The sequence below is a fragment of the Pseudoalteromonas lipolytica genome (assembly GCF_001306915.1).
GTDB lineage: Bacteria > Pseudomonadota > Gammaproteobacteria > Enterobacterales > Alteromonadaceae > Pseudoalteromonas > Pseudoalteromonas simplex.
This window is the reverse complement of record NZ_LJTC01000005.1, coordinates 115,343-173,013: the sequence shown is the minus strand read 5'-3', so window position 1 is coordinate 173,013 and position 57,671 is coordinate 115,343. Positions and strand designations below refer to the sequence as shown.

Below are 57,671 nucleotides of genomic sequence, written 5' to 3'. Positions count from 1 at the left end.
ATTATTTCATTAGCAGCTATCACAGTTGTGATTGGTGTTTTAGCTAGTGGGATTTTGGCTAAAAACCTTACCACACCGCTTTCTAAACTTACTTTACTTGCTCAGCAATTCGCGCGGGGTAACTACAAAGCTGAATTTATAGGAAAAAAGCAAAGTACTGAAATTACGACGTTAGTTGATGCATTCAATAATATGGGTAATGACATTAAAGAACGTGAACGACAAATCAACTTTCAAGCAAGTCATGATACGTTAACAGGGTTTTTAACACGCAGTGCCATGTTGGAAATTATGGAGTCGCTATTAGGGCAAGGCACTGAATATACTTTAGTTGCTATTGATATAAGAGGTTTGCGGCATATCAATGACAAACTTGGCCCTCGTATTGGAGATGATTGTTTAAGAGAAGTTGCTGAACGTATTAGTGAGTATTCTGAGCCGCTTGGTGGAGTCAATGCACGCATAGGTGGAGATGAGTTTTTAACCTTATTTCCAAGTGGAAAAGCAGAGCAATTAAAAAGTGGAGTCATGGATTTAATGGCTCAGCTACAAGTCGGTTACACTATTCAAGGCTTGAATATTACCTTGCGATTTAGCGCTGGTGTAGTTCATTGTACCTTTGAGGGAGTTAAGCCCGATGATCTAATGCGCCGAGTTTTAATCGCAATTGATACAGCTTCGTCAAAAAAGAAGAATGTTCATTATTATCAAAACGGCGAAGATGAAGAGTATCTGGAACGGTTGGCAATTATTGATGAATTAAAACATGCATTACAAGCAGACGATGGCCAATTGTTTATGACTTATCAACCAAAGCTAAATTTAAACACCTCTAAGATCGATAAAGTGGAAGCGCTGATCCGTTGGCAAAGAAAGGATGGGCAGTGGGTATCACCGGAGCTATTCATTGATTTAGCGGAGCAGTCAGGTGTTATTGTTGATTTGACTGCTTGGGTAGTTAAAACAGTTGTCACTCAAGTCGCAAGGTGGCAAGAACAAGGCATTATTATGCAAGCCGCTATCAATGTTTCGGCTCAAGATATTGCCTTCCCAAGCTTTTTCTCTCATTTGGCAAAGCAATTAAAAGAGAATGATGTTAATGGACAGCTTATTACAATAGAGCTGACAGAACGCGACATGATAGAAAATGAAGAACAAGGTATTAAAGCATTAGAAAACCTAAAATCACTTGGGGTAAAAATATCGCTAGATGATTATGGTGTTGGGCAAACTTCATTGGGTCGCTTGAAATTACTACCTATCGATGAACTTAAGTTAGATAAATGCTTTATTCTTCAATTGGAGCAATCTAAACAAGATCAGTATATTGTTGAGTCAACAGTAAACTTAGGTCATCAGCTAGGTTTCTCTGTCGTTGCGGAAGGTGTTGAAAATAAAGCTTCTTTAGACTTTTTGAAACTAATAAAGTGCGATTATGCGCAAGGGTATTACTTGAGCAGGCCACTAAAATCAGAGCAGTTTTTACAATGGCTAGAGGTCTATAATGAAGCATCTTAATTGGCTATTTGGACTAACTTTCATTGTTTTTACAAGTTCAGGGTTTGCAGCTTCAGGTAAATTATTAGCAACGCCCGGAGTCTCTCAGGTTGAAGGCAGTGCGGGTGGTGGGATTGTTCCATGGGCTCAGCTCGCAGGCTATGCAAGTGATGATGAAATCGCTTTGAATGGCTTTTGCAGTCGTACAAATGTAAGTGATTACCGCTTAGATGTTTGTGGTGCGCAGCTAAATGTTTATGATCGCGTTGAATTTAGTTATGCGGAACAACGTTTTGAAGTTCCCGCATTAAATACCGATATTGAGCAATCAATTACCGGGGCAAAAGTACGCTTATATGGTGACATTGTTTACAGTAAATGGCCGCAATTAAGTTTAGGTATGCAGCATAAGTCTTTAGATGATGGCAGTATTGCTAGTTTATTAGGTGCAAAAGATACCAGCGGTACCGATATTTACCTTGCTGCTAGTAAATTACATTTAGGGGCGCTTGCTGGGTATAATTGGTTTTGGAACACCACCTTTCGTTATAGCGATGCTAATCAGCTAGGTTTGTTAGGTTTTGGCGGTCCTGATAGTGATAAAAAATTGTTGTTTGAAGCATCTACAGCGGTGTTTTTAACCCATGAAATAGCTTTGGGCGTTGAGTATCGGGTAAAGTCCAATAATCTTGGTTTAGGAGAGCAAGATTGGCAGGATGTATTTGTGGCTTGGTTTCCTAATAAGTATGTTAGCATCACCGCTGCTTGGTTAGACTTAGGAAGTATTGCTGGTGCTGAAGACCAAACTGGTTGGTACTTATCAGTAACAGGGTATTGGTGATGATAAAAACACTTTTTAAATTTGTATTTACCGTTATGCTTGTGGGTTGTGTAAGTAGCAATAATGGCACCTTGTACCAGCAACTTAATGGTAAACAAGGGGTTGAAAAATTGGTTGAAAGTTTTATCAATCAAATAGGCCATGACGAACAGATTTTAGCTTATTTTAAACAAAGCAATGTTGCGCATTTTCGCCAAGGCTTTATCACTCATTTGTGTAGTGTCACCGACGGTCCTTGTGAATACAAAGGCGATAACATGGTTGATATACACACTGGAATGAATATCTCAAAAAAAGACTTTAACCGTGTGGTAGAGCTTTTGATTAATGCTATGGACGAACAACAGATTCCACAAACAGTACAAAATAAAATTCTTAGTCGCTTAGCACCCCTTCGCCCTGAGATAATTGATATTTAGCTTGTACAAACTTCAATTGTGGGCTGAAACAAAAATGTAATTTATGTACAATGGCTATTGATTTAAGTTATTAAGTTGTAAATGATGCAGTTATATTTTGATGTTCAACATCTATATTATATTCCACAATACCTGCCTGTTTTAAAGGAGTTAAAAGAAAAAGGCCACAAAGTTTCGATGGTTTTCTATAAAGAACAAGATGAGTGTAGTCGTGCTGTATGTTGTGACTTTATAGATAAAAACGCAATAGTTGCAAAATGGTTAACGAGTGCGAGTGAAACCTTTGACTTTTATCAGAACTCAGATGCAGATTGGGTTGTATTTGGAAATACGTTCGTAGGTGCTGAGAATTTAAATAAAAAGACTGTACTGATGCAGCATGGAATCGGCCCAAAGCAATGCTATTACGACGTATCAAACAACAAGATGACAGTGCGGTTTGTTGAAGGTGAACACCGACTACAACGTTTAAAAATGCTCTATCCCGAAGGTAACTTTATTGATAGTGGCTACGCAAAATTAGACCCTATTATTAATCAGACTCTTGGTACTATTAACCTCAAAAACCTAGGCCTAGATCCAACAAAGAAAACCTTGCTGTATGCGCCTACTTTTTATCCAAGTTCTTTAGAATGTTTTAGCGATGATTTCCCTGAGCATTTTGATGAATTTAATATTATCGTTAAGCCTCATTTCTTTAGTTTGTTTAAGAAAAAATATAAAAAACAACGTCTAAAACTCGATAAGTGGGCCAACGCTAAGAATGTTTACCTTGCGAATGAGTACGATTTTGACCTTACTCCTTTTTTAGAACTTGCTGATATAATGATTTCTGATGCATCGTCAGCCATATTTGAGTTTGCAGCATTAGAAAAGCCTGTAATATGGTGTGATTTCTATAAGCTGCGCTGGTCTTACAGAGGTATTTTTTCTTATAGGCTAAAAGCTCGGCTTGATGAAGATATCAAGTACTTTAATGAGTTATGTGCTCGTGCAGGAAGTTATAAAGATTTAAAGTATTTATTAAGTTCAAGTTTTAATGAATCAGCTGAATTTAAAGAAAAAAGAAAAGAAATTGTTTATAAGCTGGCAGGTATTACCGATGGTCACTCTGCTAAGAGAATTGTATCTTATTTAGAGGAGCATCAATGAAGCGGGTAATTACATTTGGCACGTTCGATATTTTTCATGTGGGACACATCAATATATTAGAACGAGCTAAAGCGTTAGGAGATTATTTGATTGTTGGTGTATCTTCTGATGAACTAAACTTCTCTAAGAAAGGTCGAAAGCCCGTATATAGTGAAGCTGATAGGCTGAAAATTATTAGTTCATTGAAGTGTGTCGATGAGGTATTTGTAGAGCATTCTCTAGAATTAAAAGGTGAGTATATCAAAGATCATCAAGCTCACTTGCTAGTTATGGGGGATGATTGGGCTGGTCAATTTGATCAATTTAACCAAATTTGTGATGTAACTTATCTAGAGCGAACTCCCTCTATCTCTACAACAGAAATAATCGAAGTTGTAAGGCAACCTTCCAACTGTCATTTATAATTAATAAAATTGCTATATGCGCTAACGTTCAATCAAAAATAAGATGTGTAAATGGCTTTTTTATTTATCTCTCGCAATAATGTGCACGCCCGCTATTACAAAAAACTCACTAGGAAGCTGCCTTTAAAGAGTAAAGTGCATTGCATGGGCTTGCCTAGATTTACTGCTTTAAAATACTTTAGTAAGGCGAAAAAAGTTGATTTTAATAAAATAATTGCGGAACAACTCTTACGAAAACAAGCTCGAAACAAGCTATGGAAGAACCCACTGATAATCAAAAGTTACTCTGCTTTGATGTATTTAGTAGAGCGATGCCGGTTTGCCAAGTATTATGATTTATTGCAGTCAGAATCCCCACAAGCGCTAGTTATTTGGAATGGTAATAAATTACCTAATGTTACTGTTTGTATGGCTGCTAAGGCATTAGGAGTGACCACCTATTTCTATGAAAATGGGTTATTGCCCGGAACAACAAGCTTAGATCCTAAAGGTATTAACTTTGCGGCTTCTGTACCGCGAGATAGTCAATTTTATTTAAACTTTGATCCGCAAAGGAAGTTGCCATTTTCTGCGCCTGATTTAATTCCAAGAGCGGCCCATAAGAAGCGCTGTAAGTTTGACGCAATTGAGTTACCCAAAAAATACTTATTTGTGCCATTTCAAGTTCCACATGACACCCAAATAGCTTGTTATTCTCCTTGGCTTAAGTCCATGGAAGAGTATTACGATGCTGTTGTTTCAGCCGTAAAAAAGTTAAATGATCCAGAACTTAAAGTTGTTTTTAAAGAGCACCCTTCATGGCATAAGCACTATGAACATTTGTACGACAAAGATGATGTTGCCGTTTTTGCCAACGGAAATTGTACTCGAGAACTTATTGATAATGCTGAGGCTGTGATCACCATTAACTCGACCGTTGGCTTAGAATCTTTATTACTTGATAAAAAAGTAATTACCTTAGGGCTTGCTTGTTACAACATTGATGAGCTTGTACTACACGCAAGTGAACAAGCTACTTTGGTTAAGTGCTTAGAAAAACTGCAGAATGGCTGGCAGCCTAATAGTATTCTGAGAGATAAGTTTTTTACCTACTTAAAGCATGTGTATTGCTTGCCCGGTGTTTGGAAAGAATGTACAACGGAGCATGTTGAAGCGGTCGAAAAGCGTTTAACTCAGCAAGATACATTTGCACAGCTATCGCAAAAGGAAAGCTAATGAAGAACATCGTCTCCAGAATGGCTTAACGAGCACTTAAGTCACGATAATTTGGTTATTTTTGATGCAGGAATGGTACGCCCTGGTTTACCGGGAGAATATGCACCTAAGGCGATGCTTCCCAATGCACAGCGTTTTGATTTCAAAAAAACGCTAGCAGATAACAGTAATCCTGTACCAAGTATGATGTGTAGTAGCGAGCAATTTGAAAAGCAAATGCAGCTTGCAGGGGTTAACCAAGACTCTCTAGTTGTGATTTATGAAGACCAAGGTTTGTTCAGTTCTGCCCGTGCGTGGTGGATGTTTAAAGCAATGGGCTTTGATAATGTAAAAGTTTTAAGCGGTGGTTTGGCTAAGTGGCAAGCACTTGGCTTTGCAATACAAGCAAGTTACTCAGCTGCTTCTGGTCAAGGCAACTTTGTTGCTAGCCCACGTGCTGATTACTTCATCAGTGCTGAGCAAGTACTTAACTCACTTGATGAACAAAGCACCCTAACACTTGATGCTCGTCCTTATGAGCGCTTTACCGGTGAACACGCTGAGCCGCGCGAAGGCATGCGCAGTGGTCATATTCCAAATAGTCGCAGTTTATCTCTTGCAACAGTGCTAAATAACGGTGAGCTTAAATCGCTAAGCGAGTTGCAGGCATTATTTGAGCAACACATAGCGCCGCATCACACCCAGTTGCAGTTTAGCTGTGGTTCAGGTGTAACCGCTTGCGCAATTGCATTGTGTGCCGATGAATGCGGTTACGCTAACTTACGTGTTTACGATGGCTCATGGAGTGAGTGGGGCGCTCGTCACGACCTACCTATTGAAATAGGCCCGCACCAATAAACTCAGCGTAATTTTGCCAGCTGCCGATGCTGTTTTTATTCAGTGGCTGGCGAATTTGCTTTTTACTCGCTGTGGCTGATGCTGCATTGTTTTTATAAAAAGTCAGGCAGTTTTCCTGCCAGCTTAAATCACAAAACGCATAGAGCTTTTGAGTTTGTGGGGTAGGCTCTGTCACCAATTGCTCATAGCTTTGCAAAAAAACGTTCTCAGGATACTTGTTGGCAAAATGACTGACTAATGCCGAGTAATCTTGATGGAACGAGGCAATATCTTCAAGTGTAAAACTGTAGTGATGGAACACACTTTGTGGGCTATACATCTGCCTAAAATTGGCGATGCTGCAATCTTGCCAGCCCCGCTGCATACAAACGATTTTAGCATTAGGAAAAGCCGCTAAAATAAAATCAATATAGTAAAAGTTAAATGGCTGTTTATCACAACTTCTTAGGCCGCCACTTAGTAGCTCGGCTCTCTGTTGATAGCTAGCCAGTGCTGTCTTTATCGCCTCAGATTGATATGCCTTATCGAGCATTTCGCTGTCAATTACACGAGTTGATTGCGTGGCGTGCTGTATGAGTTGCGCAATATCGTTTAATTCCCCAACCCCTTGCAGTTTTGAACTTTGATTAAGGATTTTCTCAACTAAGGTTGTACCAGAGCGGGGCATGCCAACAACAAAAACGGGTGAGAACTCAGAGTCACTACTTTTAATTGCTTGCTGTTTGCTCTGAGTAATAAGTTTTTGACAAAAATGGCGATGCTGTGTGGCTTGATAATTAAGTTTACCGGCTATCGCTTGCTTACTTAGTGCAAAGTATTTAAATGCATTTTTGTAGTCATTAAGGTGCTCATAATTAAGAGCAAGACTATGAAAATACACTTGTTGTTCAACAATGCTTTTTTCTTTATCCGCCAAGGCTTGTAGTTTTTGGATATGTTGCTCTGCATCTATAACAGTATTGAGTTCAGCCTGCGAGTAGTGGGCTTGATAAAAGCGAGGTTGCTTTGTGGTTAGTTGCTGAAGCAAGCTTTTAGCTGCATCGAACAGTCCGTGAATTTTATAACACACCGCCAAATTATAGCTAATTTGTGGGTTATCTTTATTGCGCTGGTAGGCTGCTTGTTGAAAGCTAAGAGCGTCGTCATAATGCCCTAAACGGGTCGCAATGTTGGCTAATGTATCAAAATCAGTGGCACTAAAGTCAGCTGTTTGTTTAGCACTTTGATAATGCACAGCTGCATTACTTACTTTACCTAACAGTACGTATAACTTGGCAAGTGCTAAATGATAAATCGCAAAAGGGGCTAGGCTTAGTGCTTTCTCAAGCAGCTTAATTGCTTTGTTGATATCGCCAGCTGCGGTGTTGACTTCGCTGAGTAAAAAGTAACAAACGTGGTCTTCAGGATTTTGTTTTAGGCGCTGCACAAGTAGGTGATGTGCATCGTTTAGTTGCTTGTTGTTTAACAACTGTTGGATATGAGCGCGAAGCGCTTGTTGGGTATCATTTAGCATAAGCGCATAGTATATCAATTAATTATTTTCAGGTATTAAAAAGCCCTGCCTAAAGGCGGCAAGGCTTTTATGGTGATGTTTAATTACAGCTCAAAGTTGTAGCTAAACTTCATACCGATAGTACGAGGCGCGGTGGTGTAGTGACCATAAACACGCTGTAGCTCAGGTAGCTCTTTGTTAAGCTCAGCATATTGTGACATACCTGCCCAAGACTTATCACGACGTACAGAAGTGAATGCGTACTTATCGAATAAGTTGTCTACGTAAAGCGTTGCAGACCACATATCACCGGTAATTTTTGCAGATAAGTTACTTAGTGCATAACCAGGTAATACTTCGCCGTCTGCTTTTAAACCTACTTTGGTGATCACATCGCTTTGCGCTGTGATACCGTAGTTTACGCTTAATAACTTATCGCCTAGGATATCTTGCTCGTAACGAAGACCAAACGAGAATTGATGCTCAGGAGCGCCCGGTAAACGGTTGCCCTTAGCGCCATCATAGTAGCTTTGGTACTCTATTACCTCTTCATCAACTAGAATCCCTAATAACTCAGGTGCATCTTCTGTCAATTCAGCCTTTGCATACGCGTATGTCGCATATGCAGCCCAGTTATCACCAATCATAGCGCGAGTAGAAAGCTCAACACCTTTTGAATTTGCAGTGCCCGCGTTCGAGGTAATTAATTCTTGACCATTTACAGTGCTACTACCCACTTGCGCATCTTTCCAATCAACATTAAATAGAGCCGCATTGAAATGTAGGCGGTTACGTAACCATGATGACTTAAAGCCTAGCTCGTAGTTGACTGTTGTATCTGGTTTGTAATCTTCTTCGTTTGGCAGGGCACAAACAATTTGTTGCTCAGGTAATACATCAGGGCAAGGAGCAATACCGTTACCACCACCAATACGGAAGCCTTCACTCACTGTAAAGTAAGCAAGTACACCATTATCGAATGTATAGTTAGCATTAAATTTAAATAAGTTACCGTTATCACTAGCGCTCACATTTTCCATAACAAGGTTATCTAGTGAATCAAAATCACCAGAATAAAGCGGTGTTGCAGAGCCTGACGTTGTTGATACATCGTATTCGTAAAAACGAGCACCTAAAGTTACATCAAACTGATCTGTAATGCTGTAGCCGATTTCACCAAAAAGTGCTTTTTCAGTGGTTTCACTATCTGAAATTAGAATGTACTCAAGATCTTGTTCAACATTAGGGATACCACCACCCCAGTACTCAGTCAGACCCGGCGTATACTCACGGTCATCTGAGTGACTTTCTACTTTGTTGTAGAAGCCTCCTATAATCCAGTTAAAAGCGCTATTGCTATTTGACACTAAACGAAGCTCTTGCGTAAAGGTATCGCGATCTGAGGTATCGTGCGTGTAGCCAACAAATGCAGGGAAGTCGGCATAACCTGACCAAATATCGTAAAGTAGATCAGTTTGATCGCGCTGACCAGACTGCTCATAGCTAGACCAACCAGATGCAGATACCAGCTCAGCAAAACCAAGATCTGCTTTTACTTCTAAACTTAATAAATCGTTTTCTTCTTCACCAGGCTCAAGTACACGAGCTACGTTTTCGTATTTTCCAGGAATCCCTTGTAGCGCACTGCTATCAGCAAGAGAGCCGTATTGCGATGTCGAGTTACCACCATTTTCTTGCTTTTGATAGAAGTAGTTAAGCGTTGCATCAACATCTTCGGTTGCAAGCCAGCGAAGTGATAAACGTGCTGTGGTGATTTGCTCATCATTAACATCGCTTACGCTTTTTAAGTTGGCATTTACATCGCTGCTGTCTGAAAAGTCAGGATTTGGGTTTGATACACCTGGTTCTTGAACCACGTGGGTGTAGTCAATGTAACCAGGGTTATCGTAATAGTTTAAGCTAGCACGAAGCGCTAATTTTTCTTCAATTAGCGGCGTATTGAATACCACACCAAACTCACCACCTGTGCCGTCACTTTCGTTAATGCTAAATACATCGCCGGTAACCTTACCTTCGGTGATATCAAGCTCAGGTTGCTTTAGTAAGTAACGAATTGCACCACCTAAAGTACCTGCACCATACAGTGTACCTTGCGGGCCAATTAACACTTCAACACGGTCAACATCAGTTAAACGTAAGTCGATGCTCAGTGGAATTTCACCAACATAGGTTGCCACTGTGCCACTATCAGAAATACGGTCAGAAGTATTTGTATTCAAACCACGAACGATAATCGGAGAACCTTCACGGCCACCTTGATCAGAAATTGTTAAGCCAGGTACCCAGCGTGCGACATCTTCTAGATCGCCAATGTTTTGGTCGCTAATTACATCGCCATTGAGCGCTGTGATATTAAGCGGTGCATCCTGCACAGAGCCTGCACGTCGTGTTGCAGTAATTTGAATAGTTTCAATTGATTTATCAACTTCGATAGCATCTTCTGCAGCAAACGCCATATTGCTATTGATTAAAACTGCAGAAATTGCACTTGCAAGTAGAGCAGGCTTAAAAGTGTTCATGATTGATTCCGACTTAGTTACAGTAAATTTATGCTTAAAAAATAGACATTACTAGTGGTTTAAGCTTAAAAATTGATGATTTAGTGAATTTATATCCAATTATAATGTATTTTTATTCTTATCGTCCATGCGTTATTTGCAATTAAATGCAAAATAATTGAATAAATACTCTGTAGGGGATTAGCTATCGGAATAAGGGCAATGACTACAGCCATTACTACAGCAATGGCCGCGTTTTAAAAAGAACCAGCGGCTAAATACCATGTAGTTGTTTTGCATGGTGTAATCGAGATTTTCTATTAAATTACCTTGAGTAAAATAAGGCTTAGCAAAGGCAAGCTGCTGTTCAAGAGGCTGTTGGTAAAGTTTAAATAAAAATGAATTGATCTTTTTTATAGTACAGTCTCGGCATAAACATTCTGTTGCTGCCTCATCGAGTGGTAAAATATTGGGCAGCTCACTACACCAACAGGCATTAATATTGTCGGCTTGGCAGTGAAGGGTTGCTTTGCATTGTGAGCAAGTAAGGGTTGTCATTAAGTAAAAAGATGCTTTGAGATTGAAAAGGTAAGCATAGCAAATGGATAAATTAGACGCATTAGATGAGTTTGCTCGTTTTGGTGATAACCGATTTGAGGCAATTTCAGTAATTACCAGTACTCCAGACACGCAAGGTGATGTGTATATTCTAACGCAAGACGTTTTCTGTCAGGTTTTACAGCGTGTTATCGACGGCGAAATCGATATCGATGAATTAGAACTTTGGGCAAACGTATTAGAGTCTAGGCAAGACATCGACGAAAGCGCCGTTGAAGGGGCTATTTATGCACTAAGTAATAACGAGCAAATGGGTGAGTTAAATAAAAGTACGCTAGAGAAGTTGTTAAGAATAATTCACTAGCATGAACGAGATTGAGAGTCGAAAGCTTTAAGCAAACCTTAAAGCTTTCGCTCATTAGCCAATGGGTTAGTGAGAAACGACAATTAAACGAATTGCATCAAGTTTAACTTGGGCTTTTTCGATGTAAGTCGTGAGTTCACTACGTTGCTTATCAAAAAAGCTAAGCTCTTCATCACGAATATTCGGGTTGATCTGCTTAAGTGCCGTTAAACGAGCTTGCTCTTCACCAAGGGCAGTTTGCATTTTATCTAGTGATTCAGCACGCAGTGCTTCTAGCTTGGTTTGTGCCATGCCTTGTGCGCTGGTGATCATTGGGTGAATGGCACTTTGTAGCGCGCTGGCTAATTTACTTGCAGTTTGGCGACCAACCGCTGATAACTGCTGATTGAAAGCATCAAAAGCAACATTATCAGCCAGATTGTTACTGCCCTTATCTAATAAGATACGAATAGGCGTTGGTGGCAAGAAGCGGCCAACTTGAAGTGCTTTAGGCGCCATCGCCTCCGCAATGAAAATAAGTTCAACAAAGAAGGTACCAGCAGGTAGCTTTTTGTTTTTCAGTAACGCCACAGAGGCAGTACCAAAGTCATCATCACAAATCATATCTAAGCTGCCTTGCACCATTGGGTGATCCCAGCTGATGAAATGGGCGTCTTCTTGCGAAAGCGAGGTGCTGCGATCAAACGTTACTGTGATGCCATCATCTTTCAAACATGGGAAGGATGGGTTTAGCATGTGCTCAGTTGGTTTCAAGATAATGGTATTTTCACCTTTATCTTCTTGGCTTACCCCAAAGGTGTCGAACACATTGATCATATAGCTTGGTAGCGTGAATTGGTCGTCTAACTCTTCGATATCAGCTACAAGGCTTTCTGCTCGGCCTTGGCCACTTGAATGCAGCTCTAGTAAGCGGTCACGACCACTTTCCATTTGCTTACGAAGCTTGGCATTTTGACCTGCCACTTGTTCTAGTAGTGGGTCTAGCTCTTCTTCGTCGCAATTGTGTGCACCAATAAACTCAAGTAGTTCTTCGCCATACTCTTTATACAGCATTTGCCCTGTTGTCGAGGTTGTTTCAAACGCATCTAGGCCCTCGTTATACCAACGAAGTAACACTTCTTGTGCGGTGTTTTCAAAATACGGCACATGAATGTTTACGTCTTGAGTTTGACCAATACGGTCAAGGCGACCAATGCGTTGCTCGAGTAAGTCTGGATTAAGTGGTAAATCAAACAGTACTAAGTGATGCGAGAATTGGAAGTTACGACCTTCAGAACCAATTTCAGAGCAAAGAAGAATTTGCGCGCTGTCGTACTCGTCGGCAAAGTAAGCGGCTGCACGGTCACGTTCAACAATCGACATACCTTCATGGAAAACTGAGGCTTTAATTGCTTCACGCTCGCGTAAAATCTGTTCTAGGCTAAGTGCGGTTTCGGCTTTAGCACAGATAAGCAATACTTTTTCGTGTTTAAGGGTTTTTAAGGTTTCGATTAACCAATCAACACGTGGGTCAAATGCGCCCCAGCTAGCATTTTCACCTTCAAACTCTTGGAAGATCTTTTCAGGGAATAGAGCGCGAAGTGCCGTTAGTTCAGCATTTTGAATGCCGCCCATGTTACCCAGTACCGACATCGCCGTTTTATATTGTTTAGGCATTGCCATAGGGTATGCATGAAGCTTACGGCTTGGGTAACCATCAATACCGCTGCGGCTATTTCTAAATAAAATACGACCCGTACCATGGCGGTCCAGCAGCATTGATAAAATTTCGTTGCGCGCCGTTTCATCACCTTGCTCAGCTTTCGTTAAAAGGTCAGTGATGTCGGTTTCTTTTAATAGCTCTTTTAATGTTGCACGAGATGCATCATCAAGACCTTTTTCACCCAGTAATTGATTAGCAGCTTCAGCAACCTCTTTGTAGTTGCTTTCTTCTTCAACAAACGCATCGTAGTCGTAGAAACGATCAGGGTCGAGTAATTGCAAGCGGGCAAAGTGACTGCGGTGACCAAGTTGATCTGGCGTCGCTGTTAATAAGATAAGACCTGGAATATCTTGGCTTAACTCTGCCATGCGTTGGTATTCAGTGCTTGGCTTACCATTATTGATACTTAAATGGTGCGCTTCATCAACCACTAATAAATCCCAACCAGCCAGAGTTGCTTGCTCAAACCAACGTTTTTTCTTGCTTAAGAATTCAAGGCTAGTAAGTACTAACTGTTCTGTTTCGAATACGTTTGGAGAGTCTGCAAATGCTTCATCACAACGTTCTTCATCAAAGATTGAAAAACGTAAGTTAAAGCGGCGTAGCATTTCTACTAACCACTGATGCTGTAAGTTTTCAGGCACAACAATCAATACGCGGCTAGCACGGCCACTGATGATTTGTTGATGTAAAATCATACCCGCTTCAATGGTTTTACCTAAACCCACTTCATCAGAAAGTAATACGCGTGGTGCAAAACGTTTACCCACTTCTTGTGCAATATAAAGCTGATGCGGAATAAGGTTTGCACGCTGGCCAATTAAACCTTTTAAAGGAGATTGTTGGCGCTCAAACTGGTGCTGCCAAGTTTGGTAGCGCAGGGTATAGCGGTCAAAGCGGTCCACTTGACCTGCAAATAAACGGTCTTGTGGTTTATTGAATTTGATAAAGTGATCTAAAAAGGTTTCTTTTAACTGCGCTTTTTCACCATTATCAACGCGAATGCCGTGATAGCATAGTAACTCGCCTTGCTCTTCAACAGACTCAACTTCTAATTCCCACTCTTCAACGCTGCGAATAATATCACCTGGATTAAATGCGACACGAGTAACAGGCGCTTCTGTTAAAGAATAAACTCTGTTTTCTCCACTGGCTGGAAATAAAATGCTGACCTGACGGCCTTCAAGGGCAACAACGGTGCCTAATCCTAAATCTGACTCAGTATCACTGATCCAACGCTGACCTAAGGAAAAATTCATGTATGTCTCGTCTATGAAGAAAAAAGGCGGCTATGTTACCTGTAACGCCATGCTACTTCAAGGCAGTAAACTCGCCGCACACAATTAAATTTAGTCAACCTTTTTAAGCCATTATCAATGGTAAAAATTGTATTTATTTTAACCAGTTAAATAATTGTATATTTGTTTGTCATAAAAAGGACTTTTGTCGTAAATAGACTAAACTGAGTATATACCTGACGAATAAACTATAGCTTCATCCGCCGCTTGTTTAGTTTATTGGGTATAGCATAAAAATCATAAAACGTAAGGAAAGTGCTATGGAAAAAGCTTCGAACCTTGATAGTAAAATGTATGTGCTCGATACCAATGTATTACTCCACGAACCCCTCGCTTATTTATCTTTCCAAGAACATGATGTTGTTATCCCCATGACAGTATTAGAAGAGCTCGACCACATTAAAGATAGGAAACATGACGTTAGCCGTGACGCCCGTGTTGCTATTCGTGGTTTAGATGAAGTGCTAAAGGACGCTTCGCCAGAGCAAATGTTGCAGGGTGTCGCGCTCCCTAGTAACAAAAAGGCAAAATCAGAATCTCGTGGCCGCTTAATTACTGTTAATGACCATTTATTTGCAGACAGTATTTCGGGTTTACCTGGCAACGAAAACGACCATCGTATTATCAATTGCGCTGTACATCTGCAAAAACAGCACAGTGACAGCAAGGTGGTGCTTGTCACTAAAGACATCAATATGCGCCTTAAAGCGAAAGGGGCAGGGCTTAAATTTGTTGAAGACTACAGAACAGACCAATTAATTGACGACATAGCGTTGCTTACAAGCGGCTATAAAAAAATTGAAGGTGATTTTTGGCAACAGGTTGGAGAATGTGAAACAGAGCAGCAAGGCCGAGATACCTATCATCATGTTGCAAAAAGCACGATTAGCGATGTGTTCTGCAATGAATATATTTTAGATGAAAGTGACCACTTTGCGGCTCGAGTAACAAGCTACGATGATAAACAAATTACTTTAAAAGATATCAGTGTTGAGCGCTTGATGAGTCATACCGCGTGGGGCGTTAAGCCAAAAAATGTCTATCAAGGTATGGCACTTGATGCGCTACTTGACCCAAGTATTGAATTGGTAATTTTAACTGGCCCCGCTGGCTGTGGTAAAACCTTACTTGCTCTTGCTAGTGCCCTCGAAATGATTATTGAAAAAGGCATTTACGATAAAGTGATTGTTACGCGTAATACCCCAGAGATTGCTGAATCAATTGGCTTTTTACCTGGCACTGAAGAAGAGAAAATGGCGCCGTGGTTAGCTGCCATTACCGATACGTTAGAAGTGCTGCATAAAGGGGACGAAAATCCAATTTCGAGCCGTAATTACATTATGGAAAAAGCCAATGTACAGTTTAAATCGGTAAACTTTATGCGTGGTCGTAGTATTCAAAATGCGGTTGTCATTTTGGATGAAAGTCAAAACTTAACTGCTTCACAACTGAAGACCATTATCACTCGCTGCGGCGAAGGCACTAAACTCATTTGCTCAGGTAACCTAGCGCAAATTGATAGTAATTACCTCACGCCAGTCACCTCAGGCTTAACTTATATTGTTGAACGTTTTAAAGATTTTCAGGGCAGTGCCACCGTTAACTTAAACGGTGTGGTACGTAGTCGCTTAGCCAGCTTTGCTGAAGAAAATTTATAACTTGCCAGTATTCCTATGCCTCGTTAACCTAGCTTTATCGAGGTAAGGTACTTATAAGCCAGTGAATTTTTTACCGTTAAAGCATTACTATCGCTCTTTAGCAGTGGCACTTATTGTGCCGCTGTTAGTGGCGTTTTTTTTGTGTTTACACCTATATAATTTAAAACTTGAGCGGGCGATAGAAAGCAGGCAAAGCGGGTTTAATAATATATCCGCTCAGCTTAGCCATGCGATGAGTGCCGCAGATGGCCTTATAGACACCATGTTCAAGCTTTACGAGCAGCCACTTTCTTATGACTTTGATCCAAGTTGGGTACGCAATGTGAATCAATATGATCACTATTACTACCAAAGTGTTGGCGATGGAGTGGGGGAGATAGTCGGGCAAGGAAAGTTTGCCTCAACCGCTTATGCAATTAATCAATGGCGGCGAGTTATCGCCCTTGGCCCCTCTTTTAATACTACCCTGTCACTTGTTCAATCTTTAGAAGCCGTGGCTTATGTTAATGAGCAAGGTTTTGTTTATATTAAGCGCCGAAGTACGTCAAAAAGTGAATTCTTGACCAGTGTGTTAGATAACAAATTTAGGCCTCAATTAGTTAATAGTAATAAGCTTTCCTCAAGCTCTGTGTTGACAATTAATGGCCATGCTTATTTTGCAATTGGTAAGCAACGAGCAGCCAATAGTCGTGATTACATCGTGCTGATTTATGATCTTAAAGCAATTTCTAGCTGGTTAAAGAAAATAGCGCCTAACTATGGTGAGTATATTTTTATCAACCAAGATAACCAAGTTATTGCCAGCTCAAAAACAGCGCTTAACACTGCCATCAGTGCTAGCGAACATTGGCCGAATGTTGCTGTCGATATGCGCAAGAATAACCACAGCCATTTAGTGCAAGAAGCAACAAATTTACCTATTTACACTCGTTTCTATGAATCAAAGCAGGCCCTGAGTAAACCTATTGGCTACGACATCTTTTTAGAATTCGCGTTTTTGAGTGTGTTTTTAGTGATGATGTTCAGCGCTGTTTTTTGGCTGAGTCAACGTATTTTTGTAAAACCAATGACGCACTTAATGAATTACCTTGAGCAGCATGATGAAGGTAAACAAGCGTTAGTTCATTATCGTATTCCTGTCGATTGGCAGCCTTGGTTCAGCCGTGTAAAACGAGTGTTTAGCCGTAATGAAGAGCTCGTCCAATCATTACAAGAGGCGAATAAAGCGCTTGATTCTCAGGTACAGGTAAAGTCAAAACAATTGCGTCGTAGTATTGATGCGAAAGAACGTCACTTAGCGTTATTAAATACCATGCTCAATAACGTGCCGGATCTTATTTATTTTAAGAATATTGATGGCTCGTTTTTAGGCTGTAATAAAGCGTATGAAGGCTATATTGGTTTGCCACAAGAGAAGTTAGTAGGCCAGCAATTATGTGATATTAGCGATGATAACGGCGAGTTAAATGAACTTGAGAAGCAGGTTTTAAGAGACAAAAAAACGTATCAAACTCGTCTTTCAAATTATGAGAAAACTTACCTTTTTAGCATTGTGCCATTTTACAACGAGCACCAGCAATTTCTTGGTACCATGGCGATTGGTCGTGATATTACCGAGCAGTATAATGCACTGAATGCACTACAAAGCTCCGAAGCGAAATTGCGCAGTGCTATGGAGTACGCAGCGAATGGGGTGCTTCTGGTATCACTTGAAGATCAAGTGCTGCAAGCAAATAAAGCGGCACGAAAAATCTTTGCAATTGAAAACGTTAATGGCCTCGAGTTGACAAACTTATTTGCTGAGCAGTCTTATCAGACGTTGAAAAATACTCTGACAGAGCTGCTGCATGAGAAGAAAAAAGTTTATCACTTTAGTCTTGAGCAGCAAGAACAGCAGCGCTGGCTGCAAATTAGTGTGTCCCTAGTTTGGAATGCCGAGCAAACACCAGATTATTATGTTGTTCATGTACAGGATGTGACGGATTTAGTGCAAGCAAAAGATGATGCAGAGCGGGCAACGCTCGCTAAAAGCCGCTTTATTGCTAATCTAAGTCATGAAATACGCACACCACTCAATGCAGTACTAGGCTTAATTGATGTTATTGCATTGCAAGGGCTAACTGAGCATCAGCGCACTCATGCAGAGCAGGCAAAAACAGCAGCTAATAGTTTACTGACGCTTTTAAATCGAATGCTTGATTTTGCACGTGCCGAAAGTGCTCAACTGGAAATGAATAAAGCGCCTATGAGTTTATCTGATCTAATTGATTTTAGTCGAGGCTTGATCACTCCCTTATGCACAAATAAAGGCATTGATTTTATCATTGACCGTGACGAGAACATCAACGAATTCTTAATTGGTGACCAAATTTGTTTGCAGCAAGTATTAGCCAATTTATTGACAAATGCAGCCAAGTTTACTGAACAAGGCACAATAACTCTGTGTTTAGAGCTGATTGAAGAGTCTTTAGAGCAGCAACTAATTTGTTTTACAGTTAAAGATACAGGTATAGGTATAAATAAGGCTGATCAAGGGCGGTTATTTGATGCTTTTACGCAAGGAGATGAGTCTTTAACACGCTCTCATCAGGGGGTCGGTTTAGGTTTAGCGATTGTTAAATATGAAGTCGCTTTAATGGGCGGAGAGATAAAACTTGATAGTGAAAAAGGTAAAGGCAGCAAATTTAGTTTTTGCTTACAGCTAGATAAAGCATCAGGACCTACAAAAAGAGAATTAGTTTGTTTGCCTTCGAGTACTGACTTATCTGGACTTTTAGTACTTGCAGTTGATGATAATCCGCTTAATTTGAGCATCATTAAGAGTATTTTGGAGCAAATAGATATTACTGTCATTTGTGCTCTAAATGGTAAAAAAGGTATAGAAATTGCTAAAGAGATCAAACCTGACGTAATTTTTATGGATATTCAAATGCCTGTGATGGATGGTTGCCAAGCGACGCGAATTATTCGTCAATTATACACCAAAGAGCAAATGCCGATATACGCGCTTACCGCTCATAGTGAGGCTGCAGATATTGAGCATTCAATTGCGGCAGGAATGAATAAACACCTAACTAAACCTATTGTTGCGAGTAAATTGTTTTTAGCAATGAGTGAGCTTAAAAACTCAAAAGAAGCTTTTTTTGATAAGGCTTTTATCTTATCTCAGTTTGGAAATGATAATAAGTTAGTATTAACTATGTTGTCGAAGTTTGCGACTATGGCAGCAGAGCAGTTAATACAAATTTCTACATTAAAGACTACCGACGAGTTGATCCGCGTGGTGCATAATGTGAAAGGATCGGCTGGTAACCTTGGGTTTAAACGATTGTCAGCGTGCGCTCAGCATTGCGAGGCTACACTAAAAGCTAAAGGTGAACTTTCCGAACAATTAATTGATGAGTTGCAATGCCAAATAAAACAGGTTATTGCCTTTATCATCGAACAAGGATCTACTGATGTTGAAAAGAGCCAAGGTACTGATTGTTGATGACGATCCGTTAAACCGCTTGGTATTAGAAAAAACATTACAGCAAGACTATGATGTTTTTTGTGTTGAGAGTGGCGAAAAAGCACTGACGTTTCTAAAAACACAAAGTGTGGATCTGTTGATCTTGGATATTGTAATGCCAGGAATCGACGGCTATGAGGTACTCAACAAATTAAAAGAAAACGCAACGACAAGCATGCTACCGGTAATCTTTATCTCGGCAAATACTAGCCATGATGATGAAGCTAAAGGGTTAGAATTAGGGGCGATGGATTACATCACCAAACCTTTTAGTGCAGCGATCGTTCGTGCACGTGTGCGCAATCAATTAATGATCAAACAAAAAAATGACTTGCTTGAAATGCTCGCCTCAATTGATGGCCTAACAGAGATCCCAAACCGACGTTATTTAGATGAAAACTTAGCGCGAGAGTGGCGTCGTTGTCGTCGTGATCAAACACCATTATCAGTATTATTAATGGATGTTGATCACTTTAAACGTTACAACGATTGTTATGGTCACCGAGCAGGCGATGATTGTTTAAAACAAATTGCTCATGCCTTAGTTGGAGCATGTGAGCGAGGTAGTGACTTTGTTGCTCGTTATGGCGGTGAAGAGTTTGCAGCAGTACTTCCAAATACCTCTGCAAAAGAAGCTATGTCGTTTGCAAACAAATTACGTAATGCCGTTAATGAGTTAAATATTCCGCATAAAGCGTCACTAAATGCCGACCATGTCACAATTAGTATTGGTATTGCGACCACGGAAAATGGCCAGGTGTATGCAGAGCAAACATTACTTGAAGAAGCTGATTTAGGTCTTTATCAGGCAAAAGATGCTGGGCGTGATCAGATAGTATCGAGAATGATAGCTATGAGTGAACATAAGTAGGCAATAGCTGCCTACTTACAGAATTTAAATATGCAAGCTAGCCATTGCTAAGTGATTTATAAATCGTATCACCCACACCAATTAACTTATCATTTTTAAATACCAGTGGTGTACATTCGTCTTTAGTCATCTTGCCATCAGAATGAATACTATGGGTTGCATAGAATAATACTTGGTACACATCATCACCCTGCTTTAATAACTCGGTAAAGTTAGGAGTATTTAGTTTGTTTAATACAGTTTGATAGCTGGTATCTAATGCAAGATTAGAGATCACTTCACGGTTATTTTTATGCTGCTTTTGCCAGCTAGATGAGCTACCAGCCCAATGTGTGTCTGCTTCACCGTCAGAAACAGCAATGACACAACCAGTTAAAAATGGTGCAGTTAGCGCGGCAATTAGAAGTGCTTTTTTCATGTTATTTTATCCCGTAGAAATTGTTTTATAGTTGTTCACTTAATTGCAAACTACTTGCCAAACTTATAAAAGTAAATTAAATCAGTTTCTTAGGTTGTTTTTAGGTAAAGAGCCAAGTAATAAATTACTAACTACTTAGCTCTATTGACTAATAAATTGCGATTTAGACCAACCTGTTACGCATCTCGCCTTGATTAAATGCTTGGATATTCAAAGCAATTTCGTTAACTAAACGCACGATAGATTCTTGGCTGGCCCAAGCAATATGCGGAGTAAGTAATAAGTTTGCGCCTTTATACTGTGCCAGCGGATTTGATTGCTCTGCAGGTTCTTTACTGAGTACATCAACACCAGCTCCGGCAATAACATTATTAGCTAATGCGTCAGCTAAATCGGCTTCATTGATAATCCCACCACGAGCAGTATTAATAATGATAGCTGACGGTTTCATCATGCTTAATTCTGTCGCGGCGATTTGGTTGCGTGTTTCATCAGTAAGCGGGCAGTGAACACTAATAATATCCGCTATGGTTAGGGCATCATTAAAACTAACACGACCTTCACGAGGTGCATGGCCTTTTCGTTCACTGATGATGACATTAGCACCAAAAGCACGCGCTACATCGGCAACGGCTTTACCTAGTGAACCGTAACCAATAATTGCCAATGTTTTGCCGGCAATTTCTTTAAAGCTGTAATCTAAACGGCAAAACATAGGACTTTGCTGCCATAAGCCTTGCTGGCAATCATTAATATATCTGTGAGTATTGCCCAGTAAGTTAGTGATGAGAGTAAAGGTGTGCTGCACCACGCTCGGTGTTGAATAGCCCGCGACATTGGTCACCGCAATGCTATGCTCTTTGGCTGCTATTAAATCAATGTTGTTAGTCCCAGTCGCTGCAACACATATTAATTTTAAATTAGGTAATTTGCTCATGGCGTGCTGATCAATCACCACTTTATTACTGATAACGATATCGGCATCTTGGCAGCGCTCAACAACCTGTTCTTGAGCAGTTAAATCGTAACAGGTTAATTTACCTAATTGCGCTAAGGCATCTAACGACGTGTTGGCTAATGTCGCTGTATCAAGGACAGTAATATTCATGTGCTTTCCTTTTTTAATTTATTGCTTGACCTTGGGGTGTACTCCAAGGTTTATAGTGAGCATAATAAATAAACGCTTCACAATGGAGACGGTGATGAAAATAGGTGAGTTTGCCCGTCAGTTGGGTGTCTCAACAGATACGCTACGGTACTACGAAAAGCATGGTTTGTTAACGCCTAGTTCGCGTTCAGACGTGGGATATCGTTTTTATTCTGAGAATGACTATAAGCAAATGGCGTTTATTCTCAGAGCAAAGAATGTTGGCTTTAGTCTGGCTGAGATCAAAGAGCTACTGCAAATTAAGTTTCATAAAGATCAGCATTCTTGTCATGAAGTTAAAGAGGTGACGTTACAAAAACGTGATCTGGTTGCACAACGAATTGCAGAGCTTACTCGCTTTTATGACTCACTTTCATTGTTAGCAGATAAATGTTGTGGCGGTGAAGAGCCTGCTGAAAACTGCTCAATACTAACGACGCTGGAGGATATCGATGGACTTACTCAATAATTTTTGGCATCTGTTTTTACTCTCAGCACCTTGGTTAATGCTGGGCTTATTCATAGCAGGTCTTCTCAATGTATATTTGCCTGCTAACTTTCTTAACCGGCATTTAGGCAAAGAAGGGTTGTGGACCACAGTTAAAGCAGCCTTTATAGGTGCTCCAATGCCCTTGTGCTCATGTGGTGTGATCCCAGCAGCCATTGGTTTAAGAAGAGCGGGGGCATCGAAAAGTGCCACCACCGCATTTTTAGTTTCAACCCCTGAAACTGGGGTCGATTCGGTTTCGGTATCTTATGTGTTGCTAGGCCCATTTATGGCGATAATACGTCCTATTGCCGCCGTGTTCAGCGCCATTGTGGCCGGCGTCTTAGTGGGGAAAGACAGTGAACTCCAACAAGTACAAAGTACAGAATCAGATAAAGAAAGTACTAAAGCAGACTCTTGTTGTAGTAGTAAACAGCCAAAGCCTGTGACCACAACGAGCTGTTGCAGTAAAGAGGCGCCAGCAAAGCCCGCACAAAGTTGTTGTAGTAGCAAGGAATCGCAACCAATACAGGAGCAGCAACAAAGTTGCTCAACAGAAAAAGCAGCGCCTATACAGAAAAGCTGTTGTAGCAGTGAGCAGCCAACCAAAGCCGTTGAAAGTCGTTTTAGCAAACTGAAACGCGCGGTGAGTTTTAGTTGCAATAAGCTGCTTGAAGACACCATGATTTGGCTAATGATCGGTTTATTCTTTGCAGCGCTTGTACAAACTTATGTACCAGAATCTTTTTTAAGCCAGTGGGGGAATGGCATCCTTGCTATGCTGGTGGTTATTTTAATCAGTATTCCTATGTATATTTGTGCAACTGCATCGACACCTATAGCGGCAGGTTTATTACTCAGTGGTGTATCTCCGGGGGCGGTGCTGGTGTTTATGTTAGCTGGGCCGGCAACCAATATCGCAACGCTTGGTGTTGTTGGTAAAGAGCTTGGCAAGCGAGCGGTATTTGCCTACCTAATAGGTGTGATTGGCACGGCACTGGCTTTTGGCTTTTTAACCGATTATTTAGTGGCGCAATATGGTTTTGTGGTAGCGCCGATGATGGGTGAAGAGCACGAGGTTCTACCTCATTGGTTAAGCCTTGCTGCAGGTATTGTGTTGGCAATTTTAATACTCAGATTGCTGTTAAAAATGGTATTAAAAAAATCCTCGCAAACTGGTAAGAGCATTGCTTAATTATTTGTTATAGATAAATATTTTATACATTGATTGGCATTTAATTTGGTTAACTATCGCGTCTCGGTTCGCATTTAAAATTGCCTGAGTTATAATCCGCCAATTATTTTTAACGGTACGCTTTGCGTGCCGTTTTTTAACTTAAGTAGTTTTTAATGAGTGAAAGTGTGGATAAATACGCCGACATAAGACCTTACAATGATGATGAAGTAGCTGACTCAGTAGCGCGTTTGATTGCTGATAATGCCTTTGTAGATGTAATCGCTAAGTATAACTTACCGCGCTTTTTATCGAACTTCCCATTTATTACTCGCCCATTAGTGCGCAGCCAGCTGCGTAAAAAGTGGGGTAACACCTCATCGGTTGAGCAAGTTCAGCACGAAGTGGCTGATTATTTGAACAAACTAATTACCCGTACTACTTCAGAGGTAACGTTTTCGGGCATTGATAAACTAGACCCAAAACAAGCTTACTTATTTATCTCTAATCACCGCGATATAGTGCTTGATCCTGCGCTCGTTAATTGGGGCTTGTTTAAGCACAACATGCCGACAGTTCGTATCGCCATTGGTGATAACTTACTGCAAATTCCTTATATCACTGAGTTAATGCGTTTAAACAAGAGCTTTATTGTGAAGCGCTCAGCGAAAGCACCGAAAGAGATGCTAAAAGCGCTGTCGCAGCTGTCTGCTTATATTTATGACTCACTTGCTGGAGGCCACTCAATTTGGATAGCGCAAAAAGAAGGCCGAGCAAAAGACGGTTTTGACCAAACAGATCCTGCCCTGCTTAAAATGTTGCAGTTACAAGGCCGCAAGCAGAAGAAAGAGTTTGCTGAATACGTACGCGAATTAAAAATTGTACCTGTGTCTATCTCTTATCAATACGAGCCATGCGCGATTGCTAAAGCGAAAGAGCTTTATCATAAACAGCAACATGGCCAGTATGTAAAACAGCAGGGTGAAGACATAGCAAGTATTGTTGAAGGTTTTAGCACCGCCAAAGGGCATGTACATTTAGCGTTTGGCGAGCCAATTGAGTCGGGCTGTGAATCGCCTGAAGAGCTGGCAAAAACTATTGATCAGCAAATTGTTGATTCGTTTTTCTTACACCCAGGCAATTATATTGCAGGTGGTTGTACGCAAGCTGTGATTGATGAAAAAGATGCCGCTGCATTTTATGAGCGTATCGCAAAAGTGCCAGAGGAGTTAAAGCCTTTGGTATTAGCTATGTACGCTAAGCCTTTTCATCGTAAAGCAGAACTTGCAACAAGCGAGTCTAAGTAAGCGAAACAAATAGTTTAAGAAGCCACTTTTTAAAGTGGCTTTTTTTATGGTTAATTTTCAGGCTATACTTTTACTATTACTTATTAACCGGCATTTGTGATGCAACAGATTGAAATATTTGAAATTCCAAGCCCTTGCAAAGGGATATGCCAAGTTAATAACCGGGGTTATTGTAAAGGCTGCTATCGTAGTCGTGATGAGCGATTTTATTGGAATAAGTTTACCAATGCGGAAAAACGTAAAGTGATCAGTCTATGCCAACAGCGTTACAAACGTTACCTTCAGAAAAAGCAACAAGCTGAAAATCAACAATCAACGCCGATTTTAAAAATTGCACAGTGCCATTTTCATCAAATTTCTCTAGTACTCTAGTTAGTTTGGGTATTAGTTTCTCATGACGTTTATGAACAAAGTGATAGCTTTGCATTGGCATCAGCACTTGTTTGTGAAATGCATCTTGATCAAAGTCAGGGTGTTTAGTTGATAACATAAAATCGAGTAAAATTGCGCCTTCAACACGATTTTGCGTAAGTAGATTCAATTGAGCCGTGACATTTCTAACTTTTATTACATCCCCTTTAAAAGGATGTCGTTCAATGTAACTCTGTGCTGCAGGGTAACTTGATTGGATTGCGAGCGATTTTAGTTTTGGGTAATAGCATGTTTTGCAGTTTTTTAGCAGGATTAAATTAAAATCAAATAAAGGGTAGTTCACTTTTATTAAGTTTGGATAGCCTTCTTTGACATCAGCAATGCGACCAAGCTGACCATCTAATACACCTTGATTTGCGGCCTCCAGCGCATTTTGATGGCTAAAATCAATGATACTTATTTCGTAGCCAATTTCTTTATAGGCCATTTTAAGTAAATCAATAACAAAGCGAGCTTGTGGAGTATCAGCAGGACGATTAAAAAAGAGAGTGTGGGTATTGGCTAAACTTGAAAAGCAAAAGAATAATAATAAAAAGGCGAATCTGTGGCTCAGATATTTTGACAACATGCGTTCCTTGCGTACATAAATTGCTCGTTAATTTACTGGCAAGTGTTGCTAAAATCAAGTTTCGTCAGAGGCTTTTTTGGGCTAATTTATCGGATTAAACGGTTTGAATTTTGTTATACTAGATAAATCAAATTATTAAAGCTGAGAAAGTATGAGTTTCAATTTATGTAAATTGCCAAGAGAGCAAAAATATCAAATTCAATTGGACTACGAAGCATCATTTTGGGCTTATCAAATAAAGCGCGGTAAAAATACGCGTGAAGGTGTTTATACTGCAATAAATAATCGTCCTATGTCTGAGCAGGCTTTTCTTAAGCAACAATTTGAGCATTACCTTTCGTTAATGAGCTAGTCATGGCAGCGTTTAGATTTTGTTTACTTGAGCCAATTAAAACGCCGTTAGTAAATAAATTTTATGATAAACACAATGCACGTGGCCGAGCAACCAAGGCTGACCAAGTATGGGTTGCCTATAAAGATTCTGAGATAATCGCGGCGTGTAGAGTACAAGACCAATCAGGGCTATTATTTTTGTCTACTCTTTATGTAGATGAATTATGGCGTGGTCAAAGGGTTGCTTCGCAGCTACTTGCGGCCGTAACCGCTCGGCAAAAGAAGGTTGTTTTTACCTTCGTGTACCAAAATCTGATTGATTTTTATCTACAAAATGGGTTTAACTATATATTAACATTACCCAACTCCTTGCAATCACTATTTGAACTTTATGCACACCGAAAAATTGTTGCGATGCACTTTACGCGTGACACAGTGCCAAGTTAGCAATTTGGAACGTCAATGACTAAGTTCTTTTCTATTATAACCATTTATTTATTTTTGAGCTTTGTCTTGTTTAGCCACTGCGCTTATTCACAGGTTAAACGGTTATCAACCAGCGAAGGCTTATCGCAAAGTTATGTAAACACCATGCTCATTGATAACAGTGGCTATCTTTGGCTATCGACTGAGGGGGGGCTTAATCGCTACGACGGCTATCAGGTTGTTCATATCAAAGGACCTAATGGTGAGCTTGAAGATGCCATCATTGACCGTATTTACCAAGATCCTCAAGGCTATATTTGGATAGCTTCGCTACAAGCGGGTTTATTCCGTTATGATCCCACTTCCGATACTTATCAGCAGTTTATTGCTAAACCCACCACAGAAGAGCAAATTTTTATTGAGTCGGTGTTTAGTATGGTGGCTGTTGATGACAAAACACTATGGCTAGGTCGGGGTTGGGACTTTGCCAAGTTGGATTTAGAAACAAAACAAGTCACTTCAATTTTTGAAATCCCTGAGCGTGTAAAAAGCAGTGTTATAAGAGAGCTGTATGCTTATAACGGATTCATTTTTATGGGCACAAGTAATGGCGCTTATGTATATCAAATTGCTAGCGGTGAGGTTCGTAAGCTTGAGCACTTACAGCAAAAACCAAGTCATATTTATCAAAATTATGTGAAATCATTTGCAGTAATCGATCAAACAACTCTACTAGTCGGTGCTGTCAGAGGTTTGTATCAAGTTGATATCAGTAATTTAGAAGCGATGTTTGAGAATCCAAATAAGCCTTTCTCTAATAAAACCTTAATAAAAGATTTGAATATTTGGACTATTATTCAAGAAAAAGATGCGATTACTTTAGGTACGGATAAAGGGTTGTTTGAATACGACCTAGTAACAGCAGAGCTTAATAAAAATAAGCGTTTACGGGAAGGCGGCTATACGTTAGCTGATAACAGTATTATTGATGTTGTAAAAGATAAATCGGGTGGCATGTGGCTGGCGACAAAAAATGATGGGGCCTTTTATTTATCTTATGATAATTACAACTTTATTAATGTGACTGCTAACTCACTGAGAGGTGATGGTTTATCACATCACTCGATTTGGAGTATTGCGGAGTTTAAAAATAGGCTTTGGCTGGCCACACACAACGGTTTAACAGCGGTTGACTTACAGACTAACGAAAGTGAAGTGTTCTTAAAAGACTACCAAGTTGACTTAATAACGACAGAGTTCAGCGTTTACCAAATAATGCCCTATAAAGATAAGTTGTGGTTACACACTAACAGGGGAATTTTGAGTTTTGATCCAGACACAAAACAAGCGTCACCTGTTAAGGCTGCAAATCCTGAAAATCAGGTTTTAATAAACGACTGGGTGCATGGCATATTATTAATGCCCTCGGGTGATCTTTACTATGTCCACCCTGATTACGGCATGTTTGTATACAATATTGATAGCCAAAAAGTGACCCGACTTGGTGGGAAATTTGATGAATTTGAGCCATTTTTAGCTTATGGGTTCTTACCCGCCTTATCTTCTAAGCCCGATGCGCCTTTATTTTATAATGCAGGTATTTTATATCAGGTTGATCCGCAGTCTTTCGAGTTGACAACGATTTATACTGTTCCCGAGCAACACGAAAATGTAGCCGTTAATGTGATGTCATACATCATAGATAATAACAATGTTCTGTGGTTATCGCTTTCTAACTTTGGCTTAATCGGCCTAGATGCTAGCACCTATGAGCATATCTATACCATTGACCTTGAAAAAAATAAATTAGGAACCTTGTTATACGACATGGTACTTGATGAAGCGGGTATGATTTGGATGAGCAGCCATAAAGGGCTTTGGCGGCTTAATCCTAATAATCTTCACTTTCAACAATTTACAGGCTCAGAGGGGCTATTCTCTACAGAGTTTAATAGTGGTGCTTTCACAAAGCTTGAGTCAGGGCAAATTGTCTATGGTACGCTCAAAGGGTTTACTTACTTTTCTCCTATGGATAACCACTACCAGCAAGCTTTAATTGATCACGTTAATATTACTAATCTTGATTTAATGTCTCGTGATCTACCTGCCGAGCTAAAGCAGCCTATTGATAGTGTCGTTCTTGAGCATGATGACATAGGTCTAGAAGTTGCCTTTTCGGCAATGGCATTTAATTATCAAGAACGTATCATTTATGAGTATCAACTCGGTGATGGTCAAAAAACCTATACCCGTAATAACAACCGGGTGTTATTCCCAAAACTTAGTGCGGGTAAGTATCAACTCAAAGTATGGGCAAAAGATCCATTAACAGGGGAGTTAACGCCACCCGCTATATTAAATATTGAAGTAAAGTACCCACTTTGGCGTGCTCCGCAATTCATTGTTTTGTATGTTTTATTAGTTGCACTTTTTGTCGCTGCTTGGGTTTTTAGACGAAATCGTATGCAACAAATTTTGCTTGCCGCCCATAAAGAAAGTAAAGAAAGTGAAGCACGCTTAAAGTTAGCGCTTGAAGGGAGTCATTCAGGTGTGTGGGATTGGTCTTCACAAAGTCCAATTATATATCAACCGCGCCTTAAGAATGAGCTAGGCTATGAAACAGACAGTGTTAATTTAGATGATTACTTAGCAAGAATTCACCCTCACGATAAGCAAACTTTCCGCTTAGAGTGGTTAGAGTTTTTATCAACACAAAAAGGTTATTTTAATTGCACCTACCGATTACGCCATGCTGATGGCAATTGGCGCTGGTATAAAGATTTTGGCAAAGTAGTTGAGTGGCAAGATAATGCGCCAGAAAAAGTAGCCGGTACCTATACCAATATGACACGAGAGCTCGTATTTGAAGAAAACGCGCGCTTGTTTGGTGCAGCGTTTGAGCAAACTCGCGATTGGGTGTTTATCTTAGATAAAAATCTGCGAATTCGAGCTACTAACAAATCATTTCAAGATGCATTTGGTTTTCCGGCTGAACCTCGTTCTAGTCGCTCGCTAACACTCGGTTTGTCTATTGCTGCCCGCATACATTATTTAAGAGTGATGCAAAAGCTGCAGTCTGGCGAGCATTTCTCAGCTGAAGACGTTGTAGAGGTAGCAACTGGTGAAAAGCGCCAAGTATTAATTAAAATTAGTGCCGTTGCAGGAAGTAATCGTCAGCTAGATAGTTACGTCATAATCGTGACTGATATTAGCGCGCAAAAATTGGCAGAGAGTGAATTACACTTATTGGCTAACTATGACGCCTTAACAGGTTTGCCAAATAAAACGTTATTTAATGACCGAGTTAATCACGCAATTGAGCAAGCTGCTTATCATCAAAATAAAGTCGCTTTGCTAAATATTAATATTAAACGCTTTAAATATTTTAATGATTCACTCGGTCGGGAAGAGTCAGACGAGTTACTGAAACGTGTTGCTAAACGTCTAAAGCAAGTTCTCAGACCGCAAGATAGTCTTGCACGTTTTGATGGTGATGAGTTTGTTATTTTAGCTGAAGACTTTAAACAAGTAGATGAGCTTTTATCATTGTGTGGACGAGTGATGGATAGTGTTGAATCGCATATCGAGCTCAGCCAACAAGCAGTAAAAGTAAACTTCAGTGTGGGAGTTGCTGTTTATCCTGATGATGCGCAAACCACCAAAGCATTATTAAAAGCATCTAATGTGGTTCTGTATCACGCCAAACAACTGGTCGAAGGTGGTTATCAGTTTTATAAGCAAGAAATGAACTTACAAGTGCAACGTACTTTGCATTTAGAATCGCAGTTAAGTAAAGCTTACCAAGAGCATGAGTTTTGTAATTTTTATCAGCCAATAGTCAGTGCTGAGTCACGCCAAGTCGCGGGGCTAGAAGTACTTTTACGTTGGCCAAATAAAGATGAATATAAGCCTGAAGATTTTGCGAACGCAGCAGAAAGCTCAGGGTTAATTACCAAAATAATGCTGCAGACTTTATCACGAGCTTTGATTGAGCTTCGTCAATGGCGCACGACGCATCCTGATTTATATATTTCGATTAATTTATCTGCTCTTGATTTTGAAAGTGTAAACTTAGTTGAAAATATTCATAAGGCGCTTGAAGCTAGTAAAGTGCCTGCCAGTGCGGTGGTTTTTGAAATTACTGAATCAGTCATGATGCATGATTCAGATAAAGCACAGCAGAGCATGGATAAACTCAAGGCCCTTGGTTGTCGGATTTATATGGATGACTTTGGAACTGGCTATGCGTCACTGACCTACTTAAAACGCTTTCCGGTTGATGTGCTAAAAATTGATAAAAGCTTTGTTAATGATATTGGTATTGATAAAGGTGATGAAGCGATTATCAACTCAACGCTTACGCTGGCAAAAAGCTTGGGTAAAGAATGTGTTGCCGAAGGCGTTGAAAACCGCACTCAATTGCAGTTCTTACGCTCTTTAGGCTGTGAGTACTTTCAAGGTTATCTATTTAGTAAACCTGTAGCAGGTGATGAAGTAAAAGCGCTTTTAGACACCCTGTGGGATGATGAGTTTTTAGGGTAAAGCCAAAGCTTTACCTTTTAGTTAATCTTGGCGTTTACCGCAGTGGCGGCAATATAAATTACGATTGCGGTTTTTAAGTTCGTTATGAATCGCTTTGTTCGCCTCTTGCTGACTTAAGCCTAGTTTATAGCGTAAGTTCTCTAAATGTTCTTCTTCAACTGGCGATAAGTGGCCGTCTTCAATGGCTTCATGTACTGCATCGGTAAACACTTGTCTGCGTTTACGTAACTGTTCAGAAAAGCTTGAAGCTAGCAAACCAGTTGGAATTGCCACCATGCCCATACTCACTAGTGTGATAGCACCACCAAATAAGCGGCCTAGAGGAGTCACAGGCACCACATCGCCATAACCAACGGTTGTAAGTGTCACCATGGCCCACCACATTGCAGCAGGTATAGAGCCAAATTTATCGGGCTGCACATCATGTTCAATTAAATAAATACCGCATGAGGCGATGATCAAGACCACGGCCATTATAAAAAATGCAGCAAGCAGTGAACTGCTTTCTTCTTTGAACGAGTTTAGTAATAGCTGCATCGCTCTTGAGTAACGAGTGAGCTTAAAAATACGCATTAACCTAAGTACTCGTAAGAAACGTAAATCAACACTCACAAACATCATTAGAATGGTGGGTAAAATCGCAATGAGATCAATCAGCGCCATGGGCGAGAAGAAATACCTAATACGAATCTTTGAGTTTGTCAGCGTGCTTTCTTTGTGCACGCTTTTATCTACACATGACCAAAGCCTGAGCACATATTCTAGGCTGAAAATAGCAACAGAAATCAGCTCAATCATTAAAAATTCATAATGATACTGCTTTGCTAAAGGGCCAACCGACTCCAAAACAATTGCCACTACATTGATCATGATCAGCGACATCAAAAACACGTCAAGTGCGCGTCCTACACGTCGATATTTACCATTACCTTCAAAAACTCGTGCAGTGTAATTTCTTAAACGATGCAAAATAATGATCCAGTTTTAGTTAAGTTTTAGCACCATATTAATGCTGCCTTCTTCAAAGTCGCGGGTGATCTTAAACCCGAGTTTTCGTGCCAGCTCAATCATGCCAGTATTTTCAGGTAAAGTGATCCCTGAAATTTGTTTAACGCCTTGGTTTTTACAATGCTCAATCGCCGCATTCATTAATATTGTACCAAGCCCTAAACCTTGGCAATCAGAGCGCACCACAATTGCAAACTCAGCATCGAGCTTGTCTGGATCCATCAATACTCGAGATACCCCTAATGTACAGGCTGAACCATTTTGCTCTTGGCTGACAATAAACGCCATTTCTCGGTCATAATCAATTTGCGTCATTTTCGCGAGCTGATCATGATTAAATTGCGGTAATTCACCGAAGAAGCGCTTATATCTGTCTTCTTTGCTCAATGATTGATCAAACTCTAAGTGTGCTTGCTCATCTTCCGGTTTGATAGGTCTTAACTGTGCTTGGGTATTATTTTTAAGGGTTACTTCTTTAACTAATTCAATTGGGTAGGGACGAATACACAAGCGTTTACGGTTCGCTTTTGCTTTATAACGGCTAAGACCAATGGTCGCATCAAGGACCAAAAACTGCCCGTTACTGGCTAAAATTGGATTAAGTTCAACACTGGTGATATCAGGTTGATCGATAACCAGCTGCGAAATACGGGTGAGTAGGGCGCATAAACGGTATTTATCGACTTTTTCTGGTAGCACGCGGTCTTTAAGTACGCCTTTATCGTGCGCTGCAGCTATTAGGTATTTTGCCAAGTTCATATTAAGTGGCGGTAATGCCACTGCAGCTTGTGCGAACTCAAGTCCGGTGCCAGCTTCACCCAGTAAAATCACCGGACCAAAGTTAGGCTCTGTTTTGATGGCGATACGTAGCTCATTAGCACCCGCTCGCGGCGCCATTTTTTGCAGTGAAAAACCTTCAATATGGGCATCAGGGTAGGTGTTTTTGATTCGTAGCAGCATGGCAAAGGCTGTTTGCTCAACTTCTTGCGCATCATTTAAATTAAGGACAACACCACCGACTTCTGATTTAGAAGGAATACTTGGGCTAATTAGTTTTAACGCTACCGGAAAACCCAGCTCAATAGCTTGTTCTTTGGCTTCTGTTGGCGTGTAAGCAACCTCAGTTTGAATACAATCAATACCATAATGAGTGAGAATTTGACTAGCTTCATGGGTTGATAAATAGCTTTGCTCTTCGGCTAAAAACTCGCTCACCACAGAGCGTGCAGCGTCTTTATTTATTTTTGCATCATCGGTGTTTGATTCTGGTGTTTGTGTTAAATGCTTTTGGTTACGACGATAACTTACTAAGTGCATAAAGGCACCCACCGCACCTTCAGGTGTACGGTAGGTTGGAATAGCGTTATTGGTACAGACTTTACGTGCAGCATAGGCGGCATCTTCACCCATAAAGTTAGTCATAACATAAGGGCGAGCCATTTTTGGGATTTTTTCCAAGGTTTCAACAATGATCTCTGCATAATCTTCACTCGGTGCAAGTGCTGAAGGAGTATGGATGATCAGCAAGTTTTTAACTTCTTTAGCTTGTAGTAAGATTTCTAAGGCTTGTTGATAGCGTCTAGGCGCTGAGTCACCAAAAATGTCCACCGGATTTGAGGTCATTTCTGATTGCGGAATGACTTTATTAAGCGCAGCTCTGGTCTCATCGCTGAGCTCCGCCAGCTTTCCTGAGCTTTGCAAGAGCGTATCCACAGCCATGACACCTGGGCCGCCGCCATTGGTTAAAATAGTTAGCTGCTCGACTTTAAGAAGTTTTGGGTGCATTGCCAGCGTTTGTGTCGCAGCGAAAAGCTCTCGTAAGTCGTTTACCCTAAGCATACCTGCTCGCTGAAATAGCGCATCATAGACTGCATCTGAGCTTTGTTTGCCACCAGTGTGTATTTCTGCAGCGAGGGCACCAGCACTGGTTTTACCGGTTTTAATGGCGATTACGGGTTTGCTAAACGCAGCGGCTCGCGCTGCGGAAATAAAGCTGCGAATATCTTCAATATTATCGATATATAACAAAATAGCTTTAGTTTTTGCATCTCGGCCTAAAAAGTCGAGTAACTCATCAAAGTCGATATCTAGGCAATCACCCACAGATACAAAATATGAAAAGCCAATTTCTTTGTTTTTCGCCCAATCTAGAATGGTTGAGCAAACAGCCGCAGATTGCGATACAAAAGCAAGCTTTCCTGGGCTTGCAACCGTATGTGAAAAGCTGGCATTTAAACCAATATGAGGAATAAGTAAGCCCAAACAATTAGGCCCAAGTAAAGAGACATTTGCCTCAGCAGCTGCTTCTTTTAATGCGTGCTTTTGATCGACGTTTAAACCCGCTGCAATTACCACCGCATGCTTACAACCAAGCTCTCCAAGCTCGTTAATGATGTTAATTAAGGTATTTTTATTAGTACAAATAACCGCAAGATCAGGCACTTTAGGTAGTGCAGCAATGCTTGGGTAGGCTAATACCCCGTGTACAGCGCTGTGATTTAAACTAACAGGCATGATTGGGCCTTTAAAGCCCCCTTGTAAAAGGTTGCGCATAACCACAAAGCCCGCTCGGTTAGGGGAATTTGAGGCGCCAATCACCGCGACCGATTTAGGATTAAAAAATTGGCTAATACGTTTAACGCTCATGCTGTTTCCTTCGCTTGCGATGTTTGTTAAAACTTCAGGGTCTGTTAAGTTTAATACACTCAAACTAGAACCGACACGCTTCCAAAGTATTAAAAGTTATACTCATAAGATAACCTGTTTATAACTACTTTTCGAGTCAAAAACAGTGACCTATATCAAGGAGAAAAGCATGAATAAAGCGCAACCATTTAATATCGTTATTGCAGCGTGTGCATTGGCGGTCGGTTTGCTCGGATTAGGTTTTATATTGAAAAGTGCAGCCCTTGATGTAAAGGGTATGGAGCGCACAGTTCATGTTAAAGGGCTAGCTGAAATGGAAGTGCCAGCCGACACCGTTATCTGGCCGTTACAGTTTTCTGATGCCGATAACAACCTAGAAAAACTAGTGGGTCGAGTTGAAGAGAAAAGTGATGCGGTTGTGGCTTTTTTAAAACTACATGGTTTTAGTGATGAAGAAATCAGCCTTGGTAGCCAATCGATTATTGATAAACAAGCTCGCGAATATGGCGGCGAGAATCAGCAGTTTCGTTATATTGCTCGTAATAATGTCATTGTTTATTCAAATGATATTGAAAAAGTGCAAAATGCCTTAGGCGCAGTAAGCCAATTAGCCAAACAAGGCATTGCGATAGTACAAGATAATTACGAAACGCGGATTCAATATTTATTTAATGGCTTAAATGAAATTAAGCCAAATATGATTCAAGAAGCAACCGAAAAAGCCCGCGAAGTAGCAATGAAATTTGCCAAAGATTCACAGTCTAAATTAGGTAAAATTAAAACAGCGCGTCAGGGGCAGTTTTCAATTTCTGATAGAGATTCAAACACACCTCAGCTGAAAAAAGTGCGTGTAGTTACCAGTGTTGAATATTATCTATCTGACTAAACCCAATACCACAGATAAAGGTAGCCGCATGCGTGTGCACACAATCACCATGCGGCAAATCGCTCCAAGCATAAAGCCGCCACTAAACGCCACAGCCACCCCCAATAAGCCAAACTGATCTTTTAATAGTACTGCCATTAAAACCGTGACACTGGTTGCACCAAGTAAGACATACAAGTTGATAAGCGGGTTGCCTTTTAACTTGATCATGCTACTGGCTAAAATTCTTGCTGGTAATAATAATTGCCCGAGTAACAGCAGCATTAAAATCCAAAATCCTTCTTGTAATTGGCTTTCGCCATAGAGAGTGAGAAGCGGTTTTGCGAGTAGGGCAAGTAGCAAAATAGCGGCAAAGTTAAAACGCCATACCACTTTCATTAACTCGCTAAGTTGCTGCTCGGTCGTCTCATCGGCCATTAAAATGGGTTTTAAATATTGGTTGGCGGCATTGCCTAAAATCGTCAGTAAGCCTGCAATCACTACCGCAGGAAAGAAGATACTCACGCCTTGTGCACCAAACCAGTGATGCACCAGTAAAACATCGAGTTTTGCTACCAACACGGTGCCTGCGCCACTGGCGAGCATGATCAATGAGTCTTTACACCATTGCTTGGTTTGGTAGCGGGCAGTGCTTGCAACGATCAATCTTTTGATTAACCAATATTGATAAATGACTACGCACAAGATGCTACAAAACAACAAGATACAAATCTCGACTAACGATAAGTCGCCACGTATCAAGTACACGAAAAAACAAAATCCCGCTGTTAGCAATTCAAAAATACACTGCTGCGTTATCAGGCCAATTTTTGGTTTATTCAAAGCCACTAAAAAAGCCGATTGGCTTTGCATAATGGCGCCAATCGGCACCAGTAATAGTAAATAGACCACATGCTCTTGAGCGCTTTGGTGCGGTGAAATAGCTTGAAAGCTAATCACCACAGCAGCGACAAAAATCACCCCGAATAAACACGATGCAGCTAAATAAACATGTTTTAAGCCGCGTAGTAAGTCATGTTGCTGAGCTTTATAGAGCGGGTAGCTAATACGCATTAAAGATGATGCAAAGCCCATACTCGCAGGTAATAACAAAATTTCACACAGTGCGAGTAACGCCGCGAAAGTACCAAACTCATCAGTACTTAATAACCTTGCAAGGCACAAGGTAAGCACAATACGGCTACCATGGTTAAGGGCGGTAAAACTACTGAGCGATAAAAACGCTTTAACAACATCCTTATTCATGGAGTTATTGATTGAGCGCGTTTAATAACTGTGCCGTTGGCACTTGCAAATAGGCCGCGCAAAGCAGCACTTTACTGTCGCTACTCGTTGCTTGATTGGCACCATAAAATTGCTTAAGGGTATTTACCAAGGCGCTGACTGCGCTAGGGCTGTGACTTTGGTCGACTTCCATCATGGCTAATAATGCAGAGAATTCATGTTTGGCTAGCATTTGGGTCGTGCTGTTTAGCGCTATAAAGCAACCAATAGGAGTGAGCTGCTGCTTATTTAATGTTTTTAACGCAACACCCAAGCTTTCGTTGCTTTCAAATAACATTAACGAACGCAAGTAATTAAAGGGTAGGTTATTAGCCTGACACTGCGTAAATAAATGATGTAGTAGGGTGTTGCCTTGGTTGTCGGTAATACAAAAAGCATTTTGAAACTTAAGACCAGGCGTGAAAAAGCTCAGTTTATCGATATCATCAATTAAGGCTACAGCTTCACTTGGCAGCGGGCTTGCTTCGAGTAAATGCGCTGCCACATTTTGTAAAAACAAGTATTTAACTTCACTACTGCACGCTAATTGATAGATATGCTGTAATTGTGCCGCTTGCAAAACTCCCGATAAACTTTGGTAATCGGCAATGAGTTCTTTTAACTGATGATGTTGAAGTCGGCTGTTCAATTGCTCAATCGCGCTTTGCATGGAGATACTCGTTTTTTATTATTTATACATTTATAGCTCAACTACTTGTTTAAATAAATAAAAAAGGCCGCTGAGCGGCCTTTTCCACGTCTTTATTGGTTAAGCTGCTTGTTTCTTAGCAACCCATTGGTTAACAAACTTCTCTAGTACATTTAATGGTACTGCACCATTTTTAAGTACTACATCGTGGAATTCACGAATATCGAATTTATCGCCTAGTTTTTCTTTAGCCGCTTCACGAAGCTCTAAAATTTTCAACATACCTACTTTGTATGCCGTTGCTTGTGAAGGCATTACAATGTGACGCTCAACCATTTTAACGCCATCAGACGTCGCATTTGGTGTGTTATTTACGTAGTAGTCGATACCTTCTTGACGTGTCCACTTCATTGCGTGGATACCTGTATCTACTACTAGGCGACATGCGCGCCATAATTCCATCGCAAGACGACCAAAGTCTGAATAAGGGTCTTCGTATAAGCCCATTTCTTTTGGTACTAGCTCAGAGTATAAACCCCAACCTTCAACATACGCTGTGTAGCCGCCAAACTTACGGAACTTAGGTACACCTTCAAGCTCTTGCGCGATAGCAATTTGCATGTGGTGACCTGGAATACCTTCGTGGTATGCAAGTGCTTCCATTTGGTATGTTGGCATTGCTTCCATATCGTAAAGGTTTGCGTAATAAATACCTGGGCGTGAGCCATCTGGCGCAGGTTGTTGGTAGAACGCTTTACCTGCTGCTTTTTCACGGAATGCTTCAACTGCTTTAACTTTAAGGTCAGCTTTTGGCTTAACAATGAATAGCTCGTCTAGACGAGATTTCATGTTATCGATAAGCGCTGTTGCTTCATCAAGGTAGCGTTGTTTACCTTCAGCTGTGTTAGGGTAGTAGAACTGCTTATCAGTTTTCATGAATTGCATGAATGCTTTAAGGTCACCTTTAAAGCCTACTTTATCTTTGATTGCACGCATTTCGTCGTGAATGCGCGCGACTTCAGCTAAACCGATAGTGTGGATTTCTTTCGCTGTTAAATCAGTTGTTGTGGTACGTGCTAAAGCGTTGTTGTAGAACGCTTCGCCGTCAGGGAATTTCCAAGCACCATCACGGTCATCAGCGCGCTTTTCTAACTGAGCTAAGAAGTTAATTAGCTTAGTGTAAGAAGGTTTTACTGCTGCTTTTAGGGCTTTTTCAGCGTCGCTGATAAGTGCAGATTTTTCGCTTTCGGCAATCTCTAATGCGTTAACTTTACGTTTAAAGTCAGCAAGTAACGTTGAGTCTTCACCATCATGGAATGGTGCGCCGCGTAAGATATTATTGCTTGAATCAATCACGTGTGGGAAAACAAATTTAGGCGCGATAATGCCTTTATCTGCACGTACTTCAAGGTCTTTGATTAGTTGATCAATAACCGTTGTAACACCATTTAAACGTGAGATATACGCTTTAGCATCAGATGCATCGGCAATTTGATGTTGGTTGATTAAAAACGCAGGGATCATCGAGTGAACACCAAACATTTGGTTCACAGGGTAGTTGTAATGGCGCCATTTGAAATCAGCAATTTCGTTTTCTAAATCTTGCTTTTTAAGGTCGTAGCTTACTTTTGTTGCGTCATCTAATAGCTCGCGGTTAATTGCGTTAAGCGCAACTAGGTCAGCTTTAGTTTGTTCAAAGTCTTCTAAAACGCGCTCTTCGCTGCCATCATCCCATTTATCGTAATCTTTTTTGATGCCCATGTATGTTTGATAAATAGGGCTTTTCATTACATCACGGTTAAAAGTATCTTCGAAGAAGGCGTTAGCTTTATCGATTTCACTTTGTACAGGTTGGCTTTGTACACTTGGTGCAGGCTTCGGTTGCTCTTGCATTTGTTGGCAGCCGCCAAGCAATGCAACACTTACCGCCGCAGCGATGAAGGTCAGTTTACGCATTATCGTTCCTTTGTAGTTGTTAGAAATTTAATTATAATTCTTAAACGAATAATTCTAGCAGGTCATTTAAAAAGCGATGGCCTTTTTGGCTTACCTGCCAGTTATCTTTATCATCAATTAGTAAGCCTTTTGCAATTGCCTCAGTCAAGGCTTGTTCCTGACTTTGCAGTGACAAACTTGTAAGCAAAGGTAAATCAGCTTTGGGGCAGGGTTCGACTAAACGAAAACGATTCATAAAGAATTCAAAAGCTAAGTCGTCTTCTGCTACTTGCCATTGCTGATATAAATACGGTTTGGCAAGGTCCATATAGCCCCGCGGGTGCTTAACTTTCACGGTGCGGGTGATGACTTTATTTTCATCAGTAATTTTACCATGAGCACCACAGCCGATACCGAGATAATCGCCAAATCGCCAATAATTCAAGTTATGACGGCATTGGTAGCCGGGCTTGGCGTAGCCTGAGATCTCGTATTGCTCATAACCTGCTGCTGCGAGTAACGCTTGACCTTGTTCTTGAATATCCCAAAGGGTGTCGTCATGAGGTAAGGTCGGTGGCTTAGAAGCAAACTGCGTATTTGGCTCAATGGTTAGTTGATACCAAGAGATATGAGGAGGATTAAGGGCAATAATTTTTTCAAGGTCGCTTAAGGCGTCTGCAACAGATTGCCCTGGCAAGCCATGCATTAAATCAAGATTAAAACTGTTTAGCCCCGCTTGGTGTGCTTGTTTAGCCGCATAACTTGCTTCATCAGCACCATGAATACGACCAAGGGCTTTTAGCTTGTCGTTTTGCATACTTTGCACACCAATCGAAATACGATTGATGCCAGCGGCAACATATTCTTTAAAGCGACCTGTTTCGACGGTACCTGGGTTTGCCTCTAGGGTAATTTCACAGTCATCAGTTAGGCCAATTAATCTGTCGACTTCACCAAGTAGGCGAGTATATGCGTCACCGGTTAATAAGCTTGGCGTGCCGCCGCCAATAAAAATGCTGTGGATTTTACGCCCTTGCACTAAGTGCAAATCGGCCTTGAGATCATCAATAAGATGCTGAACGTATTCTTTTTCGGGGATTGTGCCTCTTTGACCATGGCTATTAAAGTCACAGTATGGGCACTTTTGCACGCACCAAGGCACGTGCACATATAAACTTAAAGGCGGTAAACTCACAGGCCGCCTTTTTGCTGCAATTGCGCAAGTAGTTGTTTTAAAGCCTGGCCGCGATGGCTAAGGGCATTTTTTTGCTCTTTAGTTAACTGAGCGCTAGTGCATTGCTCAGATGGTACGTAAAAAACAGGATCATAACCAAACCCACCCTGACCATCTTGGCTATGGGTGATTTCGCCTTCCCAACAGGCACTACAAATAAGCGGTGTTGGGTCGTCGGCGTGACGCATTAATACTAACACACACCAAAAACGCGCACTGCGAACAGGGTTATCAGCAAGCTCTTTTAGTAACTTGTCGATATTATCTTGATCGCTAGCAGCTGCTCCGGCAAAGCGTGCAGAGTACACACCTGGCGCACCATTTAGGCCGTCTACTTCAAGGCCTGAGTCATCAGCAATCGCAGGCATGCCTGTGATCTTTGCTGCATGGCGCGCTTTAATAATGGCGTTTTCAACAAATGTGGTGCCTGTTTCTGGCACGTCTGGCACTTGAAAATCGCTTTGTGGAACCACGTTAATATTAAGTGGGCTGAGCATGCTTGCCAGCTCTTTTACTTTGCCAGGGTTACCCGTGGCTAAAACCAAGGTGTTGTTCATAGGTCTATTAATCTACGTAAAATTTTTGCTGAAATTTCAGCGTTTGTAGTTTGCCGTTTTGATTAATTTCGATATCAAAACGGTAAATTTCTTCGTTGCTGTAATCGATTTGCGCGAGGTAATAAATCGCATCGCCTTCCACAACTTCTTTAAATGTAAGCTGCTTTTTATTACCAAGTAGGTTACGTGCAGTGCCAGTTAAAGTTGCTGTCTGCGCTGTTTTATCGCTGTTTTTTAATACCGAAATATTAATAATCCCTTTGCTAGGGCTACGCTCTAAATCATAGTTTTTAGCGATGTTTGGCTGAATAAAAGTCGATGGAAATGCAATGTAATGAACTTCCCAAGGGCCAAGAACCTTGTACTGGGCGCCTGCTTGTTCATCAGCTTTGGCAAAAGTTGTAAATAAACTCAATACAATCAAAGAAAAATAAATAAATTGCTTCATGGTATATCTCACTTAACAAAAGAGGCCTTTCGGCCCCTTACTGCTTCACGTTAAACGCTTAGCCAATTAAATCCATTACTAAAAACTGTAAAAACTGTAGACCAATAATCAACACTAAGATTGATAGGTCTAGACCACCTAGTGGTGGGATAATCTTACGAATAGGACGTAACATCGGCTCAGTTAGCTGGTGGAATACAGCCTCAATTGGGTTGTAGCCTTGGCTTACCCAGCTAAGTAAAGCACGAATAATTAATACCCAAAATAGCAAGTTTAAACCTTCTTTAATTACTGTAATTAACGCTTGAATAAATACCGGACCTGGCGCCCAAGCGTTATAAAACATCAGAAAAATAACACTGAGTTTGGCTACAGCGACTAAATAAGCAAGCACTAACGAAGCAATATCAAAGCCACCCACTCCTGGTATGATTTTACGAAGTGGGTTCACTGCGAACGAAGTGGCTTTCACCACAAACTGGCTCATAGGATTGTAAAAGTCAGCTTTTGCCGCTTGTAACCAAAAGCGTAAAAGGACCACCATTAAAAAGAGATCAAAAATAATCCCAACTAAAAAGTGCATGGCTTGCATAGTTTTACCTTCAAAAAGTAAGCTTAAAGTTCTTTTTCCATCGCTTCAGCGCGAGCGATACAGGCATCCATTGCATCTGCAACAGTACCGACTAAACCTTGTGATTTAAGATGCTCAACAGCTTCGTGAGTCGTACCACCTTTAGAGGTTACGTTTGCACGTAGCTGAGAAATACTGATGTCTGGTTGCGAAAGAGCCATTTCGGCAGCACCCAGTGCTGTTTGTTGTACTAAACGGCGTGCATCTTCATCGCTAAAACCAAGTGCTTTCGCTTTTTCTTCAATAGCTTCCATAAATAAGAAGAAGTAAGCAGGAGATGAGCCTGTAACAGCAATGATGTTGTTGATTTGTGACTCTTGCTCAACCCACACAACAATGCCTGTACACTCAAAAACTTGTTGTACAAACTCGTGCTCTTCAGCGGTTTCATCCGCGCCATAAAGGCCAGAAACACCACGGCCTAGTAATGATGGTGTATTTGGCATACAACGCACCATTTTCACATCTTGACCCAGCATTTCACGTAAACGGTTTACGGTAAGACCTGCTGCTACTGAAATAAATAGCTTGTCGCTAAAATCAACGCCTGAATCTTGGAATGATTGGCAAAGATCGCCCATCATTTGTGGTTTAACAGATAAGACAATCACATCAGCATCGCGAAGTGCCGCGTTGTTATCCGCGGTAGTTTGCACCCCGAAATCAGCAGCAACCTTAGCTAATTTTTCTTGGTTGCGATTGGTTGCAATGATGTTTTTTGCTGCAAAACCGTTCTTTACCATGCCGCCAATGATGGCGTAGCTCATGTTACCCGTGCCTATAAATGCGATTTTTTTGTCTGACATATGTCTGTTATCACCTTTTAATTTCGTTGGCCAAATATATCCGTGCCAATGCGTACCATGGTTGAACCCGCTGCAATCGCCGCTTCAACATCGTTACTCATACCCATCGACAAGGTGTCTACTTGGGGATATTGGGCCTTTAGTTTATCAAAGCAAGCGCTTAATTGCTCAAAATATTGTAATTGTAGCTGGGCATCGTCGGTTTTGGCAGGAATCGCCATCACACCGCGTAGGCATAAATTAGGACATTGACTGATAAATTCGGCCAGTGCCATTAGCTCGTCTGGGTGGCAGCCTGACTTAGCCTCTTCTAAACTAATATTAACTTGAATTAATATATTGAGTGGGGCTTTGTTGGCTGGTCGTTGCTCATTAAGACGTTTTGCAATTTTAGTGCGGTCAACACTTTGTACCCAATCAAAATGCGTGGCTACTTGGGCACTTTTATTCGATTGAATAGGGCCGATAAAGTGCCAAATAATGTCTTTATAATCAGCCAATGCTGTGACTTTTGTTACCGCTTCTTGAACGTATGATTCGCCAAACTGGCGTTGACCATGCTTATAGGCAGCAATAATATCGTCGGCAGGTTTTGTTTTTGAAACAGCCAATAGGTTGATTGATTGCTCATCGCGGTGATTATTTTTTGCAGCTTGAGCAATTCTTGCGTAGGCGGATGTAAGTCGTTCTGCTATTGTAACCATATAATTATCAGTTGGTTGTGGAGTCATAAATGGATATTACCGAATTATTGGCCTTTAGTGTGCAACACAAAGCCTCGGATTTACACTTGTCATCAGGCGTATCACCTATGATACGTGTTGATGGTGATGTGCGTCGTATTAATATTCCAGCATTAGAACAAAAAGATGTAAATAGTCTGGTATACGATATTATGAACGATAATCAGCGTAAGGACTATGAACAAAATCTCGAAGTGGATTTTTCTTTCGAAGTGCCAAACCTTGCGCGTTTTCGTGTTAACGCATTTAATTCAAACCGTGGTCCTGCGGCGGTGTTTCGTACTATCCCAAGTGATGTTTTAACGTTGGATGATTTAGGTGCCCCGGATATTTTTAAAACTATTGCCGACAATCCACGTGGTTTGGTACTAGTCACTGGGCCAACGGGTTCGGGTAAATCAACTACGTTAGCGGCTATGGTCGATTATATTAATCAAACTAAACATCACCATATTTTAACTATCGAAGATCCAATCGAATTCGTACATGAAAATAAGCTAAGCCTTATTAACCAACGTGAAGTTCACCGTGATACGCATAGCTTCTCTAATGCACTTAGAAGTGCACTGCGTGAAGACCCTGATGTTATTTTAGTGGGTGAGCTTCGTGACCTTGAAACAATCCGCTTAGCGATGACTGCGGCAGAAACGGGGCACTTAGTGTTTGGAACCTTGCATACTACCTCTGCACCAAAAACCATTGACCGTATTATTGACGTGTTCCCAGGTGAAGAAAAAGACATGGTGCGTTCAATGTTGTCAGAATCATTGCGTGCCGTAATCTCGCAAACTTTACTTAAAAAGGTAGGCGGCGGCCGAGTAGCAGCCCATGAAATCATGATCGGTATTCCTGCAATACGAAATCTGATCCGTGAAGATAAAATTGCGCAAATGTACTCATCAATTCAAACTGGTGCATCGCATGGCATGCAGACCATGGACCAATGTTTAGGTAATTTGGTTAACTACGGCATTATTACTAATGTTGATGCGCGAGCTAAAGCGCAAGATAAAACCCAGTTTGGTGGCTAACGGAGCTATATTAAATGTCTTTACCTTTAAATCATTTTTTGCAAGTCATGATCGACAAAAAAGGCTCTGACTTGTTTGTTTCTAGCCAACTGCCAGTCAGTGCAAAAGTAAACGGTGAATTAATACCTTTAAGCGATGAAAAACTCTCAGATGAGGATTCACTCGCTTTGGTCGAGTCAGCAATGAACGACAAACAGCGCAAAGAATTTCATGACAGTAAAGAGTGTAACTTTGCGATTGCTACTGATGAAGGTCGTTTCCGTGTTTCTGCTTTTTGGCAACGAGACAGGGCTGGAATGGTTATTCGCCGTATCGTGACACAAATTCCTGATGTGAATGAACTTGGTTTGCCATCAACGTTAACCGACGTGATTATGGCAAAACGTGGCTTAGTGCTATTTGTAGGTGGTACTGGTACGGGTAAGTCAACCTCGCTTGCTGCGCTTCTAGGTTATCGTAACCGCAATCAACGTGGTCATATTCTTACTATTGAAGATCCTATCGAATTTGTGCATGAGCACCGTAAAAGCATTATCACTCAACGTGAAGTTGGTCTTGATACAGAAAGCTTTGAATCAGCGCTGAAAAGCTCGTTGCGTCAAGCACCCGATGTGATCTTAATTGGTGAGATCCGCTCACAAGAAACTATGGAATATGCACTCAGCTTTGCAGAAACAGGTCACTTATGTGTCGCAACACTGCATGCGAACAATGCCAACCAAGCCATTGACCGTATCATGCATTTGGTGCCTAAAGAAAAGCACGATAAGTTAAAGTACGACCTTGCACTAAACCTTCGCGCCATTGTTGCTCAGCAGTTGGTGCCAACTGCCGATGGGGAAGGGCGTGTCGCTGCTATCGAAATTTTGCTTAACTCACCTATGGTGGCAGAGCTTATTAAAAAAGGCGATATCGGTTCTATTAAAGAGACTATGGCTAAATCGAAAGAAATGGGCATGCAGACCTTTGACCAAGCATTATTTGAGCTTTATAAACAGCGCCGCATTAACTATGCTGATGCGCTGCACCATGCTGACTCGCCAAATGACTTACGCCTAATGATTAAGCTACAAAACAATGAACAAAAAGGGGCTGGTTTCTTACAGGGTGTGACTATTGATGGCCTGGACGAAAAAGGTAAATCTTAGTTAAAACAAAAGGGAATTACATGCCAGCACTGTCTGTGCTGGCACTCTTTAAATACGTTGAAGGCGCCTACTCACCATAAAACTGCTCAAAAAAGCTTTCTAAAATAATCACAGCAGACATGTTATCAACATTACCTTTGCCGAGGTTTCGGTAGCCACCTTGTTCGAATAAACGCGCTTTTGCGTCTGCGGTGGTTAGTCGTTCGTCTTGCGTTTCAACCGGTATAGCAAAGTGGTTGTGTAAGCGGTTAGCGAACTTCTTAGCTTTAAAAGTAACTTCTTGATTGGTGCCATCCATATTAAGCGGTAAACCAACCACCATTAAATCGGGTTGCCACTCGTCCACTTGTTTTTTAATTAGTTGCCAATCTGGAATACCATCTTTCGCTTTTACAGCTTGTAAACTTGATGCTGTTCCTGTGAGTTCTTGACCAATGGCAATACCAATACTTTTGGTGCCAAAGTCAAAACCCATTACGGTGCGTTCACCGAGTGCCTTAAACGTTCGTTTTGTCATAGTCTTAAAAATTATAAATGTTAAGCATGGCCTGCTTCAGAGCTTAATTGACCGACATCAAAACCCAGCATCGAAACCGCTTTTTCCCAACGTTTTTCAACAGGTGTATTAAAGATGATCTCAGGGTCTGCTTTGATAATTAACCATGAATTCTCCAGCAGTTCTTGCTCTAACTGTCCTTGATCCCAACCAGCATAACCCAATGTGATAATAAATTGTTCTGGTGCTTCACTCGTTGTTAGGCTTGCTAACACATCCTTTGAAGTGGTGATCATAATATCACTGCTGAGCTTTTGACTCGCTGCATAACCAGGCTTTGGTGAGTGCAAAACAAAACCGCGATCGGTTTTTACAGGCCCGCCAGCATATACAGCTAAGCCTGCTGCTTGTTTACTTTTATCGTTATCAATTTCGATTTTATCGAGAAGCTCGCCCACGGTGATATTGATAGGCTGGTTAATTACCAAGCCCATCGCACCATCTTGGTTGTGCTCACAAATATACGTAACAGCACGCTTAAAAAAAGGGTCTTGCATGCTTGGCATTGCGATTAAGAAATGGTTCTCTAATGACTGCATAGGTCGCCCCTTTTGTTGTTTAAATTAAGTATGGCTCAGTTTTCTTTCAATGGCATCAAATAAGTGACCAGTGATTGAAATGTCATAAGCAGCTTCAATCTCTTTTACACACGTTGGCGCAGTGACATTGATTTCAGTTAAACGATCGCCAATGATATCTAGACCAACAAAAATAAGGCCTTTTTCTTTCAGTGTAGGTGCAACAGCCTCTGCAATTTTACGGTCTGAATCACTAATTGGACGTGCTTCACCTCTACCACCTGCTGCCAAGTTACCGCGCGTTTCGCCATTTTGCGGGATACGCGCTAGGCAGTACGGCATTACTTCACCATCAACCACAAGAACGCGTTTATCGCCTTGCTTGATTTCAGGGATATAATTTTGTGCCATTGCAAAACGACTACCATGCTCGGTTAATGTTTCGCAGATCACACCAATATTGGCATCATCTTCTTTAACTCTAAAGATAGAAGCACCACCCATACCATCAAGGGGTTTTAAAATAATATCTTTATGCTCAGCTAAAAATGCACGAATGTCTGCTTGGCTACGTGTTACTAAAGTATCTGGCGTATGTTCGCTAAACCAAGCCGTGAATAGCTTTTCATTGGCATCGCGTAAGCTTTGCGGCTTATTGATAACCAGCGTACCAGCTTGCTCAGCACGCTCTAAAATATAGGTAGCGTAGATGTACTCAGTATCAAAAGGCGGATCTTTACGCATTAAAATAACGTCTAAATCAGCTAAAGCAATGGTGGCTTTTTCTTCTAATTCATACCAGTGATTAACATCATCAAATACACGGGCTTTGGCAGCTGTTGCATAGCCTTGACCTTGACGTAGAGAAAGGTCATCCATTTCCATGTAGTAAATTTCGTAACCGCGCTTTTGTGCTTCCATCATCATTGCAAAGCCAGTGTCTTTTTTAATATTAAAGCCACTAATTGGATCAGAGATTATGCCTAGCTTAATTGCCATATTTTTGCCTTAGAATCGTATGCCATACTGTGTTTTGTTACTTTGATATATGGGTATTTTTACTGTTTTCAATTCGCTAAATCGCCAAATTGCAATTGTAATGCGCTCAGTACCGTCAGAGCGGCTGTTTCTGTTCGCAGAACACGTGGCCCTAAGCGGATATCAACAAAGTCTTGCTGTTTAGCAATGTTAATTTCTTCATCGGTAAATCCACCTTCAGGACCGACTAAAAAGCGTACCCCTTCACTGGGGATTTGAATCGTTTTAATACTGTGCTCAGCACGCGGGTGCAAAGTAAGTTTAATCGCATCACTTGCTTGTTCTAGCCACTCTTTTATATCGATAGGCGGGTGTACAACAGGCACAACGTTGCGGCCAGATTGTTCAGCCGCGGCAATTGCAATTTTTTGCCATTGTTGATGTTTTTTAGCAAGGCGATCGCCACTTAGTTTTACGCCACAACGTTGACTAAAAATAGGGGTGATTTCTGTAATACCAAGCTCGACTGATTTTTGAATAGTGAAATCCATTTTATCACCACGAGAAATACCTTGGCCTAAGTGAATCTTTAAAGGCGACTCAACATCATGATCAACAAATTCCTGTGGCTTAACGACCACGTTTTTTTTGCTCACTTCAATAATTTCACTGAGGTATTCACCTCCTTCACCATTAAAAATCGAGACCTTATCACCGACTTGCATGCGCAATACGCGGCCAACATGACCTGCGGCATCATCATCTAGTGCTACTGGGGTGTTTAAAGAAATCGCTGAAGGTTGGTAAATGTGTGGAACTCGCATGACTGTCACTTATCAATAAATTTAGCAATATGGTAAGTATACAGCGGCTTAGGTGCAATTATTTATTTTCTATTTAACTCTTCAGCTAACGGTAAAAGATCTGTCGTCGTTTCAGCGATAGTTGTTTGACAGGAAAGGTGATTTATATGGGCGCTGTCGGGGCAAGGCGCAAAGCTAAAACCTTGTTCTTCTTGTTTTACTAAATAACGTATTTTATGTAGGGAATTGTATATAAATTTTTGTGCATCATCCGCTAATTGGTAATCGGTTAAATTAATTAAAACACCTTTAATGTTGTGGTGTTCATGCAGGTAGCTGGCCAGTTCAGAGACACTTATTTCATTACTGAAGTCGCAATAACAGTAATCTTTTATTAATTCATCAAACATAAGTTTGACCATGTGGCGGCTATTTGCGCCTGCCACAACAAGCGTTGAGCCTTCAACGCTCGCAAAGTAATGCTCAGTAAAGGCTCGGCTAAACTCATTGTCTATATCAACTAGTAAATAATCATTAACTTTAAAGGGCATAGAGTCTCACGGTACTAAAACTTCCGTATCAAATTGAAAACATACTAATAAGTAAATAGCCTATTGCGCCAAAAACGGCAAACTCAATACACGCAATACCAATATTATCTTGATGATCAACTTCAAGAGAAGTATCTATATTCGGTAAAGAAATATACTTAATAATGTAGCTCAAAATATAAAGTAATACCCACATAGCACCGCAATGAGATACCAAAGTGAATAAGTTTTCTACCATCTTACCACTAATAAATGATGCACTGGCAAGACCAGCATAACCGGCAAGAGCAAGGCCAATAGACTTACCGGCGTAGCGGATACCGATGGAAGTATTTTCTAGATTAAAATTACTTTGTAGCGACGCACCTTGGTTAGCTTTTGCAAAACGATACTCACGGATTTTACTATCAAGGGCAAACATACCTTGCAGCACAAAAAAGCTCACTGTGGCGATCAATAAGCTGCTATAGCCTTGGGTATGGCACCAGTTATAAAGACCAAGAGCAATAATACAGTTTGCGATTAGCATGCCTGAATCGACCAAGGCGGCGCAGACATTTTGCTTTAGAATAGCGGCTTCTTCATTAAAGCGATGCAAAATCCATTTACGATGAATTAAATGGCCTATTTTTATAAAAGCAAACAACAGCACAATGAGTAAAAGTACTTTTAGCGGATTAGATTGGGCTGCACTTAAGCTAATCTCATCAAATATATAAGCGATAGTTGCTATAACGACCATGATTTCGCTGGCAAAGCTTATTCCCATGGCAAAGTTATCATGTTGCGCAAGCTCTTCTTTAAGCGCTTGTTTTGCTTTGATTTGCGTTAGAATACGTAGCAGTACTATAGTGGCGCAGATTACAGCGAAACTAATAGCAATCGCGACTAAACTAGTGTTAGATAGTGATAAATATGACATGCAGGTCCCTGCTAAATAATTCTTTGATTATCATTCTAGTACGGTTATTGGCAAGTTAAAAGAGAGTATTTAATGAGTAATTTACACGCGCTTCCAGAGTCACTTCATCAGTTAGGCCAAACCCGCTTCGCGAGCTTGTATGAGGGGCAAACTGAACAACAGAAAATTATTAACTTGTTGTCTTTAAGCGACTTTGCGTGGAACTGCTTACAATCTCAGCCAAACTTAAAAGACTGGTTACTTGATGATAAGGAGCTTGCTAATCGTGCAGTTGAAGCTCCGTTAAGTAGTACAGAAATCAATGAGCTTGACGACAATGCTGCAATGGCAAAACTGCGTTTGTATCGAGAAAAGTACTGGTTGAAAGTGGCTTTTCTTGACTTGTGCTGTGCAAACCCAATCGCTGATAGCATCGCTTATATCTCAGCGCTTGCAAATCAGCTTATCGATAGTGCCAATCAGTGGGCGTTTGCGCAGGTAGCTAAAGTTAGTGGTATGCCGCTTGATGATGACGGTAATGCAATGCAAATGTTAGTTTTAGGCATGGGGAAACTAGGTGGAGGAGAGCTTAATTACTCCTCTGACATTGATTTAATTTTTTCTTACCCTCGTGATATTGCAACGCAAGGTGGGCGTCGCTCTATTGAAGCGCAGGTGTTTTATACCAAAGTGGCGCAAAAGCTGATTATGGCGCTTAATCAAACTACGGTAAATGGCCAAGTATTTCGGGTTGATATGCGCCTGCGACCATTTGGTGAAAGTGGGCCTTTGGTGATGAGCTTTCATGCTATGGAAGATTATTATCAAGAGCAAGGACGTGAATGGGAACGCTACGCCATGCTAAAAGGGCGATTAATCGGCACAGAAAACCGTTATTGGAATGAGTTTTATGAATTGCTACGGCCATTTGTTTATCGCCGCTATATTGATTTCTCGGTGATTGAATCGCTGCGTAAAATGAAGCAAATGATAGCTCAAGAAGTACGCCGAAAACGCCTTACAAACAATATTAAATTAGGCGCAGGGGGCATTCGAGAAGTGGAATTTGTGGTACAAGCGCTGCAAATGGTGCGAGGTGGTCGCGAAGCTAACCTGCAAACTCAGTCATTATTAGTTGCTTTAAAAGAACTGGTTAACAATCAGGTTATGTCCAACAAAGAGGCTGATTTACTTACACAAAACTATTTAGACTTACGTCAAATTGAGCAGTACTTACAGATATTTGCTGATAAGCAAACGCAAACTCTACCTGATGACGAATTAAACCAACAACGTTTATGTTATTTGCTCAATAAAGACGATTTTAATCAGTGTTTGTCTAGTATCGAGCAGATCATGTCTCAAGTCCATGGTGAATTCGAACAGGTGATTGGTTTTGAAAGTGAAACCAGCGACCCGTGTGAAAATGAGTACATCAGCGCATGGGAAATGACGGATGTTAGCCTGATGTGTGAGCCGAACCTTGATTGGCAAGCAGCATTGGAAGATTTTAAGGCGCGTTTAACTAAGGCGAAGGTTGGTAGTCGAGGTCGTGACATTTTAGATAAATTAATGCCGCTTTTACTTAAACAATTAACGATAGCAAAAGCGAGCAGTGACGCCTTTATGATGATCTGCCAAGTATTGAATAAGATCATTTCACGAACCGCTTATCTAGAGCTGTTGTATGAAAACCCTGGAGCCTTAAATCAACTGGTTGCACTATGTTGTCATAGTAAATGGATTGGCGAACATATCTCTCGTTACCCAATTTTACTTGATGAGCTGATCGATCCTCAGGTGCTTTATAAACCGACACCTTTATCTGCTTACAAAGATGAAATTAGACAATACTTCTTGCGCATTGAGCATGGTGATCTAGAGCTACAAATGGAAGCTCTTCGTCAGTTTAAGCAAACGCATCAGCTACGCATTGCAGCGGCTGATGCAACAGGTGTACTTAGCGTGATGAAGGTAAGCGACCACCTTACAGCGCTTGCTGAGGCAATTGTAGAGCAAGCGGTCAATATTGCATGGCATGCGTGTGTTGAACGCTTTGGTCAGCCCGTTAATACGTCAGAGCAAGAAAAAGGCTTTGCGGTTATCGCCTACGGTAAAACAGGTGGTTTCGAAGTTGGCTACGATTCAGACTTAGACCTTGTGTTTGTGCATAACCACGATGGCAGCAGTTATACCGATGGTGATAAGTCGATTGATTCGCGTCAGTTTTATTTAAAACTTGCACAGCGCTTAATGCATTTATTCAATACTCGCACGGCGTCTGGTATTTTGTACGAGCTTGATACTCGTTTACGTCCTGAAGGGGCGTCAGGCTTACTGGCTATTAATTTAGAAAGTTACTACCACTATCAGCAAACTCAAGCATGGACTTGGGAACATCAAGCTCTCGTTCGCTCACGCATGATTTACGGTCAAGCATCATTAAAAGATCGTTTCGCGCGAATTCGTATAGATGTGTTATGCCAAACCCGTGATAACGAAAAATTAAAAACGGATGTTGTTGAGATGCGTGAAAAAATGCGCGCTCACCTTGCTAAGGGTAACGATGAGCTGTTTGATTTGAAGCAAGATAGGGGCGGTATTACAGATATTGAATTTATTACTCAGTATCTGGTGCTAAATAATGCTAAGCAACATCCAGAGCTAACGAGCTGGTCTGATAATGTGCGTATACTAGCCGATGCGGCGCGTTTAGGCTGTATTAGTGAGCAAATGCAGCAAGAGTTAGTCGCTGCGTATATAGCCTATCGTTCACGTTATCATGTAATGAGTTTGAATCAGCAGGGGCGTTGTGCGCCACGTGCTGAGTTAACTCAGCATATCGACTTAGTTAGTCAGGCGTGGCTGCAGGTGTTTTAGCTTTTTAAACGGCGGCAATTTTCACGTACATAAGCAGAGGGCAGCTCAGTGATCACAGCCGCTCTTTGCTTAAAACAAAAATAAGTGTAAACCTCATTTTCGAAATCATCGTTGATTGCTCGACCTACTTGATACAATGCAGAAACGAAGTTGCTATCAACTCGAAAGTGATCTTTTACTACGTAGTCTTTACTAAGATACCAGTACAACACAATATCTTCATTTTTAGCATAATCAGATAATACATCTTTTAAAGTCGTGCCATTTTCAAAGCGACGAGGTTGTATATCTCCTGTCCAGTTTGGCGATGAAGGCTCAACGACTTTTTCACGCTCAAATAGTGCGACATCTAGACTAGTTTCAGGTGTCGGTAATTTAAGAACATATTTATCTCGCTCGTTATCTTTGTCATTGACCTGATTTCGAAGGGCTGAATAAAAGCGTGATAGACCTTGGGCCGCTGCATTTTGAGTATTTTTGATATCTAATACGGGACCGCTGCCAAATAAAAAATAAATAGCAGCAGCAATCAAAATGACAGCTAATGATAAATGCTTAACCCAAAACCACATTTCTAATACTCTTGTTGTTAATTAGCTTAATAAAACCATACATACAGCAAAATGTCACTCTACTTGTAATAAGAAGGTGCATTCTTATCTGGACGAGTTTTAAAGCGGCGATGTAGCCACATGTACTGCTCAGGAGCCACGTTTATTGCTTGTTCCATACGCTGGTTAACGCGTGTTACATCAGCAAGGTTATCGCCACTAGGGAAATTTTCTAAAATAGGAAGCACTTCTAGATGATAGCATCCATTCTCATCACGACGACTCGTTAAACTTACGGTTTCGCAGTTCTTACTATTGGCAAACAGCAGTGCACCTGTAGTTGTTGCTGTATCTTTTACCGCATAAAACGGTGCAAACTCGCAACGATTACGGCCATAGTCTTGATCTGGCAGGTAGTAACAAACCTTCTTGTTTTTGAGGGCTTGCAGTAGGCCTTTGACATCTTTTTTACCGATTAGATATTCATTAGAGCGTAAGCGACCGTTGGTAGTAAAATACTCCATTAGAGGATTATTATGTGGGCGATAAAAACCAATACCTTGGTGCTTTAAGCCCATTACCCGACTTGCCATTTCAAGGTGTAAAATGTGTGGAACAAGAAGCAAAACGCCTTTGCCTGATTGCTGAATTTGCTGAAAATATTCTAACCCTTTTATCGAGCCATACACTTTTTTAACTCGCCACTCGGGCCACCACCAAGCCATGCCGGTTTCCATCATCGCAATACCGGTATTTTCCATATTTTTACGAACTAGTTCGCGTTGTTCATGCTCTGGCATTTCAGGAAAGCACAAACGAATATTCACCTCAGCAATATGGCGACGACGTTTCATAAAACGGTGTACTAGGCGGCCGAGCAGTTTTCCAAGCGCTAGTTGCAATTTATGTGGCAACCAAGAGATAAGATATAAAAAGAAAATGCCAACCCAAGTTAACCAGTAGCGAGGGCCCAAAAAAGACGCTTTAAACGGTGATGAACTAACCACAAAAAAATCTCTAAAAATAAAAAAGCTAGTTTAACTGTAAGTGTTTAAAAATACAAAAAGCCAGCGCTAGGCTGGCTTTGTTGGTATAAGTTTCGAAGAAATACTTAGATTTCTTTTAAACCTTGGTTAATAGCAATAAGGTCTTCACTAGTTAGTGTACCAGCAGCTTGTTTCAAGCGAAGTGTTGAAACAACATAGCGGTAACGAACATTTGCTAAGTTACTTTTTGCGTTATATAAGTTTTGCGTGCTGATCAATACGTCAACGATAGTACGTGTACCAACTTCAAAGCCTGCTTCAGTTGCTTTAAGTGCACTTTCTGCAGAAACAACAGCTTGTTGTAAGGCTTTATACGTGGCAATGTCAGACACTACTTGGTTATATGATGTAATAACCGAGCGAGTTACTGCACGTAAACTTGCTTCTAAATCTTCACTTGCGGCAACATAAAAAGCGCGAGCTTGATCTGTTGCTGCAGTTGTAGCACCACCTGAGTAAATCGGTAGGCTAAAGTTAACGCCAATTTTAGCGCTATCTTCACGAGGTTGATGTGAGTTGCTATTTAGATCGGTTAGGCTGTCACCGTAAGAAGCACTTAATGTTAGCTTCGGATAGTGACCCGCTTTTGCTAAATCAATTTGATCTTTTGCAATATCAACCGTTACTTTAGAAACTTGCAGATTTAAGTTGTTGTCTTCAGCAATTTTGATGTACTCAGACGATTGTTTATTTGGCGCAACAGTTGAAAATGTATCTGTATTCAACATGTCTAGTTTTGCGTGGTATTTACCAGTAATTTCGCGAAGTTGCTCACGCGCTGTTTCAACACTGTTCTTAGCAACAATTTCTTGTGCAACAGAGTTATCATATTGAGCTTGTGCTTCGTGTACGTCAGTGATTGCTGTTAAACCTACCGCATAACGCTCTTTAGTTTGTTGCAATTGGCGCTCGATGGCACGCTTTTCTGCTTGAACAAACTCAAGGTTATCGATTGCACTTAGTACGTTGAAGTAACCCTCAGCTACACGAACGATTAGATCTTGGCGTGCAAAATCATACTGAGCGTCTGCTTGTAATGCTTGCTTATCAGCAATACCTAGCGAGTTCCAAGCGCCTAAATCAAATAGTGTTTGGTTTAGGCTAATACCACGGCTGAAAACATCAGGATCGTAATCATAACCAGCATAACCTGTAGTATCATTACCCTCATAAAGATCAGACTTGGTTGTTTCATAACCAAGGCTTAAGCCAATTTGTGGTAATAGTGCACTTAACGCGCGATCACTTTCATAAGCTTGCGCATCTGCTTGGGCTTTTGCTTTAAGTACGGTAGGATCGTTTGCTGTAGCAATCTCGTAAACTTGTAGTAAGTCTTCAGCATAACTAGCTGTTGCAGTCAGTGCGCTTGAAAACCCGATCAGCGCAGCGAGTAGAGTTTTTTTCATTGTTCGTTCAGTCCTTAGACAATTTTGTACTATCACCATGGTACTCTTTTTTAATGAATAACCAAAAAAAAATTACGTAAATCTGCATGTCCAAGTGTAACAGAATATAATTGGTCGTAATTTTTGCTTGCAGTGTAAAGGAAATAAAGGATGAAAATATCAGCAATCTCACAATTTAACCATGATGACATAGAGTTAAAGCCAATTGAGCGTGTTTATAATGGTTTCTTTAAAATTAATATCTATCGTTTTCATCATGCCTTGTTTGCGGGTGGTAAATCAGTAGAAGTTAAACGTGAAATTTTAGAGCGCGGCCATGCTGTTGCTGTACTTCCTTATGACCCTAAAACTGACCAAGTTTTATTAATTGAACAAATTAGAATCGGGGCACTCGCATCAAAGCAGTCACCTTGGTTACTTGAGTGTATTGCAGGCATGGCTGATGGCAGTACTGATTATGAAGATGTTGCCAAACGTGAAGCATTCGAAGAAGCCGGTATTGAGCTTAACGAGCTGGAATTTATGATGTCGTATCTTTCAAGCCCCGGCGGCACCACTGAACGTTTGTATTTATATTTAGCGCGCACTGACTTAGCAGGGTATCAAGGCGGTATTTTTGGCCTTGATAATGAAGATGAAGATATCAAAACTCATGTAATGTCATATGATGAAGCTATGCTGCGCCTAGAGCAGGGTGAAATAGATAATGCAGCGACAGTTATCTCATTACAGTGGTTAGCACTGAATAAGCAACGTATACTGTCTGATTGGAAAAACTCATAGGGGATTATTTTGTCGTACGTCAGTGCCCAGCAGCGTTATATTCAAAGCTTACCTAAGTACTTAACTTTGTGTGAGCATAATTACGTGCGTGCGCTGAAACTATTACCTAATGAGCGACGTGTAGGTCAGGAGCGTAAAGTGCAATTAGGGCACAGCACTTTTGCGGTTAAAGTTGATGATACAGCAAAATACACCACAGATATTTCTATCAGACAAGAAGCCGGTCATTTGCCTTCGGTTAAACCTTTGTATTTAACTGTGCGCATGTATCATGATGCGAAAGTAGCCGAAATCGTGCATCATGATTTTCATCAGCGCATCAAGCCTTCTTACGCTTATCCAAACCCCAATATGCACCAAAAAGATGAAAAATATCAGCTTAACGCCTTTTTGTATGACTGGCTGGTGGCTTGTGTTGAAAATGGCCGAGCAGTTTTAAATTGGGATGTAAATAATGGCTTGGTTTAGTGACGCCTTCCATTTTGATAAAACAGCACTGAAAGTTGCCCACATCACTGATTGCCACTTATCAAAAGACATC

General features: G+C 40.9%; 50 protein-coding genes and 1 pseudogene (2 of these 51 running past the window's edge). 25 read left to right on the top strand and 26 right to left on the bottom strand.

Features of this window, described 5'->3' with window-relative positions; all coding sequences use genetic code 11:
• From AOG27_RS09025 to AOG27_RS08995, 7 genes and pseudogenes are all read left to right on the top strand, one after another.
• Window positions 1-1,518 carry the 3' portion of an EAL domain-containing protein gene (locus tag AOG27_RS09025; RefSeq protein ID WP_054552695.1) on the top strand. The gene continues 798 nt to the left of window position 1, outside the view, so the window shows 1,518 of its 2,316 coding nt (coding positions 799-2,316); its start codon lies beyond the left edge, outside the window; it ends in the stop codon at window positions 1,516-1,518.
• Window positions 1,505-2,338 carry a DUF3034 family protein gene (locus tag AOG27_RS09020; protein WP_054552694.1) on the top strand — a complete coding sequence of 278 codons (834 nt, stop codon included), beginning with the start codon at window positions 1,505-1,507 and terminating at the stop codon, window positions 2,336-2,338. The genes AOG27_RS09025 and AOG27_RS09020 overlap by 14 nt, the downstream gene beginning before the upstream one ends.
• Window positions 2,338-2,757, top strand: coding sequence for a group I truncated hemoglobin (locus AOG27_RS09015; protein WP_054552693.1), 420 nt, complete (start codon window positions 2,338-2,340; stop codon window positions 2,755-2,757). Before AOG27_RS09020 ends, AOG27_RS09015 begins: the two co-directional genes overlap by 1 nt.
• 81 nt (window positions 2,758-2,838) lie before the next feature.
• Window positions 2,839-3,909, top strand: coding sequence for a CDP-glycerol glycerophosphotransferase family protein (locus tag AOG27_RS09010; protein WP_228482589.1), 1,071 nt, complete (start codon window positions 2,839-2,841; stop codon window positions 3,907-3,909).
• Entirely contained in the window at window positions 3,906-4,313 is a 408-nt protein-coding gene (locus AOG27_RS09005) for an adenylyltransferase/cytidyltransferase family protein (protein ID WP_054552692.1), read from the top strand. The genes AOG27_RS09010 and AOG27_RS09005 overlap by 4 nt, the downstream gene beginning before the upstream one ends.
• A gap of 144 nt (window positions 4,314-4,457) precedes the next feature.
• Window positions 4,458-5,528 (top strand): capsular biosynthesis protein, encoded by a 1,071-nt coding sequence (locus AOG27_RS09000; RefSeq protein WP_235523687.1) that lies wholly within the window; start codon window positions 4,458-4,460, stop codon window positions 5,526-5,528.
• Window positions 5,528-6,365: pseudogene (locus AOG27_RS08995) on the top strand (sulfurtransferase). Before AOG27_RS09000 ends, AOG27_RS08995 begins: the two are co-directional and overlap by 1 nt.
• On the opposite strand, the gene AOG27_RS08990 reads toward AOG27_RS08995, so the two are convergent.
• The 3 genes from AOG27_RS08990 to AOG27_RS08980 form a co-directional block, all read right to left on the bottom strand.
• The gene (locus tag AOG27_RS08990) at window positions 6,340-7,878 is read right to left on the bottom strand and encodes a tetratricopeptide repeat-containing sulfotransferase family protein (protein ID WP_054552879.1); all 1,539 of its coding nucleotides are present in this window, start codon (window positions 7,876-7,878) and stop codon (window positions 6,340-6,342) included. The pseudogene AOG27_RS08995 and the gene AOG27_RS08990 sit on opposite strands and share 26 nt — an antisense overlap.
• An 83-nt stretch (window positions 7,879-7,961) precedes the next feature.
• Entirely contained in the window at window positions 7,962-10,397 is a 2,436-nt protein-coding gene (locus AOG27_RS08985; RefSeq protein ID WP_054552690.1) for a TonB-dependent receptor, read from the bottom strand.
• A gap of 180 nt (window positions 10,398-10,577) precedes the next feature.
• The gene (locus tag AOG27_RS08980) at window positions 10,578-10,934 is read right to left on the bottom strand and encodes a DUF5522 domain-containing protein (protein ID WP_054552689.1); all 357 of its coding nucleotides are present in this window, start codon (window positions 10,932-10,934) and stop codon (window positions 10,578-10,580) included.
• Between the two features lie 43 nt (window positions 10,935-10,977).
• On the opposite strand from AOG27_RS08980, the gene AOG27_RS08975 reads away from it, so the two are divergent.
• Window positions 10,978-11,298 (top strand): hypothetical protein, encoded by a 321-nt coding sequence (locus AOG27_RS08975; protein ID WP_054552688.1) that lies wholly within the window; start codon window positions 10,978-10,980, stop codon window positions 11,296-11,298.
• Between the two features lie 66 nt (window positions 11,299-11,364).
• Here AOG27_RS08975 and rapA read toward each other — a convergent pair whose 3' ends face one another.
• Complete coding sequence (rapA, locus tag AOG27_RS08970; RefSeq protein WP_054552687.1) at window positions 11,365-14,259, bottom strand: RNA polymerase-associated protein RapA; 2,895 nt, start codon at window positions 14,257-14,259, stop codon at window positions 11,365-11,367.
• A gap of 299 nt (window positions 14,260-14,558) precedes the next feature.
• Between rapA and AOG27_RS08965 the strand changes: the two genes are divergently transcribed.
• From AOG27_RS08965 to AOG27_RS08955, 3 genes are all read left to right on the top strand, one after another.
• Window positions 14,559-15,956 carry a PhoH family protein gene (locus AOG27_RS08965; RefSeq protein WP_054552686.1) on the top strand — a complete coding sequence of 466 codons (1,398 nt, stop codon included), beginning with the start codon at window positions 14,559-14,561 and terminating at the stop codon, window positions 15,954-15,956.
• A 61-nt stretch (window positions 15,957-16,017) separates the two neighbouring features.
• Complete coding sequence (locus tag AOG27_RS08960; RefSeq protein WP_054552685.1) at window positions 16,018-19,446, top strand: ATP-binding protein; 3,429 nt, start codon at window positions 16,018-16,020, stop codon at window positions 19,444-19,446.
• Entirely contained in the window at window positions 19,415-20,338 is a 924-nt protein-coding gene (locus AOG27_RS08955) for a diguanylate cyclase (RefSeq protein ID WP_054552684.1), read from the top strand. Before AOG27_RS08960 ends, AOG27_RS08955 begins: the two co-directional genes overlap by 32 nt.
• A 37-nt stretch (window positions 20,339-20,375) precedes the next feature.
• On the opposite strand, the gene AOG27_RS08950 is transcribed toward AOG27_RS08955, so the two are convergent.
• Both AOG27_RS08950 and AOG27_RS08945 read right to left on the bottom strand, forming a co-directional pair.
• Complete coding sequence (locus tag AOG27_RS08950; protein ID WP_054552683.1) at window positions 20,376-20,756, bottom strand: DUF3192 domain-containing protein; 381 nt, start codon at window positions 20,754-20,756, stop codon at window positions 20,376-20,378.
• 163 nt (window positions 20,757-20,919) lie between these two features.
• Window positions 20,920-21,864: a D-2-hydroxyacid dehydrogenase gene (locus AOG27_RS08945; RefSeq protein WP_054552682.1), complete on the bottom strand. Its 945-nt coding sequence runs from the start codon at window positions 21,862-21,864 to the stop codon at window positions 20,920-20,922.
• 94 nt (window positions 21,865-21,958) lie between these two features.
• Here AOG27_RS08945 and zntR point away from each other — a divergent pair, with 94 nt between their 5' ends.
• From zntR to AOG27_RS08910, 7 genes are all read left to right on the top strand, one after another.
• Window positions 21,959-22,372 carry a Zn(2+)-responsive transcriptional regulator gene (gene zntR / locus AOG27_RS08940; RefSeq protein ID WP_082389238.1) on the top strand — a complete coding sequence of 138 codons (414 nt, stop codon included), beginning with the start codon at window positions 21,959-21,961 and terminating at the stop codon, window positions 22,370-22,372.
• Complete coding sequence (locus AOG27_RS08935; RefSeq protein WP_054552681.1) at window positions 22,356-23,585, top strand: SO_0444 family Cu/Zn efflux transporter; 1,230 nt, start codon at window positions 22,356-22,358, stop codon at window positions 23,583-23,585. Before zntR ends, AOG27_RS08935 begins: the two co-directional genes overlap by 17 nt.
• Window positions 23,586-23,740: 155 nt before the next feature.
• Window positions 23,741-24,871, top strand: a complete 1,131-nt coding sequence (locus AOG27_RS08930; RefSeq protein ID WP_054552680.1) for a 1-acyl-sn-glycerol-3-phosphate acyltransferase — start codon at window positions 23,741-23,743, stop codon at window positions 24,869-24,871.
• 99 nt (window positions 24,872-24,970) lie between these two features.
• The gene (locus tag AOG27_RS21210; RefSeq protein WP_082389237.1) at window positions 24,971-25,243 is read left to right on the top strand and encodes a DUF1289 domain-containing protein; all 273 of its coding nucleotides are present in this window, start codon (window positions 24,971-24,973) and stop codon (window positions 25,241-25,243) included.
• Between the two features lie 779 nt (window positions 25,244-26,022).
• Window positions 26,023-26,223, top strand: coding sequence for a DUF3283 family protein (locus AOG27_RS08920; RefSeq protein ID WP_036966037.1), 201 nt, complete (start codon window positions 26,023-26,025; stop codon window positions 26,221-26,223).
• Between the two features lie 2 nt (window positions 26,224-26,225).
• The gene (locus AOG27_RS08915; RefSeq protein ID WP_054552678.1) at window positions 26,226-26,651 is read left to right on the top strand and encodes a GNAT family N-acetyltransferase; all 426 of its coding nucleotides are present in this window, start codon (window positions 26,226-26,228) and stop codon (window positions 26,649-26,651) included.
• 15 nt (window positions 26,652-26,666) lie between these two features.
• Window positions 26,667-31,172 (top strand): EAL domain-containing protein, encoded by a 4,506-nt coding sequence (locus tag AOG27_RS08910; protein ID WP_054552677.1) that lies wholly within the window; start codon window positions 26,667-26,669, stop codon window positions 31,170-31,172.
• Between the two features lie 21 nt (window positions 31,173-31,193).
• On the opposite strand, the gene AOG27_RS08905 is transcribed toward AOG27_RS08910, so the two are convergent.
• Complete coding sequence (locus AOG27_RS08905) at window positions 31,194-32,147, bottom strand: ion transporter (RefSeq protein WP_054552676.1); 954 nt, start codon at window positions 32,145-32,147, stop codon at window positions 31,194-31,196.
• A 9-nt stretch (window positions 32,148-32,156) separates the two neighbouring features.
• On the bottom strand, window positions 32,157-34,826 hold the full coding sequence (locus tag AOG27_RS08900) for a bifunctional acetate--CoA ligase family protein/GNAT family N-acetyltransferase (RefSeq protein WP_054552675.1): 2,670 nt from the start codon (window positions 34,824-34,826) through the stop codon (window positions 32,157-32,159).
• A gap of 169 nt (window positions 34,827-34,995) precedes the next feature.
• Here AOG27_RS08900 and AOG27_RS08895 point away from each other — a divergent pair, with 169 nt between their 5' ends.
• Complete coding sequence (locus AOG27_RS08895; RefSeq protein WP_054552674.1) at window positions 34,996-35,712, top strand: SIMPL domain-containing protein; 717 nt, start codon at window positions 34,996-34,998, stop codon at window positions 35,710-35,712.
• Here AOG27_RS08895 and AOG27_RS08890 read toward each other — a convergent pair.
• The 9 genes from AOG27_RS08890 to AOG27_RS08850 all read right to left on the bottom strand — a co-directional run bounded on the left by AOG27_RS08890 (window position 35,701) and on the right by AOG27_RS08850 (window position 43,966).
• Window positions 35,701-36,957: a lipopolysaccharide biosynthesis protein gene (locus AOG27_RS08890; protein ID WP_054552673.1), complete on the bottom strand. Its 1,257-nt coding sequence runs from the start codon at window positions 36,955-36,957 to the stop codon at window positions 35,701-35,703. The genes AOG27_RS08895 and AOG27_RS08890 overlap by 12 nt on opposite strands.
• Before the next feature lie 4 nt (window positions 36,958-36,961).
• Window positions 36,962-37,645: a hypothetical protein gene (locus AOG27_RS08885; protein WP_054552672.1), complete on the bottom strand. Its 684-nt coding sequence runs from the start codon at window positions 37,643-37,645 to the stop codon at window positions 36,962-36,964.
• Window positions 37,646-37,744: 99 nt separating this feature from the next.
• Window positions 37,745-39,580 (bottom strand): DUF885 domain-containing protein, encoded by a 1,836-nt coding sequence (locus AOG27_RS08880; protein ID WP_054552671.1) that lies wholly within the window; start codon window positions 39,578-39,580, stop codon window positions 37,745-37,747.
• 40 nt (window positions 39,581-39,620) lie between these two features.
• Window positions 39,621-40,754, bottom strand: coding sequence for a radical SAM family heme chaperone HemW (gene hemW / locus AOG27_RS08875; protein WP_054552670.1), 1,134 nt, complete (start codon window positions 40,752-40,754; stop codon window positions 39,621-39,623).
• On the bottom strand, window positions 40,751-41,350 hold the full coding sequence (locus AOG27_RS08870; protein ID WP_054552669.1) for an XTP/dITP diphosphatase: 600 nt from the start codon (window positions 41,348-41,350) through the stop codon (window positions 40,751-40,753). Before AOG27_RS08870 ends, hemW begins: the two co-directional genes overlap by 4 nt.
• 7 nt (window positions 41,351-41,357) lie before the next feature.
• Window positions 41,358-41,798 carry a DUF4426 domain-containing protein gene (locus AOG27_RS08865; protein WP_054552668.1) on the bottom strand — a complete coding sequence of 147 codons (441 nt, stop codon included), beginning with the start codon at window positions 41,796-41,798 and terminating at the stop codon, window positions 41,358-41,360.
• Between the two features lie 58 nt (window positions 41,799-41,856).
• Complete coding sequence (locus tag AOG27_RS08860) at window positions 41,857-42,390, bottom strand: YggT family protein (RefSeq protein WP_054552667.1); 534 nt, start codon at window positions 42,388-42,390, stop codon at window positions 41,857-41,859.
• A 23-nt stretch (window positions 42,391-42,413) separates the two neighbouring features.
• Window positions 42,414-43,235 (bottom strand): pyrroline-5-carboxylate reductase, encoded by an 822-nt coding sequence (proC, locus tag AOG27_RS08855; RefSeq protein ID WP_054552666.1) that lies wholly within the window; start codon window positions 43,233-43,235, stop codon window positions 42,414-42,416.
• Between the two features lie 17 nt (window positions 43,236-43,252).
• Complete coding sequence (locus AOG27_RS08850) at window positions 43,253-43,966, bottom strand: YggS family pyridoxal phosphate-dependent enzyme (RefSeq protein WP_054552665.1); 714 nt, start codon at window positions 43,964-43,966, stop codon at window positions 43,253-43,255.
• Between the two features lie 2 nt (window positions 43,967-43,968).
• On the opposite strand from AOG27_RS08850, the gene AOG27_RS08845 reads away from it, so the two are divergent.
• Entirely contained in the window at window positions 43,969-45,009 is a 1,041-nt protein-coding gene (locus tag AOG27_RS08845; RefSeq protein ID WP_054552664.1) for a type IV pilus twitching motility protein PilT, read from the top strand.
• Window positions 45,010-45,023: 14 nt separating this feature from the next.
• Entirely contained in the window at window positions 45,024-46,157 is a 1,134-nt protein-coding gene (locus AOG27_RS08840) for a PilT/PilU family type 4a pilus ATPase (protein ID WP_054552663.1), read from the top strand.
• A 67-nt stretch (window positions 46,158-46,224) separates the two neighbouring features.
• On the opposite strand, the gene ruvX is transcribed toward AOG27_RS08840, so the two are convergent.
• The 6 genes from ruvX to AOG27_RS08810 all read right to left on the bottom strand — a co-directional run bounded on the left by ruvX (window position 46,225) and on the right by AOG27_RS08810 (window position 50,485).
• A complete protein-coding gene (gene ruvX / locus AOG27_RS08835) occupies window positions 46,225-46,674 on the bottom strand; it encodes a Holliday junction resolvase RuvX (protein ID WP_054552662.1) in 450 nt (149 codons plus the stop codon).
• Window positions 46,675-46,694: 20 nt separating this feature from the next.
• Window positions 46,695-47,252 (bottom strand): YqgE/AlgH family protein, encoded by a 558-nt coding sequence (locus AOG27_RS08830; RefSeq protein WP_054552661.1) that lies wholly within the window; start codon window positions 47,250-47,252, stop codon window positions 46,695-46,697.
• 24 nt (window positions 47,253-47,276) lie between these two features.
• Window positions 47,277-48,230 (bottom strand): glutathione synthase, encoded by a 954-nt coding sequence (gene gshB, locus AOG27_RS08825; RefSeq protein WP_054552660.1) that lies wholly within the window; start codon window positions 48,228-48,230, stop codon window positions 47,277-47,279.
• A 68-nt stretch (window positions 48,231-48,298) separates the two neighbouring features.
• Entirely contained in the window at window positions 48,299-49,033 is a 735-nt protein-coding gene (gene rsmE / locus AOG27_RS08820) for a 16S rRNA (uracil(1498)-N(3))-methyltransferase (protein ID WP_054552659.1), read from the bottom strand.
• 62 nt (window positions 49,034-49,095) lie between these two features.
• Complete coding sequence (locus tag AOG27_RS08815) at window positions 49,096-49,563, bottom strand: hypothetical protein (RefSeq protein ID WP_054552658.1); 468 nt, start codon at window positions 49,561-49,563, stop codon at window positions 49,096-49,098.
• Between the two features lie 28 nt (window positions 49,564-49,591).
• Entirely contained in the window at window positions 49,592-50,485 is an 894-nt protein-coding gene (locus AOG27_RS08810) for a hypothetical protein (RefSeq protein WP_054552657.1), read from the bottom strand.
• A 72-nt stretch (window positions 50,486-50,557) separates the two neighbouring features.
• On the opposite strand from AOG27_RS08810, the gene glnE reads away from it, so the two are divergent.
• Window positions 50,558-53,344, top strand: a complete 2,787-nt coding sequence (glnE, locus tag AOG27_RS08805) for a bifunctional [glutamate--ammonia ligase]-adenylyl-L-tyrosine phosphorylase/[glutamate--ammonia-ligase] adenylyltransferase (RefSeq protein WP_054552656.1) — start codon at window positions 50,558-50,560, stop codon at window positions 53,342-53,344.
• On the opposite strand, the gene AOG27_RS08800 is transcribed toward glnE, so the two are convergent.
• The 3 genes from AOG27_RS08800 to tolC form a co-directional block, all read right to left on the bottom strand.
• Window positions 53,341-53,916: a TcpQ domain-containing protein gene (locus AOG27_RS08800; RefSeq protein ID WP_054552655.1), complete on the bottom strand. Its 576-nt coding sequence runs from the start codon at window positions 53,914-53,916 to the stop codon at window positions 53,341-53,343. The two genes, glnE and AOG27_RS08800, sit on opposite strands and share 4 nt — an antisense overlap.
• A gap of 59 nt (window positions 53,917-53,975) precedes the next feature.
• On the bottom strand, window positions 53,976-54,902 hold the full coding sequence (lpxL, locus tag AOG27_RS08795) for an LpxL/LpxP family Kdo(2)-lipid IV(A) lauroyl/palmitoleoyl acyltransferase (RefSeq protein WP_054552654.1): 927 nt from the start codon (window positions 54,900-54,902) through the stop codon (window positions 53,976-53,978).
• A 104-nt stretch (window positions 54,903-55,006) separates the two neighbouring features.
• Entirely contained in the window at window positions 55,007-56,347 is a 1,341-nt protein-coding gene (gene tolC / locus AOG27_RS08790; RefSeq protein WP_054552653.1) for an outer membrane channel protein TolC, read from the bottom strand.
• A 150-nt stretch (window positions 56,348-56,497) separates the two neighbouring features.
• On the opposite strand from tolC, the gene AOG27_RS08785 reads away from it, so the two are divergent.
• The 3 genes in view from AOG27_RS08785 to AOG27_RS08775 are tightly spaced (at most 9 nt apart) and all read left to right on the top strand, a layout consistent with a single transcriptional unit that may run on beyond the window.
• Window positions 56,498-57,130, top strand: coding sequence for an NUDIX domain-containing protein (locus AOG27_RS08785; RefSeq protein ID WP_054552652.1), 633 nt, complete (start codon window positions 56,498-56,500; stop codon window positions 57,128-57,130).
• Between the two features lie 9 nt (window positions 57,131-57,139).
• Window positions 57,140-57,598, top strand: a complete 459-nt coding sequence (locus tag AOG27_RS08780; RefSeq protein WP_054552651.1) for a DUF1249 domain-containing protein — start codon at window positions 57,140-57,142, stop codon at window positions 57,596-57,598.
• Window positions 57,585-57,671: the 5' portion of a metallophosphoesterase gene (locus tag AOG27_RS08775; RefSeq protein ID WP_054552650.1), read on the top strand. 696 nt of this gene lie beyond the right edge of the window; the window shows 87 of its 783 coding nt (coding positions 1-87); its start codon is at window positions 57,585-57,587; the stop codon falls past the right edge of the window. Before AOG27_RS08780 ends, AOG27_RS08775 begins: the two co-directional genes overlap by 14 nt.

Excerpts from the sequence above, each read along its gene's own strand:
- proC (WP_054552666.1), bottom strand. The coding sequence starts at position 43,235 with ATGTCAGACAAAAAAATCGCATTTATAGGCACGGGTAACATGAGCTAC.
- AOG27_RS08800 (WP_054552655.1), bottom strand. The coding sequence starts at position 53,916 with ATGTGGTTTTGGGTTAAGCATTTATCATTAGCTGTCATTTTGATTGCT.
- AOG27_RS08975 (WP_054552688.1), top strand. The coding sequence starts at position 10,978 with ATGGATAAATTAGACGCATTAGATGAGTTTGCTCGTTTTGGTGATAAC.
- AOG27_RS09010 (WP_228482589.1), top strand. The coding sequence starts at position 2,839 with ATGATGCAGTTATATTTTGATGTTCAACATCTATATTATATTCCACAA.
- AOG27_RS08935 (WP_054552681.1), top strand. The coding sequence starts at position 22,356 with ATGGACTTACTCAATAATTTTTGGCATCTGTTTTTACTCTCAGCACCT.
- AOG27_RS08980 (WP_054552689.1), bottom strand. The coding sequence starts at position 10,934 with ATGACAACCCTTACTTGCTCACAATGCAAAGCAACCCTTCACTGCCAA.
- tolC (WP_054552653.1), bottom strand. The coding sequence starts at position 56,347 with ATGAAAAAAACTCTACTCGCTGCGCTGATCGGGTTTTCAAGCGCACTG.
- gshB (WP_054552660.1), bottom strand. The coding sequence starts at position 48,230 with ATGGCAATTAAGCTAGGCATAATCTCTGATCCAATTAGTGGCTTTAAT.
- AOG27_RS08900 (WP_054552675.1), bottom strand. The coding sequence starts at position 34,826 with ATGAGCGTTAAACGTATTAGCCAATTTTTTAATCCTAAATCGGTCGCG.
- AOG27_RS09020 (WP_054552694.1), top strand. The coding sequence starts at position 1,505 with ATGAAGCATCTTAATTGGCTATTTGGACTAACTTTCATTGTTTTTACA.
- AOG27_RS08845 (WP_054552664.1), top strand. The coding sequence starts at position 43,969 with ATGGATATTACCGAATTATTGGCCTTTAGTGTGCAACACAAAGCCTCG.
- AOG27_RS08890 (WP_054552673.1), bottom strand. The coding sequence starts at position 36,957 with ATGAATAAGGATGTTGTTAAAGCGTTTTTATCGCTCAGTAGTTTTACC.
- AOG27_RS08880 (WP_054552671.1), bottom strand. The coding sequence starts at position 39,580 with ATGCGTAAACTGACCTTCATCGCTGCGGCGGTAAGTGTTGCATTGCTT.
- AOG27_RS08865 (WP_054552668.1), bottom strand. The coding sequence starts at position 41,798 with ATGAAGCAATTTATTTATTTTTCTTTGATTGTATTGAGTTTATTTACA.
- AOG27_RS08945 (WP_054552682.1), bottom strand. The coding sequence starts at position 21,864 with ATGAATATTACTGTCCTTGATACAGCGACATTAGCCAACACGTCGTTA.
- AOG27_RS08915 (WP_054552678.1), top strand. The coding sequence starts at position 26,226 with ATGGCAGCGTTTAGATTTTGTTTACTTGAGCCAATTAAAACGCCGTTA.
- AOG27_RS08920 (WP_036966037.1), top strand. The coding sequence starts at position 26,023 with ATGAGTTTCAATTTATGTAAATTGCCAAGAGAGCAAAAATATCAAATT.
- AOG27_RS08850 (WP_054552665.1), bottom strand. The coding sequence starts at position 43,966 with ATGACTCCACAACCAACTGATAATTATATGGTTACAATAGCAGAACGA.
- AOG27_RS08885 (WP_054552672.1), bottom strand. The coding sequence starts at position 37,645 with ATGCAAAGCGCGATTGAGCAATTGAACAGCCGACTTCAACATCATCAG.
- zntR (WP_082389238.1), top strand. The coding sequence starts at position 21,959 with ATGAAAATAGGTGAGTTTGCCCGTCAGTTGGGTGTCTCAACAGATACG.
- AOG27_RS08965 (WP_054552686.1), top strand. The coding sequence starts at position 14,559 with ATGGAAAAAGCTTCGAACCTTGATAGTAAAATGTATGTGCTCGATACC.
- rapA (WP_054552687.1), bottom strand. The coding sequence starts at position 14,259 with ATGAATTTTTCCTTAGGTCAGCGTTGGATCAGTGATACTGAGTCAGAT.
- AOG27_RS09005 (WP_054552692.1), top strand. The coding sequence starts at position 3,906 with ATGAAGCGGGTAATTACATTTGGCACGTTCGATATTTTTCATGTGGGA.
- AOG27_RS08870 (WP_054552669.1), bottom strand. The coding sequence starts at position 41,350 with ATGAACAACACCTTGGTTTTAGCCACGGGTAACCCTGGCAAAGTAAAA.
- AOG27_RS09015 (WP_054552693.1), top strand. The coding sequence starts at position 2,338 with ATGATAAAAACACTTTTTAAATTTGTATTTACCGTTATGCTTGTGGGT.
- AOG27_RS08810 (WP_054552657.1), bottom strand. The coding sequence starts at position 50,485 with ATGTCATATTTATCACTATCTAACACTAGTTTAGTCGCGATTGCTATT.
- AOG27_RS08815 (WP_054552658.1), bottom strand. The coding sequence starts at position 49,563 with ATGCCCTTTAAAGTTAATGATTATTTACTAGTTGATATAGACAATGAG.
- AOG27_RS08860 (WP_054552667.1), bottom strand. The coding sequence starts at position 42,390 with ATGCAAGCCATGCACTTTTTAGTTGGGATTATTTTTGATCTCTTTTTA.
- glnE (WP_054552656.1), top strand. The coding sequence starts at position 50,558 with ATGAGTAATTTACACGCGCTTCCAGAGTCACTTCATCAGTTAGGCCAA.
- AOG27_RS08950 (WP_054552683.1), bottom strand. The coding sequence starts at position 20,756 with ATGAAAAAAGCACTTCTAATTGCCGCGCTAACTGCACCATTTTTAACT.
- AOG27_RS09000 (WP_235523687.1), top strand. The coding sequence starts at position 4,458 with ATGGGCTTGCCTAGATTTACTGCTTTAAAATACTTTAGTAAGGCGAAA.
- AOG27_RS08985 (WP_054552690.1), bottom strand. The coding sequence starts at position 10,397 with ATGAACACTTTTAAGCCTGCTCTACTTGCAAGTGCAATTTCTGCAGTT.
- AOG27_RS08930 (WP_054552680.1), top strand. The coding sequence starts at position 23,741 with ATGAGTGAAAGTGTGGATAAATACGCCGACATAAGACCTTACAATGAT.
- AOG27_RS08895 (WP_054552674.1), top strand. The coding sequence starts at position 34,996 with ATGAATAAAGCGCAACCATTTAATATCGTTATTGCAGCGTGTGCATTG.
- ruvX (WP_054552662.1), bottom strand. The coding sequence starts at position 46,674 with ATGACAAAACGAACGTTTAAGGCACTCGGTGAACGCACCGTAATGGGT.
- AOG27_RS08955 (WP_054552684.1), top strand. The coding sequence starts at position 19,415 with ATGTTGAAAAGAGCCAAGGTACTGATTGTTGATGACGATCCGTTAAAC.
- AOG27_RS08840 (WP_054552663.1), top strand. The coding sequence starts at position 45,024 with ATGTCTTTACCTTTAAATCATTTTTTGCAAGTCATGATCGACAAAAAA.
- AOG27_RS08830 (WP_054552661.1), bottom strand. The coding sequence starts at position 47,252 with ATGCAGTCATTAGAGAACCATTTCTTAATCGCAATGCCAAGCATGCAA.
- AOG27_RS08785 (WP_054552652.1), top strand. The coding sequence starts at position 56,498 with ATGAAAATATCAGCAATCTCACAATTTAACCATGATGACATAGAGTTA.
- AOG27_RS08990 (WP_054552879.1), bottom strand. The coding sequence starts at position 7,878 with ATGCTAAATGATACCCAACAAGCGCTTCGCGCTCATATCCAACAGTTG.
- rsmE (WP_054552659.1), bottom strand. The coding sequence starts at position 49,033 with ATGCGAGTTCCACACATTTACCAACCTTCAGCGATTTCTTTAAACACC.
- AOG27_RS21210 (WP_082389237.1), top strand. The coding sequence starts at position 24,971 with ATGCAACAGATTGAAATATTTGAAATTCCAAGCCCTTGCAAAGGGATA.
- AOG27_RS08910 (WP_054552677.1), top strand. The coding sequence starts at position 26,667 with ATGACTAAGTTCTTTTCTATTATAACCATTTATTTATTTTTGAGCTTT.